The following is a 57,671-nucleotide window of genomic DNA, read 5'->3' on the forward strand; positions in this document are numbered from 1 at the left end:
CGGATGGGTACAGCGAGCGCGACAGGCGTATCGTGCACAGCACATCCGCACGGAATGTGACGCCGGCGCGCCGGAAGGCATTCTTCAGGAAGCCATAGTCGAAGCGGGCGTTATGGGCCACGAAAAGACGGCCCTGCAGGCGCTCTGCAAGTGGCTCGGCGAGTGACTCGAACGTTGGCTGTCCGCGCACCATTTCGTCGGAGATGCCGGTCATGCGCTGGATAAACGGCGGGATCCCCATGCCGGGGTCCAGCAACGTGTCCCATTCTGTAATCCCGTCCGGGCCGACCTCGACGACGCCGATCTCGGTGATCCGGTCACGCTGGGCATCGGCACCGGTGGTTTCCAGGTCGACGAAAACGATCGGCCGCGACAGCGCCGTGGCGAGCGCCAGGGCATCTGCAAAGTGTTTGCCATCCGCGGGCATGCGCGACGGCAGGTAAGTAGGCATATCCGGCATCAGCCGATTTTAAGTGCCCAGCGATGGCGGCACGAAGAAGTTTTCCGAAACCCCTTGCCAAGCCCGTTGGCGTCGCTTAATATTCGCCCCCTCGCAACACAACGCAGCGCTGCAAGGCAGCACTGGCAAGGGTTGCGGGGTCGACCGGGAGGTTGGCGCAGCGAAGTTTGCAGCGCTGACCGCAGCAAAAAAAGCTTGCTGAAACGGTTGACGAAACGAAGAAAGCTCTGCATAATCTCGTTTCTCTGCTGCAGACAACGCAGCGCGCTGAACGGCAAAGCCGGTGAGCGTAGTTCTTTAACAAACAAACAACCGATAAGTGTGGGCGCTGGGTAGCGGACGCCACTGTCTTCGGACGGTGCTGCTTCACAAGTTATACAGTGCTCGCACAGCAAAACGTGACTGGGTCTTCGGATCTGGTCAGTCAGTTTTCTGAGAGTGAGCGACCGCTCGAAAGAGCGAGGGAGCCGCGAGGCTTCCACACAGAGATTGAACTGAAGAGTTTGATCCTGGCTCAGATTGAACGCTGGCGGCATGCCTTACACATGCAAGTCGAACGGCAGCACGGGCTTCGGCCTGGTGGCGAGTGGCGAACGGGTGAGTAATACATCGGAACGTGCCCTGTCGTGGGGGATAACTAGTCGAAAGATTAGCTAATACCGCATACGACCTGAGGGTGAAAGCGGGGGACCGGTAACGGCCTCGCGCGACAGGAGCGGCCGATGTCTGATTAGCTAGTTGGTGGGGTAAGAGCCTACCAAGGCGACGATCAGTAGCTGGTCTGAGAGGACGATCAGCCACACTGGGACTGAGACACGGCCCAGACTCCTACGGGAGGCAGCAGTGGGGAATTTTGGACAATGGGGGCAACCCTGATCCAGCAATGCCGCGTGTGTGAAGAAGGCCTTCGGGTTGTAAAGCACTTTTGTCCGGAAAGAAATGGCTCTGGTTAATACCCGGGGTCGATGACGGTACCGGAAGAATAAGCACCGGCTAACTACGTGCCAGCAGCCGCGGTAATACGTAGGGTGCGAGCGTTAATCGGAATTACTGGGCGTAAAGCGTGCGCAGGCGGTTTGATAAGACAGGCGTGAAATCCCCGAGCTTAACTTGGGAATGGCGCTTGTGACTGTCAGGCTAGAGTATGTCAGAGGGGGGTAGAATTCCACGTGTAGCAGTGAAATGCGTAGAGATGTGGAGGAATACCGATGGCGAAGGCAGCCCCCTGGGACGTCACTGACGCTCATGCACGAAAGCGTGGGGAGCAAACAGGATTAGATACCCTGGTAGTCCACGCCCTAAACGATGTCAACTAGTTGTTGGGGATTCATTTCTTCAGTAACGTAGCTAACGCGTGAAGTTGACCGCCTGGGGAGTACGGTCGCAAGATTAAAACTCAAAGGAATTGACGGGGACCCGCACAAGCGGTGGATGATGTGGATTAATTCGATGCAACGCGAAAAACCTTACCTACCCTTGACATGCCACTAACGAAGCAGAGATGCATCAGGTGCCCGAAAGGGAAAGTGGACACAGGTGCTGCATGGCTGTCGTCAGCTCGTGTCGTGAGATGTTGGGTTAAGTCCCGCAACGAGCGCAACCCTTGTCTCTAGTTGCTACGCAAGAGCACTCTAGAGAGACTGCCGGTGACAAACCGGAGGAAGGTGGGGATGACGTCAAGTCCTCATGGCCCTTATGGGTAGGGCTTCACACGTCATACAATGGTGCGTACAGAGGGTTGCCAACCCGCGAGGGGGAGCTAATCCCAGAAAACGCATCGTAGTCCGGATCGTAGTCTGCAACTCGACTACGTGAAGCTGGAATCGCTAGTAATCGCGGATCAGCATGCCGCGGTGAATACGTTCCCGGGTCTTGTACACACCGCCCGTCACACCATGGGAGTGGGTTTTGCCAGAAGTAGTTAGCCTAACCGCAAGGAGGGCGATTACCACGGCAGGGTTCATGACTGGGGTGAAGTCGTAACAAGGTAGCCGTATCGGAAGGTGCGGCTGGATCACCTCCTTTCTAGAGGCTTGTGTCTCAAGCCTAGCGTTCACACTTATCGGTTTGTTTGCTGTTACAGCCAAGGGTCTGTAGCTCAGGTGGTTAGAGCACCGTCTTGATAAGGCGGGGGTCGTAGGTTCAAGTCCTACCAGACCCACCAAGTTATCCATGCGGGGGATTAGCTCAGCTGGGAGAGCACCTGCTTTGCAAGCAGGGGGTCGTCGGTTCGATCCCGTCATCCTCCACCATCGCTTCGATGGGTCTGGTTATCTTGGATTGGTGGTCAAATGCAAGCGCTTAAGGATTGAGCGTTTGCATTTGGCATTGCCAAGCGATCGGAACGATCGGCTGTTCTTTAACAATATGGGATGTAGTAAAGGTGTCGCGCGAGCGTTGATGAGACGCTGCAGTACCCAACGCGATACCGGGTTGTGATTGTATCAACCAAAATGTATTTAAGTGATCGAAAGATGACTTGGAATACGGCACAAATGCGAGAACTCAACCTGTAGTGAGCGTGTCGACGAGACACACTTGTTATAGGGTCAAGCGAACAAGTGCATGTGGTGGATGCCTTGGCGATCACAGGCGATGAAGGACGCGGTAGCCTGCGAAAAGCTTCGGGGAGCTGGCAAACAAGCTTTGATCCGGAGATGTCCGAATGGGGAAACCCGGCCCGTATGGGTCATCCCTGACTGAATACATAGGTCAGGGAAGCGAACGCGGCGAACTGAAACATCTAAGTAGCTGCAGGAACAGAAATCAACCGAGATTCCCAGAGTAGTGGCGAACGAAATGGGAACAGCCTTGTACTCTTTAGCAGCATTGTTAGCAGAACGGGATGGAAAGCCCGGCCATAGCAGGTGATAGCCCTGTATGCGAAAACAGCGTTGTGGAACTAGGTGTACGACAAGTAGGGCGGGACACGTGAAATCCTGTCTGAAGATGGGGGGACCATCCTCCAAGGCTAAATACTCGTGATCGACCGATAGTGAACCAGTACCGTGAGGGAAAGGCGAAAAGAACCCCGGGAGGGGAGTGAAATAGATCCTGAAACCGCATGCATACAAACAGTCGGAGCCTGGCAACGGGTGACGGCGTACCTTTTGTATAATGGGTCAGCGACTTACATTCAGTGGCAAGCTTAACCGATTAGGGCAGGCGTAGCGAAAGCGAGTCCGAACAGGGCGTTGAGTCGCTGGGTGTAGACCCGAAACCAGATGATCTATCCATGGCCAGGTTGAAGGTGCGGTAACACGTACTGGAGGACCGAACCCACTAACGTTGAAAAGTTAGGGGATGAGCTGTGGATAGGGGTGAAAGGCTAAACAAATCTGGAAATAGCTGGTTCTCTCCGAAAACTATTTAGGTAGTGCCTCGTGTGTCACCTTCGGGGGTAGAGCACTGTCATGGTTGGGGGGTCTATTGCTGATTACCCCGCCATAGCAAACTCCGAATACCGAAGAGTGCAATCACGGGAGACAGACATCGGGTGCTAACGTCCGGTGTCAAGAGGGAAACAACCCAGACCGCCAGCTAAGGTCCCCAAATATAGCTAAGTGGGAAACGAAGTGGGAAGGCTAAAACAGTCAGGAGGTTGGCTTAGAAGCAGCCACCCTTTAAAGAAAGCGTAATAGCTCACTGATCGAGTCGTCCTGCGCGGAAGATGTAACGGGGCTAAGCTATATACCGAAGCTGCGGACGCACAGCAATGTGCGTGGTAGGAGAGCGTTCTGTAAGCCTGTGAAGGTGTCTTGTAAAGGATGCTGGAGGTATCAGAAGTGCGAATGCTGACATGAGTAGCGATAAAGGGGGTGAAAGGCCCCCTCGCCGTAAGCCCAAGGTTTCCTACGCAACGTTCATCGGCGTAGGGTGAGTCGGCCCCTAAGGCGAGGCAGAGATGCGTAGCTGATGGGAAGCAGGTTAATATTCCTGCACCGTCGTATGATGCGATGGGGGGACGGATCGCGGAAGGTTGTCCGGGTGTTGGAAGTCCCGGTCCCTGCATTGGAGAAGGCGCTTAGGCAAATCCGGGCGCGGAATTCAAGGATGTGGGGCGAGCGGCCTAGTGCTGCGAAGCAATTGGAAGTGGTTCCAAGAAAAGCCTCTAAGCTTCAGTCATACGAGACCGTACCGCAAACCGACACAGGTGGGCGAGATGAGTATTCTAAGGCGCTTGAGAGAACTCGGGAGAAGGAACTCGGCAAATTGGTACCGTAACTTCGGGATAAGGTACGCCCTGGTAGCTTGACTGGCCTGCGCCAGAAGGGTGAAGGGGTTGCAATAAAATGGTGGCTGCGACTGTTTAATAAAAACACAGCACTCTGCAAACACGAAAGTGGACGTATAGGGTGTGACGCCTGCCCGGTGCCGGAAGATTAAATGATGGGGTGCAAGCTCTTGATTGAAGTCCCGGTAAACGGCGGCCGTAACTATAACGGTCCTAAGGTAGCGAAATTCCTTGTCGGGTAAGTTCCGACCTGCACGAATGGCGTAACGATGGCCACACTGTCTCCTCCCGAGACTCAGCGAAGTTGAAGTGTTTGTGATGATGCAATCTCCCCGCGGCTAGACGGAAAGACCCCATGAACCTTTACTGTAGCTTTGCATTGGACTTTGAACCGATCTGTGTAGGATAGGTGGGAGGCTTTGAAGCGTGGACGCTAGTTCACGTGGAGCCGTCCTTGAAATACCACCCTGGTTTGTTTGAGGTTCTAACCTTGGCCCGTGAATCCGGGTCGGGGACAGTGCATGGTAGGCAGTTTGACTGGGGCGGTCTCCTCCCAAAGTGTAACGGAGGAGTTCGAAGGTACGCTTGGTACGGTCGGACATCGTACCTAAAGTGCAATGGCAAAAGCGTGCTTAACTGCGAGACCGACAAGTCGAGCAGGTGCGAAAGCAGGACATAGTGATCCGGTGGTTCTGAATGGAAGGGCCATCGCTCAACGGATAAAAGGTACTCTGGGGATAACAGGCTGATACCGCCCAAGAGTTCATATCGACGGCGGTGTTTGGCACCTCGATGTCGGCTCATCTCATCCTGGGGCTGTAGCCGGTCCCAAGGGTATGGCTGTTCGCCATTTAAAGAGGTACGTGAGCTGGGTTTAAAACGTCGTGAGACAGTTTGGTCCCTATCTGCCGTGGGCGTTGGAATCTTGACGGGGGCTGCTCCTAGTACGAGAGGACCGGAGTGGACGTACCGCTGGTGTACCTGTTGTCTCGCCAGAGGCATCGCAGGGTAGCTATGTACGGAAGAGATAACCGCTGAAAGCATCTAAGCGGGAAACTCGCCTGAAGATGAGGATTCCCTGGAGGCTTGACCTCCTTGAAGGGTCGTTCGAGACCAGGACGTTGATAGGCTGGGTGTGGAAGCGCAGTAATGCGTTAAGCTAACCAGTACTAATTGCCCGTAAGGCTTGATCCTATAACCAGTGTGTTTCACCTGGTGTGTGTGATCGTGTCGGTGCCCTCGGTTGGCACAATACGCACAACCCAAGACTACATCCCGATTCGCAGCGTTGGCCTCAACCTCAGCGCTGCACCCCCTTATGCCTGGTGACCATAGCGAGTTGGAACCACCCCTTCCCATCCCGAACAGGTCCGTGAAACGACTCCGCGCCGATGATAGTGCGGATTACCCGTGTGAAAGTAGGTCATCGCCAGGCTCTTATTGTGCAAAACCCCTCGACAGCGTGTGCTGCGAGGGGTTTTTGCTTTGGGATTTTCGAATTGGATTCTGGGCGGTTTTGCGGAGACATGTCGTATTTGGTGATTTGGTGACATGTTGTCGGCCGTTGAGCCGCCTGAGCGCGGGTGCCCGTTCGAACTTGCTACGCTCCCGGGAGGGTGCCTGCGGCAACGGACTATTGAACGAACCCGAAGCAGGGTGGGTGGTGGCCACCTGCTAACGAGGGCGTCGGTGGGACGCCTTCGGCTGCGCTACGCGCGGGTTCTGGTTGGGCAGCCAGGCTTGGCGACCAGGGCGATCGACTACGAAGGTCTTGGCGTGGCAGAGTCCAAAAGCCAAAAAGCATCTCGCCAACAGCGACCAAAGCCCTCAGGCCGTTTCAACCACCCGAATCTCCACCAGCAACTTCTTGAGTTCCGGCACACAAGATCCACAGTTGCCGCCGGCCTTGACGCAGGCGGTGATCTCAGCTGGCGTCTTCAAATCGTGCTTCCGGACAGCATCGCAAATGGTGTTACGCCCCACGCCAAAGCACGAGCATACCGTCGGCCCTGCATCGGCACCTTTCTCCATCGGCTGGCCGAGCAGCAGGCCGATGCGATCCGCATCTTCCAGCCGCTCGCGACCAAACAAGCCTGACAGCCATGACCGCGACGGCAATTCGGGCCGGGTCGACACATAGACGCAGGCTTCAAGCCGGTCGTTGACGACATAGCCAGCGTGGTAGACGCCCGCAGTGCGGTCTTCATATTCGAGCCAGTCCGCGTCCGGATCCGCCACGCCGAGCAGTTCACGCGCCCACGAGGCACGGTCGGCAACGGCTTCGCGGCCGGCAAATTCGTAGCGCTGGAATTGGCGGCCTTGCACGCGCGTCCAGTATGTCAGCGCCTCGGCCGGCAGCTCGCTCCGGCTCAGCACGAAGCCGTGCCAGCTGACGCCAAACGGCTCAACCCGCACGGGCGTGTGCTTGAATTCCGGCTCGCCGGAAACCGGATCGACCACCGGATTGACCAGCGCACCCACGCGCGCATCAGAACTGAACTGCCCGTTCCAGTGGATCGGCACGAACACGCTGCCACGCGGAATACCACCGCCATGGCGTACGCGCGCCACCATCGCGCCCCAGCGGGTGCTGACGCGCGCCAGTTTGCCTTCGCCCACGCCGCACAGCAGCGCATCCTGCGGATGCATGTCGACAAAGGGCTCGGGCAGGTGGTCGGCCAGCCGCGCCGACTTGCCGGTACGCGTCATGGTGTGCCACTGGTCACGCACGCGGCCAGTGTTCAGGATCAGCGGGAATTCGTCGTCCGGCGCGTTGGCGGGCGCGCGCGTCGGCGTGGCGACAAAGTGGGCCAGGCCGTCAGCGTGCGCATAGCGGCCATCGCCAAACAGTCGTTGCGAATCGGCCGCGCCATTGGCAGGGACTGGCCATTGGACCGGCTCCAGACTGTCATAGCGGGCCTTGTCCAGGCCGGCCAGTCCGCCGATATCGAACACGCGCGGCGCGTCGTCGTTGCGCCAGGCGCTCAGGCGTGCGTGCTCGTCAAAGATCTCGTGCGGCCCGGCATAGTCGAAGCCGTTGAAGCCCATGCGGCGTGCCACGTCGCACAGGATGTCCCAGTCGGCGCGGGCTTCGGCCGGTGCGGCCAGGAAGGCGCGCTGGCGCGAAATGCGGCGTTCGGAGTTGGTGACGGTGCCGTCCTTCTCGCCCCAGCCCAGCGCGGGCAGCAGCACGTGCGCGCCTGCGTTGGTGTCGGTGCGTTCGATGATGTCGCTGGCCACTACCAGTTCGCACTTGGCGAGTGCGCGGCGCACCTGGTCGGCGTCGGGCAGGCTGACCACCGGGTTGGTGGCGATCACCCAGACTGCCTTGACGCGGCCGGCTTCGATCGCTTCGAACAATTCCACCGCCTTCAGGCCGGTGCGGTCCGCCACCACTGGCGACTGCCAGAAGCTCTGCACCACGTCGCGATGCAGCGGGTTGGCCAGCTCCATATGCGCGGCCAGCATGTTGGCCAGGCCGCCGACCTCGCGCCCACCCATGGCGTTGGGCTGCCCGGTCAGCGAGAACGGGCCCATGCCGGGCCGGCCGATGCGGCCGGTCAGCAGGTGGCAGTTGATGATGCTATTGACCTTGTCAGTGCCGGCGGAGGACTGGTTGACGCCCTGCGAGAACGCGGTCACGGTCTTTTCCGTGCCGGCGAACAGGGCATAGAAGTCCAGTACATCCTGCACGCCGAGCTTGCAGGCGCGGGCGACGGCGGCCGGATCGGCGCAATCGACATCGGCTGCCTGCAGGGCCTGGTCCAGTCCGGCAGTGCTTGCGGCGATGAAGGCCGCATCGGCGCGGCCTTCGCGCGCCAGGTAGCTGAGCAGGCCATTGAACAGCCATACGTCAGTTCCCGGGCGAACCGCCAGGTGCAGGTCGGCCAGTTCGCAGGTGGCGGTGCGGCGCGGGTCGATCGCCACGATCTTCATCTCGGGGCGCGCTTCCTTGGCCTTGGACAGGCGCTGGAACAGGATCGGGTGGCACCACGCGGTGTTGGAACCCACCAGCACCACCAGGTCGGCCAGTTCCAGGTCTTCATAGCTGCCCGGTACCAGGTCTTCGCCGAATGCGCGCTTGTGGCCGGCGACGGCCGATGACATGCACAGGCGCGAGTTGGTGTCGATATTGGCGCTGCCGATGAAGCCCTTCATCAGCTTGTTGGCGACGTAGTAGTCCTCGGTCAGCAACTGGCCCGAGACATAGAGCGCGACCGAGTCGGGACCATGGCGGCGGATGATGTCGCTGAAGCCCTGCGCCACGGTATCGAGCGCATGGTCCCAGGATACCTGCTGCAACTGGCCATTGGCATCGCGCAGCTTGGGATGGAGCAGGCGGCCTTCCAGGTCCACGGTCTCGCCCAGCGCCGAGCCCTTGACGCAGAGCCGGCCGTGGTTGGACGGATGCTGCGCGTCACCCGCGATCTCGACCTGGCCGTCGGCGCGCACGGTGGCACGCACGCCGCAGCCGACGCCGCAGTACGGGCAGGTCGTGGCGGTGGTAGTGGTCAGGGTTGCAGATACAACCGGGATGTCGGACAGGTTCACGCGTTCTCCGTGCGGGGGCGTTATATAGCTTTGTTCATGCTCAGGCAGCGAGCGCTTCGCACTGCGCCTTGCCAAACAGCAGGCGCTGGCGCAGCGCGCCAACCGGCGTGCGCCGCTGGATCATGTCGAAATACCACGGGCCGTCCTGCACGTCGCCGTACAGCACGGCGCCGACCAGGCAGCCGTCCTGCAGCACCAGGCGCTTGTAGACGCCGCGGCGCGCGTCGCGCAGCACCAGGTCTTCGGAGCCTTCAATACCGATGAAATCGCCAGCGGAATACAGGTCGACGCCGGTCACTTTCAGTTTAGTCGCGGTGGCCTGCTGCACGTAGCGGCGATGGCCGGCGCCGGCGAGATGGGCAGCGCACACGCGCGCCTGGTCCCAGATCGGCGCGACCAGCCCGAAGGTGGCCTGGCGATGCTGCACGCACTCGCCGACGGCATAGATGCGCGGATCGTAGGTCTGCAGCGTGTCGTCGACGACGATGGCGCGCTCGCAGTGCAGGCCGGCACTGGCGGCCAGTTCGATGTTGGGCTTTACGCCGGCGGTCATCACCACCAGGTCGGCGGGGATTTCGGTGCCGTCCTTGAAGCGCACGCCGGTGACGCGCTCGGTACCGAGGATTTCCGCCGTCTGCGCGCCTAGCAGGAAACGCAGGCCCTTGCGTTCCAGCGCTCCCTTGAGCAGCGTGGCGGCGGGCTTGTCGAGCTGGCGTTCCATCAGGCTGTCGGCCAGGTGCACCACGGTCACGTCCATGCCCTGGCGCAGCAGGCCGTTGGCCGCTTCCAGGCCGAGCAGGCCGCCGCCGATCACCACCGCGTGGCGATGATTGCGCGCGGCATGCAGCATGGTCTCGACGTCCTGGATGTCGCGGAAGGCGATCACGCCCTCGAGCTGGTGCCCAGGCACCGGGATGATGAACGGCTTGGAGCCGGTGGCCAGCAGCAGGCGGTCATAGCGCACTTCGCGTCCCGAGGCGGAACGCACCACGCGGCGCGGGCGGTCAATCGACACCACGGGGTCGCCGGCGAGCAGCTCGATGCCGTTTTCCTCATACCACTCGCGCGTGTTGAGCATGATGTCCGCCACCGTCTTCTCGCCAGCCAGCACCGGCGACAGCAGGATGCGGTTGTAGTTGCCGTGCGGCTCGGCGCCAAACACCGTGATGTCGTACAGGTCCGGGGCGAGCTTGAGCAGTTCCTCGACGGTACGCATGCCGGCCATGCCGTTGCCGACGACGACCAGGCGCGGACGGGCTTGGTTGGAATCGGATGGCGTCATGCCGGTATCTCCGTGGCTGGGCTGGAAGGCGTTGGGGAACATTCGGGGGCGCGACGTAAGGGTGGGTAGAAGGGATCAGGCGGCCAGCTCTTCCTCGGCCTCGCGCATCACCACGCTGGCCGCGACCCACACTTTGCCGTCGTAGACGCGCGCGCCGTAGGCGTTGACCGACTGCTCCGGCGCTTCCAGGCATTCGCCGGTGCGCAGGTCGAAGTGGTGCTTGTAGATGGGCGAGGCCACTACCAGGCGCTCTCCCAGGTTGCCAACCAGCCCGCGCGACAGCACCGCGGCTTGCGAGTTGGGATCGAAGTTATCGATGGCGTAGACCTCTTCGCCGCGGCCGATGCGGAACACGGCGATCTGCTTGTCGTCGACCAGTGCGCATACACCAGTATTGGGCACGATATCGCGAACGGTGCAGACCGCGGTCCAGGTTTCGGGATGGTGGGGATGGCTCATCACGTTCTCCTTGAATGCTTGCACGATCAGGCTGCTTTTGCGGGCACGGCGACCACGGGAATGTGGCCCAGCCGGGAGCGCTGCAATTTCCGTTCCTCCGGCGATGCCGGGCGGATCTGGCCGCGTTCTTCGATAAAGACCAGGTTGTCGTCGCGGCGGTCGCTGTTGACGAAATGGCGGAAGCGCTTGCGCGTTTCGGGATCGGTCACGGCCTTCTTCCACTCGTCTTCATAGGTGTCGACCACGTGCTGCATTTCGGTCTCCAGCTCGGCGGCGATGCCGAGCTTGTCGTCCAGCACCACGGCCTTCAGGTAGTCCAGGCCGCCTTCGAGGTTGTCGCGCCAGACGCTGGTGCGCTGCAGTCGGTCGGCGGTGCGCACGTAGAACATCAGGAAGCGGTCGATGTAGCGGACCAGCGTGTCGTGGTCGAGGTCGCTGGCCAGCAGTTCGGCGTGGCGCGGCTTCATGCCGCCGTTGCCGCACACGTACAGGTTCCAGCCCTTGTCGGTGGCGATCACGCCCACGTCCTTGCCCTGCGCCTCGGCGCATTCGCGGGTACAGCCGGACACGCCGAACTTGATCTTGTGCGGCGCGCGCAGGCCCTTGTAGCGGTTCTCCAGCTCGACGGCGAGGCCGACCGAATCGCCCACGCCATAACGGCACCATGTGGAGCCCACGCACGACTTCACCGTGCGCAACGACTTGCCGTAGGCATGGCCCGATTCAAAGCCGGCGGCGATCAGCTCTTCCCAGATAAAGGGCAGCTCCTCGGCGCGTGCACCAAACAGATCCACGCGCTGGCCGCCGGTGATCTTGGTGTACAGGCCGTACTTCTTGGCCACCTGGCCGACCGCGATCAGGCCCTCGGGCGTGACTTCGCCGCCCGGCATGCGCGGCACCACCGAATAGGTGCCGTCCTTCTGGATGTTGGCCAGGTAGTAGTCGTTGGAGTCCTGCAGGCTGGCGTGCTCTTCCTTCAGCACGAACTCGTTCCAGCACGAAGCCAGGATGCTGCCCACCGTCGGCTTGCAGATATCGCAGCCTATGCCCTTGCCGTGCGCTTCCAGCAGCGCGTCGAAGCTCTTGAACTTGCCCACGCGCACCAGGTGGTAGAGCTCCTGGCGCGAGAAGGGGAAGTGCTCGCAGAGGTGGTTGTTGACCGCCATCCCTTGCTTCTTCATCTCGGCTTTCATGATCTGCGTGACCAGCGGCACGCAGCCGCCGCAGGCGGTGCCGGCCTTGGTGCAGGTCTTGAGCGCGCCGATGCTGGTGGCGCCGTCGCACACGGCGCCGCAGATCTCGCCCTTGGAGACGTTGTTGCAGGAGCAGATCTGCGCGGTGTCGGGCAGCGCGTCGGCGCCCAGCGCCGGCTTGGCCTTGCCGCTGCTGTCCGGCAGGATCAGGAATTCCGGCGATTCGGGCAGCTCGATCTTGTTGAGCATCATCTGCAGCAGCGTGCCGTATTCGCTGGCATCGCCGATCAGCACGCCGCCCAGCAGGTACTTGCCGCAATCAGACACCACCAGCTTCTTGTAGACCTCCTTGCGGTCGTCGCTGAACTGGTAGATGCGCGCGCCCGGCACGGTGCCGTGCGGGTCGCCGATGCTGGCCACGTCTACGCCCATCAGCTTGAGCTTGGTGCTCATGTCGGCGCCGGCAAACTCGGCGGCTTCGCCGCGCAGGTGGCGCGCGGCCACGCGGGCCATGTCGTAGCCCGGGGCCACCAGGCCGTAGATCTTGCCGTCCCACAGCGCGCATTCGCCGATCGCGTAGATGTCCGGGTCGGAGGTGCGGCAGTTGTTGTCGACCGAGATGCCGCCGCGCGCACCGACTTCCAGGCCGCTGGCGCGCGCCAGTTCGTCGCGCGGGCGGATGCCGGCCGAGAACACGATCATGTCGGTGTCGAGATGCGTGCCGTCGGCGAACACCATGCGATGGGTGCCGTCCTCGCCGTCGACGATCTCGACGGTGTTCTTGCCGGTGTGGGCGGTCACGCCCAGGCCTGCGATCTTCTGGCGCAGCATGCGGCCGCCGCCTTCGTCGACCTGCACCGCCATCAGGCGCGGCGCGAATTCCACCACATGCGTCTCCAGGCCCATGTCGCGCAGCGCCTTGGCGCATTCCAGGCCGAGCAGGCCGCCGCCGATCACCACGCCGGTTTTCGAGCGCGCGCCGCATTCCTGCATCGCTTCCAGGTCTTCGATGGTGCGATAGACGAAGCAGTCCTTGCGGTCCTTTCCTGGCACCGGCGGCACGAACGGGTAGGAGCCGGTGGCGAGGATCAGCTTGTCATAGGACAGGGTCTCGCCGGTGGAGACCTTGACCGTGCGCGCGGCGCGGTCGATCTCGACCGCACGGGCGTTCAGGCGCAGCAGCATGTTGTTGTGCTGCTCGAAGAAGCCTGCCGGCACCAGCGACAGGTCTTCGGCCGACTTGCCGGAGAAGAACTCGGACAGGTGCACGCGATCGTAGGCGGGACGCGGTTCTTCGCACAGGACGGTCACTTCCAGGTTTTCTGCACCGGCTTCCGCCAGCGATTCCAGGAACTTGTGACCTACCATGCCGTGGCCGACGATGATCAGTTTCATGATGCTTTCCTTGTCCGGTAGTCAGTCTTTGCTGCTTGATGTGCTGTGGGGTGCCGTGGGGGCGATGCTTGAAATCAGTTGGCCAGCGCGCTGTCGTACAGCGCCTGCTCCTGGGCCTTGTGCTCGGCGCTGAAGCGGATGGCGATGGCGCACAGGGCAGCGATGGTGGCCAGCACGCCCAGCACGGTCAGCGTGTGCTGCAGGTCGCCCAGGCCCTTGAGCAGGAAGCCCGCGGCGACGGCGCCAACGTTGCCGCCCGCGCCGATGATCCCGGCCACGCCGCCAAGCGCCTTGCGGTCGATAAAGGGCACCAGGGCGTAGGTCGCGCCGCAGGCCATGTGGGTGAACAGGCCGAACAGCAGCATCGCGACCACGGCCAGCGTCACGCTGCCGGCCTGCGCGAACCACAGCAGGCCCAGGCCTTCGCCCATGATCAGGACGAACAGCAGCGTGGCACGTGCATCCAGGCCGCGGCGGCGGGCTGCCTTGTCCGACAGCCAGCCACCCAGGGCGCGGGCAAACAGCGCCAGCAGGCCGAAGCTGGCGGCAGCCATGCCTGCGGCCTTCAGGCTCAGGCCGAAACGGTCCACGTAGTAGGAGGCGGCAATGTTGTGGATGAAGATTTCCACGCCGAAGCAGGCACCGTAGGTGATGAACAGCAGCCACACGCGATAGTTGGCGCTGGCGGCGCGGAAGCTGGCCCAGCCGCCGCCCTTGCCGCCATCCTTGCCGGTGATCGCGATGCCACGGGCGCGCAGGTCCGAGTAGTTGCCTTCCGGGCAGTCCTGCGTGAAGCGCCAGTAGACGACGGCCATGATCAGCATCAGCACGCCCGGCACCACCAGTGCGAAGCGCCAGCCGAGTGCATGGTCAGCGCCCAGCATCAGCACCGCGGCCAGCAGCAGCGGCATGATGGCCTGCGCGGCGCCACCGCCGGCATTGCCCCAGCCGGCCGAGGCCGCGTTGGCGGTGCCGACCACGTTGGGCGCGAACATCACCGAGGTGTGGTACTGCGTGATGACGAAGCTGGCACCGACCGCGCCGATCAGCAGGCGGAACACCAGGAAGGTCTCGTAGTTCTGCGCCAGCGCCACGCCCAGCACGGGCAGCGCGCCCACCAGCAACAGACCGGTATAGGTCTTGCGCGGGCCGAAGCGGTCGCACATCGGGCCGATCACCAGCCGCACCAGGATGGTCACGGCCACCGCCGCGATATTGATGTTGGCGATCTGGCCCGGGGTCAGGCCGAACTCGCCCTTGAGGACCGGCATCAGCGGCGCGCAGGCAAACCACGCGAAGAAACAGACGAAGAACGCCATCCAGGTCAGGTGGAAGGCGCGCATCTGCGGGGTGCTCAAGCTCAGCAGCTCGATGCGGGTGGCTTTGCCGGTCATCGTCACTTGCTCCATAAAAACAAATGGCGTCCCGCGAGCCGACACATCGATAGTCTGATGAGCCAGTTCAGGGGACGCCGTTGTCCTGACAGCCGCTACATGGGATAGCCGCTGCGTTATGTGGGGTGGGCCGGTCGCCGTTGACGGGCCCGGACTACATTACGCAAGGGGTGTGCCAGAGCTTGAAGTGACGGCGGATAGGGGTTTCGTGCGCGCAGTGGCGCTGGCGGCAAGTTCCGATGCGCTGTGCTGGGGCGACCGGCGGATCGCCGGCACAGTCATGGTGCAGTGCAGTGTGCCGCGCCGGTGCGGCGCAGCAAGGGGCGCATGCGGCTTACGGTTCGCCTTCGGTGCGACGGGGGCCGACGGGGGTGATCTGCATGTCGCGCGGAGACACCAGCGCGCCGTCCTCGTCGACCAGGGCCGCGCGTACCAGCTTGCCGCTGGCCTGCGAGCGGATCTGCACCGGGCCTTCGCCGCAGGACGTCATGTGGCTGTCGCCCCACTGCATCAGGCCGATCAGCACCGGCAGCAGCTCCACGGCCGCACGGGTGGGACGGTACTCGAAGCGCTCGCGCTCGCCCGGCTCGCGGTAGCCGACCTTGCGCAGCAGCCCGGCTTCGGTCAGCGTCTTGAGCCGCGTGGAGAGCACCGCAGGGGAGCACTCCAGCCTGCGCAGGAAATCGTCGAAGCGCGTCACGCCGTGGAAGACGTCGCGCAGGATCAGGATCGTCCACTTTTCACCGATCAGCGAAAGCGTGGCAGCGATCGAGCATTGGCGGAGGTCGGACGCAGTGACGTTCATGATGCAGGCAGCATAGCATGCTGACTTCATTTGCAAAAGTCAGGTTGTCGCCTATACTCTGGCTACAGATAATGTATTCAGGGGTGTGGCATGACAGGCAGGACCGGAGCGACGACAGGGCACGCAGCCAGCGAACCACCCGCAGAAAGCTGGCCGGTGGGCCGGGGCGGGCAGGTGATGGTGCGCCGCACGCATGAGCAAGATCGCGGCGCACTGCGCGCCATGATCGACGGACTGTCGCGTGAAAGCCGTTACTTCCGCTTCCTGACCGGTGGGCGGGTGGTCGACGAGGTCGTCGACGGGCTGGCCCGGCCCGTGCCGGGTGGCATGGCGCTGGTGGTGGTCGCGCCCGACGCGCAAGGGACGCCGGCCATTGTCGCCAGTGCCGAATACGTGGTGACTGGCCGCGTGGCCGAGTTTGCGGTGGTCGTCGCCGATGGCTGGCAAGGGCAGGGCCTGGGCCGGCGCCTGATCACGCGGCTGCGCGAGCACGCCCGCGCGGCTGGCCTGCGCGCCATGCGCGGCGATGTGCTCAGCGAAAACCGCCGCATGCTGGCGATCCTGCGGGACCTGGGCTTCAGCAGCCGCCGCAATCCCGAAGACAGCTTCCTGCACGAAGTCTCGATGACGCTGCGGGAGGAAGCCAGCAGCGGCCAATGGTTGCCGGCGGACTGGTTTGGCGCGTCCTGAGCCCTACGTCATGCCTCAGCCGGCGTCGCGTTTCCCGCGCGAAGTCGCGGTGCAGCCGACTGAAGCGGTGATGATGCTGGCGATTGCCAGCCACTGCATCGGGCTCAGTTGCTCATGCAGGAACACCAGCCCCGCGAGCGCGCCCATGGCCGGCTCCATGCTCAGCAGGATGCCAAAGGTGCGCCGGTGCAGGCGCTTGAGCGCCACCATTTCCAGCGAATAGGGAATCGCGCTGGACAACACGCCCACCGCCAGTCCCGCCAGCAGCAGCGGCGGGCTGAGCAGCGCGCTGCCGGCATGCGCCACCCCGAACGGCAGCACCACCAGCGCCGCCATTGTCAGCCCCAGCGAGGTAGCCTGGCCGCCATGCGCGTTGCCGGCCTTCTGCCCGAACACGATATAGAGCGCCCAGCCCACGCCGGCAGCGAGCGCATAGCCGATGCCGACCGGGTCGAGCGTGCCTGCCGCCTCGCCCACCGGCAGCAACAGCAGCAAGCCCGCCACCGCGCACGCAATCCAGAGGAAGTCGATGGCGCGCCTTGACGACAGCACCGCCACCGCCAGCGGCCCGGTGAATTCGATCGCGATCGCCAGCCCGAGCGGCACCGTGCGCAGCGACATGTAGAAGAGCAGGTTGGTCGCGCCAAGTGCCGCGCCATACAGCGCGATGGCCAGCGCATTGGCCCGCGTCAGCGGGATGCGCCATGGCCGCCATACGCACAGCAGGATCAGGGCCGAGAAGCTGACCCGCAGCGCCGTGGTGCCTTGCGCGCCGAGCGCGTCGAACAAATGCTTGGCGAACGACGTGCCCACGCACAGCGAGGCCATCGAGCCGGTCAGGGCCAGGACGGCGATCAGGGTCGTGCTTTTTCCGGAGGCGGTGTGCGGCAATTGGAATCCTGGGGGGGAAGCTCGCGTCTGGTGCGCGATGCAGCCGCATCATGCGGCAACTCCCGCCGTGGCGCCATATACAGGTCGCGATGCGCGCCGCTGTACAGTTGTTCCGGCCTGCCCGGGTTTCAGTGGCTGTGCGCCGCCACCTTGCGCCGCTTGCCGGGCTTGCGCGCGCAGTCGGGGCAGCGTCCCAGCAGCGTCAGTTCGTGGTGCTCGACCTCGAACCCCGGCGGCGTGATCTCCTCCAGGTGTCCCGGGCACCCCTCCAGCGGAAACACACGGTCGCACGACAGGCACTGGAAGTAGTGCCGGTGGTGCCGGTGCGTGACCGCCTCGCCCGGCTGGTCCGCCAGTTCGTAGCGGTCCGCCTGGCCGGGCAGCTCGACCGCATGCAGCTGCGCATCCTCCAGCAACGCGCGGATATTGCGATAGACGGTGGCGAGTCCCAGCGACGGCACCTCGCGCTGCGCCGCCTCCAGGATCTCCGCCGGGCTCAGCGGCCGGCCGGCTTCCTTCAGCGCCGCCAGCACGGCGCCACGTTGACGGGTCATGCGTTCCATGACTAAAATCTTAATGAGAAATTATTATCATTAAAGCGCGTGCCGGTGCCAGCCGCCATGCGCTGCTCTTACGGGGTGTCAGACATCATGCTGCCTTCGCAGCCAATCCTTGCCGGGCGTACCCGCATCGCCGGTCCTGCCGCGCCACTGCGGCCGCTTGCCGCGCTGATGCTGGCGTGGTCCGCACTGGCGGATGCCGCCGATGCTACCAAGGCCACCAAGGCCACCGATGCGCCCGATATTACGCTGCCGGCGGTCTCGGTGGTCGGCACCGCATCATACAACCCGCCAGACGCTACGGGCGCCACCCGCACCGACACCCCGCTGCGCGAGATCCCGCAATCCGTGCGCGTGGTGCCGCGTGCCATGCTCGACGATATCGGCGCGACCCGCTTCGACCAGACCTTCGACTATGTCAGCGGCGTGGCGCGCCAGAACAACTTCGGCGGCCTGTGGGACAACTTTGCCATGCGCGGCTTCACCGGCCACGAGAACACCGGTGCCGGCTATCTCGTCAACGGCTTCGCCGCCAACCGAGGCTATACCGCGCCGATGGACGCGGCCACCATCGATCGCGTCGAAGTGCTCAAGGGTCCCACCTCGTCGCTGTACGGCACCAGCGAGCCCGGCGGCACCTTCAACGTCGTGACGCGCCAGCCTCAGTTTCGGCCGGCGCAGGTCTATTCGATGGAGCTGGGCACGCGCGACGGCTACCGGGTGGGCGCGGACATCACCGGCCCGCTTGGCGAGAACCTGGCAGGCAGGCTGGTCGCCGTGGCCGACCACCAGGGCAGCACGCGCGACTTCATCCACAGCCAGCGCTACCTGGTGGCGCCGTCGTTCACATGGGCGCCGGGCAACGACACCATCCTGCAGTACGCGGCGGAATTCCAGCGCTACACCACGCCGATGGACCGCGGCGTGGTTGCGGTCGACGGGCAGCTCGGCCGGATCCCGCGCTCGCGCTTCCTGGGGGAGCCGGGCGACGGCGACATGCGGCTGGACAGCCAGTCGCACCAGCTCAGCGTGGAGCACCAGTTCTCCGGAAACTGGAAAGGGCGGCTCGCGCTGTCGTACCGCGGCGGCGCGCTGACCGGGCATTCGAGTGAAGCGGCAACACTGGCCGCCGATGGCCGCACGCTGTGGCGCCAGCATCGCTACCGCGATTTCCAGTCGGACGATGTCTCGCTGCAGGCCAGCGTGACCGGCAAGTTCACCACCGGTCCGGTCGGGCATGAACTGCTGCTGGGCATGGACGCCTACCGCTTCGGCAATACCATGGCGATCCTGCGCAAGAACCCCAGCGCTGCCGCGCCCTATGCGATCGATATCTACGATCCGGTCTATGGCCAGCCGGCGCCACCCATGCCTTGGAACACGGACACGTACGAGCGCCAGCGCAATCTCGGCGCCTATCTGCAGGACCAGCTCAGCCTTGGCGAGCGCTGGCGCGTGCTGGCCGGGGCGCGTTTCGACGCCTTCGACCAGTCGCTGGACAACTACCTGAACGGCACCCGCACCACGCAGCACCAGAACGCGGTGTCGCCGCGCGTGGGTGTGAGCTACCTCGCCAGCCACAACGTCTCGCTGTTTGCCAATGCGAGCCAGTCGTTCCGTCCCAATGCCGGCACGGATGCCGCGGGCCAGCCGTTCGACCCGGAGCGCGGCCGCGCCGTCGAGGCCGGCGTCAAGTTCGACAGCGATGACCGCCGCACCGGCGCCACGCTGGCGGTGTTCGAGATCCGCAAGCGCAACGTGCTGGCCACCGACCCGAGCGACCCGTCGTACTACATTGCCGCCGGCGAGGCGCGCAGCCGCGGCGTGGAACTTGATGTGGCGGGGCAATTGGGCAAGCACTGGCGCGTCTCGGGCAGTTTTGCGCTGACCGATGCCGAGATCACGCAGGACACGCGCTTCGCACCGGGCACGCCGCTGACCAATGTGCCGCGCACCAGCGGCAGCCTGCTGGCGGTCTACGAAGACGCGGCGCCGGTGGGCCAGCGCTATGGCATCGGCGCGGGCTTGCGCTACGTGGGGCGGCGTTCCGGCGATGTGCGCGATTCGTTCTCGCTGCCCGCCTACGTGGTGGCGGATCTGCACGGCTACTGGCAATACAGCCGCAAGCTGCGCGTCACGTTCAACGTGGGCAACCTGTTCGACAGGACTTACTACGCCAGCTCGTACAGCAGCCTGTGGATTGCCCCGGGCGCCGGCCGCAGTGCGCGGCTCGGCGTGCAGCTGAGCTATTGACCCTGCACGGCCTTGGCCCGTGCCATTGTTTTTGCCGCGGACCGCGCGGCCGGCTCCCCCGCCGGCCGCGGTCCCTTGATGTACTGCATGGACGCGTCATCGCGATTCATCGGCAACGCGCATGGACTCCCCTCATGTTCGCGTGGCAGGTCGCACGGATGGCGTAGCGGTCTCGCGGCGCTCTTACTCCGCCGGCGTGTGCTGCTCAGCGAGGCGCGGCTGCTACCGGCGCCGGCACCGGCGCCTGCGCCGCGCCGGGCGCTGCCGAAGCCGGCGTGCGCGGCGCGGCCGGTGCCGCCGGTGCCGCTGGTCCGGCTGGCGCAGGGCGGGTGCCATTTCCCGCGTTGTCCGCCACTTCGCGCCAGCCGCCGCCGAGCGACTTGTACAGCGACACCCGGCTGGTCAGCCCGGCCAGCTTGTACGTGACCAGCGACTGTTGCGCGGCGTAGAGCTGGCGCTGCGCATCGAAGACGCCGAAGTAATCATCGACTCCGTTCTTGAAGCGCATTTCCGACAGCCGCCGGGTCTCGCTGCCTTCGCGCACCAGCGCTTCCTGCGCCTTGACCTGGCGCTCGTAGGTGGCGCGCGCCGCCATGCTGTCGGCCACTTCGCGGAAAGCGGTCTGGATGGTCTTTTCGTAGTTGGCCACGTTGATGTCCTTGCGCACGTTGGCGGCATCCAGCCCGGCACGGTTGCGTCCCGCATCGAAGATCGGCACCGTCAGCTGCGGCGCGAACAGCCACGCCATGCCGCCGGAGAACAGCCCGGCCAGGCTGGTGCTGGCTACGCCCAGCGCGCCGGTCAGCGAGATGCGCGGGAAGAACGCCGCGCGCGCGGCGCCGATATTGGCGTTGGCGGCCTTGAGCTGGTGCTCGGCGTCGAGGATGTCGGGGCGCCGCTCCAGCAGGCTCGATGGCAGCCCCTCCGGGAACTCTTGCATCAGCGTGCGCGGTTCGAGCGGATCCGCGGTCGCGCCCGCCGTAGTGTTGCCATCCTCGGCCACCGACTTCGGCAACTGGGTGCCGACCAGCAGCGTCAGCGCGTTCTCATCCTGCGCCACCTGCCGCGTGTACTGTTCCACGCCCACCTGCGCGGTCTGGACCTGGGTTTGCGCGCGATGCTGGTCCAGCTGCGCCATCGCGCCCACCTGGCGCCCGCGCCGCACCATCTCGGCCGCTTCCTGCTGCGTCTTCAGCGTGTCCTGCGACAGCCGCAGCAGCTCGCGGTCGGCGCGCAGCGTCAGGTAGGCGTTGGCGACCTCGGCCACCAGCGCGATCTGCGCGCTGCGGCGCGCCTGCTCGGTCGCCAGGTATTGCTCCAGCGCCGCATGCTTGAGGCTGCGCACCCGGCCGAAGAAATCGAGTTCGAAGGCGGTGAAGCCGATACCGGCGTTGTAGGTGGTGATCTGCTGCGACTGGCCCGGCGCGCGCAGCCGCGGCGACAGGCGCTGCGACACCATGCCGGCGTTGGCTTCCACCGTCGGGAACTGCGCCGCACGTTCGATCTGGTAGAGCGCGCGGGCTTCGTCGATGGCCAGGGTGGACATGCGCAGGTCGCGGTTGTTCGCCAGCGCAAGTTCGATCAGCTGGCGCAGTTGCGGGTCGACGAAGACATCGCGCCAGCCGAGATCTGCGGCGGAAGGGCCGGGCGGCTGCACCGCCTGGCCAGGCTGGCCAGGCTGGCCGGCGGCGGTGCGGGCCTGCGGCGTGCGGTAGGCGGCACCCTCCGGCCACGCCGAAGCGATCGGCGCGTCGGGCCGCTGGTATTGCGGCTCCAGCGTGCAGGCTGCCAGCGCCAGCGACAGCGCCAACACCGAGGTGCGGGGCAGCAGGCGTTGTGCGGGGAAAGAGTGGCGGCTCAGGCTTGGCATGACGGGTTCCCGGAGAGTCAGTGAAAGGCGGTTTTTGTTCAGCCCAGCAGCGCGCGCCGCATGAAGCGCGAGATCGCCAGCCGCGGCTGGCCCTGGCGGGCGATGTTATGCGCGGGATCGCTGAACAGCAGGCGGATCAGGCTGTGGCGCGCCGCCATGTCGGCATGCAATGCGATACCAAGCAGCTGTCGATCGCGCCGTACCACGCGGCAAGGAATCCAGCCGGTCTGGGCCAGCCACATCGCACCCTCGGCGCCCGGACGGAAGGAGGCTGCCAGCGGCGTCGTCACGCCCGCGCCGTTGCAAGAGAGGTCGCGCGTGTTGACGCGGTACTCGCGCCCGTCCACGCGCAGCAAGGCCGCGGCGCGATGCGGGAATCGCTCTTCCTTGCGCGGCCGCGGCAGTTCCACGCACACCAGGAACGAAGCCAGGTACAGCATCAGCGCTACGCCCGTCCATACCGTATTGAAGGCCAGCCCCTGCGCATCGGCATCGACCACCAGCGCGCGGCCCAGCCCCAGCGCCGATAACGCCAGCAGGCCCGCGTACAGCGCCGCGAACTTGCCGTGGATCACCAGCTTCGATCGGTCCAGCCCCTTGTTGGTGACCTTGAACGGCCGTCCGAACGGCTTGAACATCGCGCTGACCAGCGACGCCGTCACCGCGAGCGACGCGACGATCTGCGTGACTTCGGTAAAGATCGGCAGCGCGCGCTGGCCCGTGATCCAGATGCTGTAGGCCCAGTACGCCACCAGCGCGGGCAGGCCGTACGCGAGGAACTGCAGCGGCTCGCCGTACAGCGTAGAGACGCCGAAGTACCAGTACAGCAGCGGTCCCGCCAGCAGCATCAGCGTGAATGGCCGCGACAGCCAGTGCAGCAGGCCATGCACGTAGTGCAGCCGATGCATCGCGGCATAGCCGCGCCCGCGCAGCGGCCCGTCGGCGGTCAGCGCCACCTGCACCGTGCCCAGCCCCCAGCGGCTGCGCTGGCTGATGTACTCGGGCAGGCCTTCGGCGGACAGCCCCACGCTGAGCCGCTCGTTGAGCCAGCGCGTGATATAGCCGTGCCGCAGCAGCCGGTAGGTGAGGTGGATGTCTTCGGTGACCGTGCCGGTAGGGAAGCCGCCGATATGCTCGACCAGGTCGCGCCGCACCACGAACGAGGTGCCGATGCAGAACGCCGTGCCCCACGCATCCTTGGCCGGCTGCATCACGTCGAAGAAGGCGCGCTGCTCGTCGACCCAGCACTCGGTGGCGCGCAGGTTGTACTGGATCGGGTCGGCGTTGTAGTAGAACTGGGGCGTCTGCACCACGCCCACGCGCGGGTCGCCGAACAGGCCCACAGTGCGCAGCAGGATGTTGCGGTGGGGCGCGAAGTCGGCGTCGAGCACCAGGATGTAGGGTGCGCCGCCGGCTTCGGCGCTGTGGCGCAGGCCGTTGTTGAGGTTCCCTGCCTTGGCGTGGGTATTGTCCGGGCGCGTCACGTAGTACGCGCCCACGCGGCCGCAGAACTCGCGCAGCCAGTCGCGGCGCGTGTCGTCGAGCACCCAGACGCGGAAATCGGGATAGTCGATTGCCAGCGCCGAGACGATGGTCTTCTCCAGGATGTCCAGTCCTTCGTTGTAGGTGGCGATGAAGATGTCTACGCGCGGCACTTGCGTGGCGCGGCGCAGCGCGGCTTCGCCGGCGTCGGCGGCATGCGAGTGGTTGCTGTTGCGGCCGAGCACCACGATCGACAGCAGCGTGTAGGTCAGCGTCATGCATTCGAATGCAAAGAACACATGCGCCCATGCGCTGGCGAAGGTCGGCTGCCACGGGGGCAGCGTCTCGCGGACGCGCCACGTCAGGTACACCAGCAGCAGCAGGAAGGTGATGCCGCCGAACAGCATGCGGTCAGCGGGCCGGTCCTGACGGCACAGCAGCGTCAGCAGCACCATCGCGAGCAGCACGCCGCCGTTAATGGCCAGCAGCGACTGGTTCTCGAGGAAGAGGGTGAACATCGTCACTCCTTGCCGGGGGCGGCGTTGGGGGCATTGGAGGCGTTGGCGTTGGCCGCGGCAATGGCTGGCGGCGGGCACGACGGGTCCAGGCAGCCGCCGGGACGGAACGGGTTCCAGCGCGCTGCCGCGAGCACGGCCCACGCGGTGGCACCAAGGTGCGGCAGGTGGAAATAGTAGAAGTCCTCCGTGGTCGACGTGGGCCCGATCGACAGCCCGGTGCTGATGCGCGCATCGGGCGTGGCGTAGAGCATGCCGGACGGCGCGCGCTGCGACAGCAGCAGCGGCCACAACGGCTGCGCCTGCTGCGCGCGCCCGGCTGCCTGCAGCACCAGCGCGGCCTGTCCGGTGCCTTCGGTCCAGATGCCGTCGGGACTCGCCTTGAAACCGTAGCCCGCGCCGGCGCGATGGCGCGCGTCGACCCAGCCGAGGCCGCGGTGCCAGTCCTTGGGCGGATCGGGCAGGGCGATCAGCGGCCACAGCACGGCATCGAGCGCGGACGGGGCGGCATTGAGGGCACGGCCGTCATCGCGTGTTCCGATTGCGAAGCGGCCCTCTCGCGCTTGCCACATGGCGTCGACAAAGCCGCGCGAGCGCGCCGCGCCGTCGCGCCAGCGCGGCTCGTTGCGCCGGCTGGCGAGCCAGCTGAAGGCGGCATAGGTATCGACGTTATGCTCGGTCGACTTCCAGCCCTGGCGGATCTGCTTCGGCTCGTGGCCGAAGAAGCCGCCGGTATAGCCCGCGGGCGCGCCGGTATCCGGCACGGTAGCGTGCACCCAGCCCATCAGCGCCGCGGCCCCGTCCAGGTAGCGTGCGTCGCGCGTGGCCTCGTGCACGGCCAGCAACAGCAGCGCGGCCCAGGCGACGTTGCCGGTGGCGGTGCCGGCCTGGTAGGCGTCCTCGAACCAGCGCTTGCTGGGCTCGTCCCACCAGCCGGGCAACGGTGCCGGCCCCGCGGGCAAGGGGCCGGCGCGATAGGCGTTGCGCAGCCGCGCGTCCCGGTAATGGCGGTCCTGCCGGCTCGCCTGCAGCACCGCGTCGGCAATGCGGCGCGCTTCGGCGGGGCGCTTGCACGCGACCAGCGCGATGCCGGCCAGCGCGTTGTCGTAGACGAAGGCGGCGTTGCGCAGCGCCGGCATCAGCGGCTCGCCGCCCGGCGTGGGCTCGTAGCTGGCGAGGAAGACCGGGCCACTGCCGGGTTCACGGCCGACGCGCTCGGCCAAGGCCTTGCAGCCTTCGGCCAGCAGGGTTTGCTGCGACGCCTGCGCATGCGCGGCGGCAGGGGCGAGCGCCAGCGCTGCCGGCAGCAGCAGCGCAGCGGCGAGCCGGCGCAAGCGCGGCGGGGACAACGGTGGTCGCATCATGCTCGTCTCCGTGGTGTCCGGTCAGGTCCGTTCGGGTTCCGTTCGGGTTCCGTTCGGGTCCGTTCGGGTTCGTTCAGGCCAGCGCGCTCAGGTCAGCGATGCCCGCAACTGGCCCAGCCAGCTGCGGTCCAGCGTCACGCGCGCCCAGCGGCCCATGCCGCAGTGCCCCGAGGTCGCCGGCGCGGCACCGCCGGCGCTGGTCGTGGCTGCCGATGCCGCGGCATTCGGCTTGTCCGGCAGCTTGCCCAGCGGACGGTCGAGCTTTGCGATGACGTAGATCTCGTTCTTCTCGATCGGCGGGAACGGCACGAAGTAGCGCGCCTGGTCGCCGTCGGGCGCGCGCGGCAGGATCTCCGCCACCGATGCCGGCAGCGCCGCAGGCAGCCCGTCGACATGCACGTTCAGGCGCGCCCCCGGTAGCAGGTTGTCGCTGAGGCTGCGCGGGAACACCGCCACCACGCGCGTCTGCGCGCAGTTGCTGGCGCGAGCCAGCGTGGCGCCCGCTGCCACGCGCATGCCGGGCTGCGCCACCAGGTCTTCGATGGTGCCGGGCTCGGTCGCGCGGATCTCCAGGTTGGACAGGCGGTCGATGCGCTGCTGCTCCGTGGCGATCAGCTCGTCGACGGACTTGCCGTACGTTTCCAGCTGTTCGAGTTCGGCGGTCAGCTGCGCGGATTCGGCGCTCAGCGTCTGGCGCCGCTGCGCCAGCGTGGCACTGGGCCCGTCCGCGGACGAGGCGTAGACCTTGTTGCGTGACGCCTCGCTGTCGCCGACGGCGCTGTCCAGTTCGGCTTTGACTGCGGCCTTGGCGTTGGTCAGCATCGACAACTGGTAGCGCGAGGCATTGGTATAGGCCTCGCTCACCGCGCCCGCCCACTGCATGCTCTGGTTGCGGTTGACGATCTCCTGCTGCTGGTCCTCCTGCGCGGCCGCCGACGCCAGCCGTGCCTGCAGCGCGCGTACCCGCGTGGCGTGCTCGCGCTGCGCGGCGCCGTTATAGCGCTGCAGGTCCTGCTCGGTGGCGGCCGTCAGCCGGCGGTTCGATTCCAGCCGTGCGCGCGCGGAATCGTACCGCTGCTGCGTATCGAGCTTCTTGCCGGTCAGCTCGACCAGCAGCGAGCGGTCGATGTTCGGGTTCTGCACCATCATCAACGGCTGGTTGGCGGTGACGCTCTGGCCCGCGGCCACCTTCTGCTGCACGACGATGCCTTCGACCGGCGAGGTCACCAGGCTGACGGGACTGTTGATCACGGCCCGCTCCGACGAACGCGTAAACACATTCGGAAACATGATCGTCAGCACCGCCCACACGATGAACAGCACCACGCCATAGCCGGCCATGCGCGGCACGATATGCCACAGCGGTACGGCGACTGGCTGCTGGCGCTGGACCAGGCCGTCGCCGTGCGGCTGGCGCTGCGGCGCCGGGGCCAGCGTCTGGCGTGGTGGCGGGGATGATCGCGGGGGCGGTGGGTTGTTGCGCTGGTCGGCCATGGTCGTTGTTCTCCGGCAAGCAGGTCAAAAAACATCCCTTCCGGCTGCTGGCACCGCAGGCCGGACGAGCAAAATCCCAGGCAAGCGCGCGGCGTCGCGCAAGAGCTGTCGCGCGATGCCCGGCCTGCTAGTCCCCAATTCAGCTTGTTGTCTGCAGCACGCGCGCTGCGGCAATCAGCCGCCGCGGCGTACTTTGCATCGGACCTCGATCCGGTCCGTGGATTTGTCCGTTTTGTTTCGGACAGCGTTGAACAATGGCCGATCGCTGTTGCGAGCAGCAAGCCGATGGCCACGAGGTGGCAGCCTGTTGACGCTAAGAATCTTGCAGTCAGGCCGCCGCGAGTGAGTTAAGGCTAGTCAGTTGCCCCTTGGCTTGCTGTAAGAATGTGTAAGGGGAGGTCCTTGTCTTGCTTAATACGGCCCTAATACTGGCAGTGCGAAAGCAGGACGCGAGGGGTGCACAGAGGGGCCAGGAACGTTGTCCGGCGCGGGCTGCAGACTGGCGGACAGACGCCGACTATTCGCTTACTTATCGTTGCGCATGGTCGTCCGCAGCAAGCGGCGGCGCGACTTGTTCCAGCGGACGGCGTTCGGCGTCGATGCCAAAGCGCAACGCCAGCAGGCCCGCGATGATGACGAGTGCCGCACCGAGGCCATAGCCCGCTGCCACCGCCTCGCGGCTGCCGCTTTCGATCAGCGCGCCCAGCAACAGCGGCGCGATGAACCCACCGGAGCCTGTGCCGAGGGCGTAGAACACCGAGATGGCCAGGGCACGCATTTCCAGCGGGAATACCTCGCTGGCGGTGAGATAGGCGGAGCTGGCCGCCGCCGAAGCCAGGAAGAACACGGCGGACCAGCACAACGCCTGCGAGCGCGCATCGAGCCAGCCCTCGACAAAGGCCCAGCCGGTCAGCGCCAGCCCGATGCCGGACAGCACATAGGTCGCGGCGATCATGCGGCGGCGCCCGATCTGGTCGAACAGCGGGCCGAGCAGGAAGGGCCCGGCGGCATTGCCCAGCGCGAACGGGAAAATGTACAGCGCCACGCGCGCATCCGGCACGTGGTAGAAGCGGGTCAGCACCAGCGCATAAGTGAAGAAGATAGCGTTGTAGAAGAACGCCTGCGCCACCATCAGCGCCAGCGTGATCGTGCTGCGCTGGCGATAGCGCCGCAGCAGCAGGCGCAGGACCTCGCCCACGCCGGGGGCGGCACGCCGGCGCATCGCCACCGCGGCGCAGTCCGATGCGACCGGCGGCAGCGGCCCGTGGCTCGCGCGCACCTCCGCCTCGATCGCGGCGACCACGCGCTCGGCTTCGTCCAGCCGCCCGTGCGTGGCCAGCCAGCGCGGGCTCTCGGGCACGTGCCGGCGCACCAGCACGATCGCCACCGCCAGCACCGCACCCAGCGCAAAGCACGCGCGCCAGCCCCATACCGGCCCCAGCACGCGTGGATCGAGCACCACCAGGCTCAGGCCCGCGCCCAATGCCGCGCCAAGCCAGAAGCTGCCGTTGATCGCCAGGTTGACGCGCCCGCGCACGCGCGCGGGAATCAGTTCGTCGATGGCGGAGTTGATTGCGGCGTATTCGCCGCCGATGCCCAGCCCGGTCAGGAAACGGCAGGCGGCAAAGAAGGCAAAGCCCGGCGCGAACGCAGTGGCCAGCGTCGCTACCATGTAGACGGCGAGCGTGGCCAGGAACAGCCGCTTGCGCCCGAGCCGGTCGGCCATGCGCCCGAATACCAGCGCGCCGATGACCGCCCCGAGGATATAGAGCGAGCCGGTCCAGCCGACCTGCGTCGCACTCAGCGACAGCGTGTCGGGCCGCTCCAGCACGGCCCCGACCGAGCCGACCAGCGTGACCTCGAGCCCGTCGAGCACCCAGGCAATGCCCAGCGCGATGGTGACGCGCCAGTGCCAGCGCGACCACGGCAGGCGGTCCAGCCGCCCGGGGATGTCGGTGCGGAATGCGGTATCGAGCGGAAGGGTGGCGAGCGCGCTATCGGCTGGCGTTGCGTTCGGCATTGCCAACCAGTATAGGCGCCGTGGCGCCCGGCTTCAGCGGTACAGCACCGTGGGCAGCCAGAGGCCGATGCCGGGGAAGACGTACAGCAGCACCAGCGCGATCAGCTGGATGCCCATGAACGGCAGCATGCCGAGAAAGATCTGGTTCAGCGTCACGTGCGGCGGCGCCACGCCTTTCAGGTAGAAGGCGGCCATTGCCACCGGCGGCGACAGGAACGCGGTCTGCAGGTTCAGCGCCACCAGCAGGCCGAAGAACAGCGGATCGATGCCGAAGTTGTCCAGCAGCGGGATGAAGATCGGCATGAAGATGATGATGATCTCGGTCCATTCCAGCGGCCAGCCGAGCAGGAAGATGATGACCTGCGCCAGGATCATGAACTGCACCGGCGACAGGTTCAGCGACAGCACCCATTGCTCGACCAGCGCCTGCCCGCCCAGCAGCGCGAACGCCGCCGAGAAGATCGACGAGCCCACGAACAGCCAGCACACCATGGCGCTGGTCTTGGCCGTCAGCAGCACCGACTCCTTGACCACGCGGAAATTCAGCTGGCGATAGGCGGCCGCCAGCAGCGCGCCGCCGAGCGATCCCACCGCCGCAGCTTCGGTCGGCGTGGCCAGCCCGAACACGATCGAGCCCAGCACGGCCAGGATCAGCAGCGCCAGCGGGAAGAACGATGCCAGCAGCATCTTGAAGATCTCCAGCCGCGCGAAGCTGAAGCGCCAGTAGAAATAGACCATCAGCACCACCACCACGCCAAGCGTGATCCAGAACCAGCGCGGCGCGGGCGATGCCGCGGCTGCGGGCTGAGTATCGGGCGACGCGGTCGCCGTTGCCGGCGCCGAAGGCGCGGCGGCTGGCGCATCCGGTGCCGGCGCCGGCACTGTTCCCACCGGTGGCGCCGGCGTTTCCTCCGGTGGTGCCTGCAGATCATCCAGCGGCGCGCTGCTTTCCTCGGCCGAGCCAAGCGACAGCGGCGCTTCGACAGCGACGGTGGCAGCCGGCGCGGTCACTGCCTCGTACAACGTGCCCATGATCACCGCCACGGCCAGCGCGGGCAGCAGCACGATGCCCAGCTGGCGCGCGAACGCGGCGGTGGGCATGTCCGCATTGCGCGGCCCTTTGAACGCGCGCAGCATGCCGGTGCCGAAGGCCGGTAGCGCGCGTACCGCGCCGCCGGCCTGCAGCGTGTTGGCCAGCGCCGGTAGTGGTACGACCCGCTCGGCTTCGGGCAGCGGCGGTGCCAGCGAAGGCTTCAGCTTGGCGATGATCAGGATGTAGACGATGTAGAGGCCAGTCAGCATCAGCCCCGGGAAGAACGCACCGGCATAGAGCTGCACTACCGACACACCTGCCGTGGCGCCATACACGATCAGCAGTACCGAGGGCGGGATCAGGATGCCCAGGCAGCCGCCGGCGGTGACCGCGCCGGCCGACAACGCCGTGTTGTAGCCCGCGCGCAGCATCGCGGGAAACGCCAGCAGGCCCATCAGGGTGACCACCGCGCCGACAATGCCGGTGGCGGTGGCAAAGATCGCGCACGTCACCAGCGTGGCCACCGCCAGCGAGCCGGGGATCCAGGCCAGCGCCAGGTGCAGGCTGCGGAACAGCTTCTCGATCAGGTTGGAGCGCTCGACCAGGTAGCCCATGAAGACGAACAGCGGGATCGAGATCAGCACGTCATTGGTCATGACGGCATAGGCCCGCTGCACCATCAGGTCCAGCGTCTGCTGCACCGCGATCTCGGGATTGGCGTGGCGATAGGCCAGCCATGAAAACAGCACGCCCATGCCCATCAGCGTGAACGCGGTAGGGAATCCCAGCATGATGGCCACCACGATCAGCGCGAGCATCAGCAGGCCGAGATGCCCGTTGGTCCAGTCGCCCGGCGCGGGCATGAACCAGATCACCGCGCCGACAATCAGCGCCATCAGCGTGACGCCGAACCAGAGTTCCTTTCTCATCGCGCGGCGTCCTCGCGGTGGGGTGGTGGGGGCGTGTCAACGAGCTCTGCTGTCGGCGTGCCTTGCACCATTTCCTTGAGCTTGTCGACGTCAACTTCCTCGACATCGCCCTCGCGCGGCGGCCAGTGGCCGCGCTGCAGGCACAGCACGCAGCGGATGGTCTCGGCCAGTCCCTGCAGCAGCAACAGCGCGCCGGCAATCGGGATGACCGCCTTGAACGGGTAGATCGGCGGGCCATCGGCGGCGATCGACGAATGTTCGTTCTGCGCCAGCGAGATCTCGAAGAAATCGATGCCGGCCCAGGCCAGCGCGATCACGCCAGGAAAGAAGAAGGCCAGGTAGAGCACCAGGTCGATTCCCGCCTGCATGCGCGGCGACAGGAAGCCATAGAGGATATCGCCGCGCACGTGCCCGCGCTTGGCCAGCGTGTAGGCGCCCGCCAGCATGAAGAGCGTGCCGTACAGCATGTTGCTGGCATCGAATACCCACGCGTGCGGCGCGCCCAGCGCGTAGCGCGAGAACACCTCGTAGCTGATCATCAGCGTCAGCGCGATGATCAGCCACGAGCCGGCCTGGCCCACGAATGTGCTTACCCGGTCGATGCCGAACAGCAGGCGTTGCACGACGGTACCCCCGCGCTACTCAGGTGCGCTTGGCGAAGTAGTGGTTCGTTGCCAACCGGAAGTCGACGTTGGTGTCGTTCTGCCAGCGGGTGGCGCGCTGCGCGAAGGCCTTCATCGAGTCGTTGACCTTCTTGAACATCGGGTTTTCCTTTTCCTTGCGCGCCACGATCTCGTCCCAGACCTTGAGTTGTGCCTGCAGCACCGAGTTGGGCGTGGCGTAGAACTTCACGCCCTGCGCCTGCAGCGCCTGGTAGTCCTTGGAATAGCGGTCGATTGCCTTCATCGACATATCCGCCGAGGCCGCCTCCACCGCGTTGGCGATCAGCGCCTTCATCCTGGCGGGCAGCGCGTCATAGCGCTTCTTGTTGAACAGGATCTCGAACTGCTCCGAGGACTGGTGGAAGCTGCGCAGCATGCAGACCTTGGACACGTCCTGGAAGCCCAGCGCACGGTCCGAACTGGCATTGTTGAATTCGGCGGCGTCGAGCAGGCCCCGGTCCAGGGCCGGCACGATCTCCGCGCCCGGCAGCGCGTTCACCGCGGCGCCCAGCCCGGTGAAGATATCGATCGACAGGCCGACCGTGCGGAACTTCAGCCCCTTGAAATCCTCCGGCTTGGTGATGGGCTTCTTGAACCAGCCCAGCGGCTGCGTCGGCATCGGCCCGTACAGGAACGAGACCACGTCGAGATTCAGGCTGCGATAGATCTCTTCCTGCAATTGCTTGCCGCCGCCGTACTTGTGCCATGCCAGTAGCATGTTCGGGTCCATGCCCCACGCGGGGCCGGAACCCCACAGCGCCAGCGCGGAGTTCTTGCCGTACCAGTACGCAATCACGCCATGGCCGCCGTCGAGGGTGCCCTTGCTGACGGCGTCGATCAGGTCGAACGCCTTGACCACCGCGCCGGCGGGCAGCAGTTCGATCTTCAGGTCGCCGCCCGACATGCCGTTCACCTTCGCGACAAAGTCGCCGGCAAACTCGTGGAAGATGTCCTTGGTCGGCCATGTGCTCTGCCAGCGCATGGTGATGGGGCCCTGCGCCTTCACGATCGCAGGGAATCCCATGGCTGCTGCACCAGCTGCCGCGCCGGCGGCACCGCCCAGAAAGCCGCGCCGCGAGACGTCACCCCTGACACCCGCGCCACTCGAGGCACCACCCTCGGCCATCGCCTGCTTCGCCTGTGTTTTCCTCGTCCTGGATGCCATGATTGCCTCCATCTGTGGGTGGGGTGGGCGCGAGCGCCGGCAATGGGCCGAGGCAGCTCGCCGCCGTCTTGAATACCGGAAAAGTCGGGAAAATCGGGAAACGGTGGACCGGCAGGCTGCGCGCGCTGCGCAGGGTGGTCCTTGATTCCCTTCATGGTAGGAAAGGGACAGAGAACCACAATCTAGGGATTACCCGCGCGGTGTGGGCCGCCGCACTTTGGTTTCGTCGCGCGGGCGTGATGCGGCAATGCCGCAGAGTTCAGGCGCGCGCGATGCCTACCGTGAATTCGCCGTCGATCGCGCCGCCGGGTTCCGCGGGTTGGCTCACGCGCACCGTGCTGGGCCGGCTGCCGGCGATCGGATCCCGTGTGGTCGGCCGTGTCGGCACGCCGTGTGCGCGGTAGGCAGGGTGGCTGCCGAGCACCTGGCGGCTGAGCGCATCGTCGAAGTACAGCTGGCTGGTCAGGATTTCCGACTGCGCCAGCAGCACCTTGTAATGGATATGGATGGCGCGCGCCGGATACCAGCCGGGATAGATGGTGGTGAACGTCGCGACGCCGTCGGCCCCGGTGGCCTGCACGCCGCGCAGGTAGCGCGCTTGCCGGTTGGCGGCGCTTTCGCCGCTGTAGCTGCCTTCGGCGTCGCAGTGCCAGACGCTGACCAGCGCGCCCTGGACGGGCGCACAGTTGTGTTGCGCCTCGACCACGCGCAGGCGCAGCCGCAGCGGCTGGCCGGGGCGGCCGTCGCGGATGTCGGCGCGCACCAGCGCGTCGTCCAGGTAGAAGGGCCCTTCGGTGGCCTCAGGGGTGAGCAGGCAGGCCGCCGGCGCCTGCGCTTGCGCGGTGCCGATGCCGGCGAGCGCAAACAGGCCGCCCAGTTCTTGCAGGAAGCGGCGGCGTGCGGCGTCGGGATGGGCTGTCCCGACAAAGCCGGCTGCAGGGCGCACGTCCATGTGGGTCTCCGAGGGATGCGGGGTGCGCGCTGCTGCGCGAGTCGCGGGTCAGCCGGTTGGGTAATGGGCGGGACGCTTCAGCGTCCCATCGCTTTCAGCATGGAGTAGCCATGGCTGGTGATGCGGGGTTCCTGCCGGCAACCGTGCAGGACTTCAAGCTGGACCAGTTGTTTTTCGACCAGGGCCTTCAGGTCGGTGGGATCGATCTGGCGGGAATCGCTCGAATCGAGGGAGTCGGGGCCATCGCTCAAGAGCAATAGCGTGGCAAGTTCATGCGGGCTCAGCACGTTCATCTCCTTGGCTAGAAGGGGGCGTTTGCTGGGAGTCTGCAGGGCGCACGCGGCGCCCGCGCGAAGAAGCGCACCGTGGAGACCAATGCACTTGCGGCGGCGCGTGCTGCGCTGCGGCACGAATGCTGCAGTGCGGTGCGCGTTCGCATGCCCGGTCTCAGGCGGCTAGCTTCTTTGACGGCACCGCTGGCGCGCGGTTCCTTGCCAGGCTCTCGCCGTTACAAGTTGCCCCGCTGCGTGGCGGTGTCGGAGCCATTATCAGCCAGCAACGATGACAGTGTGATGGCCATGCCGGCGGCGTGGGCTTGGCCGGCGGCGCGCGCGGCTGGTCGCTCGCGGTCGGCCATTAGCGGTCGGCTATTAGCGGTCGGTCATTAGCGGTCGGTCATTCGCTTTGGCACTGAATGCTATTCGAAACCTTAACTTCCGGTGCGCGGCGCCGGCGTGACAGAATGCCGCGACCAGGCCGGTCGGCCTGCGCGGCCCCTGTTCTTCCTCACACGCATCCCGCACGGAGATCCTTGCATGCTGGCGGCGCGCCTGCTCCTCTGTCTTGCCTTTGTCATGGCCATGCTGACCCACGTTTCCTCCGCAGCCGGCGGCTCGCCGGCCACCGAACTCCACGCCGCCGCGGCAAGCGGTGACGCCGCACGGGTCGGCGCGCTGCTTGCCAGCGGCGCCGCCATCGACGCGCGCGATGCGCAGGGACGTACCGCGCTGCTGGTCGCCGCGCACCGCAACCAGGTGCAGGCGGCAAAGGTCCTGATCGAGGCCGGCGCCGACGTCAATGCCAAGGATGCGATCCAGGACAGCCCCTACCTCTACGCCGGCGCGCGCGGCCACAACGAGATCCTGCGCCTCGCGCTGGCCCACGGCGCGGACCTGCGCAGCACCAACCGCTACGGCGGCACCGCGCTGATCCCCGCCGCCGAGCGCGGGCATGTCGAAACCGTGCGCATGCTGATCGCGGCGGGCGTGGACGTCGACCACGTCAACCGGCTGAAATGGACGGCGCTGCTCGAGGCCATCATCCTCGGCAACGGCGGCACCGCGCATACCGAGATCGTGCGCCTGCTGGTGCAGGCGCGCGCCGACGTGAACCTCGCCGACGGCGAGGGCGTTACTCCGCTGCAGCATGCGCGCCAGCGCGGCTACGTGCAGATCGAGCGCCTGCTTGCTGCTGCGGGCGCGCGCTGACGCGCCATCGACGCGACGGGCAGTGACCCGTTCAGGCGAATCGCCGTCACCGTGCCTCATATATACTGTCAGTATGCATACAAAATGGTGAAGGCGATGTCTCCGAGAGCAAAGCGCAGCACAACGAGTGAAAGCGGCCGTACGGCAACCGCGGAGCCGGAAGCGGATCCGGCCAAGGAACTGCTCTGGGCCCGTCCGGGGTTTCTTGTGCGGCGGCTTCACCAGATCCACGTGGCGATGTTTTTCGAGGAATGCAAGGCGCCCAACATCACGCCGGTCCAGTACGCCATCCTGACCGTGTTGTCGGTGCTGCCGGGGCTGGACCAGACCTCGCTGGGACAGGAAGTGGGGCTGGACCGCACCACGACCATGGACGTGGTGCGCCGTCTGGAAGACCGCGGCCTGGTCGAGCGCCATGAAAACCCCGCAGACCGGCGTACGCGTCATGTCCACCTGACGCGCGAAGGCAAGAGCGTGGTCTCGTCGCTGCGTGCCGACATGGCACGCGCGCAGGAACGCATGCTCGCGCCGTTGAAGCCCGCGCAGCGGGAGGTCTTCATGGAGTTGCTGGCGACGCTGGTGGAAGCCAACAACCAGTACAGCCGCACGGTGCTGCGGAGCATGTAAGCAAATCGGCGGGCTTCGTGCGATCCCCTCTCCCATTTATGAAAGAGGGGAGGCCACCATCGCGGGGTTTGACCGGTCAGTCGCCTCAGACCGGATAAACCAGGTCGTTCGCAATGATGGTGGTGTCATACACCACCTGCCGCTCGCGCAGCAGCAGCCTCCCGCCCTGGCGGCGGAAGCGGTCGTGATAGGTGCCGGCGAGGTGGATCGTGGTGGGGCCCTCCACCAGCGTCTGCAACAGCATGAAATTGGCCTGTGCCACGATATCGCCTTCGGCCGTTTCAGCGCTGACCCGCGTGTTGGTCACCAGGTGCAGGTTGTAGCGCGGCGCGAACATCTGCGTATTGGCGATCGCCGCGGCGCGGTCGCGCATCATGCCGATGCCTTCGGCATACACCAGCCCTACGGGCAGGTTGCGTTCGGCGTTCTCGCGCGCGGTGATACGGTAGAGCGCGTCCTCGGTGAAGAAGCCCGGCCATTGCTCGACCATGCCGGCGTCGAGCACCGCGCAATAGTCCGCGTGGAAGGCATCGATCTCCAGCCGCAGTTCGATCGCGCGCGCGGTGCCGAGGGTGCTCTCGCGATAGAGGGAGTAGTTCATCGGTTTCATATTGCTTTGGATTCCCGTCAGGCGGCGTTCAGAATCCCATCACGCCGCGGTAGTACTGGTACATTGCGCGGATCGCGGATTCGGAGATCAGGAAGTTGGAAGTGCCGATCTGCTGCGCGTCCAGCTTGAGCACGTTGAGGTCGCTGCTGGAGCGGCGCACGCCTTCCTGCACGAACTTCATCGCCTCGTTGTCTTCCAGCCCAAGGAAGCCGGCGGGGCCCATCAGGTTGCCCTGGCGCAGGCGGTGCTGCGTCATTTCCTCGGAATCGTCCTCGTAGCCGAACATGGTCCACAGCATCAGCATGCTGTCAGGGCCATTGGGCACGATCTGGCGCACGCCCAGGGTGTTCATCTCGCGCTGCACGATCAGGTTCGGCCAGATCGTCTGCATCGTCACCGACCACGGCGAGTCGAACTCGCGCACGTATTCCAGGAAGCGTTCGTCCTCCAGGCGCATGCCTTCGTGGTACGAGCGCATCTCCTTCTTGTTCTCGTCGCTGACGGCTGCATACTTGTCTTCCTTCTTGGCCGATGCCATGGTGCCATGGCGGCCATGCACGGGATCGGCGATCATCGCCGACTCGTTACCCGCCACCAGCAGGCCGAACACCACCAGGAAGGAGTGCAGCAGCGTGGCGTGGTACGGGTCCTTCAGGTTCTCGTGGTACATCTTCCAGTTGCACGGCAATTCGTTCTTGTAATAGCCGAGTACCTTGAGCGGCTTGCCATTGAAGACGATGTCGAAGTCCTTCAGGATCTCCGGCGTCATGTAGTCTTCCAGGCTTTCCATGTCGGGCGCGTAAGAGGCAAAGATCGCGCCGTTGCGCGTTGCCACGTGCAGCTTCACCAGGCCGTGGTCTTCGTTGCGGAAGTCCTTCGGCATGCCGCCGGCGCGATTGACGCCGCGCTTGAACGGAACGCCCTGCAGGTTGCCCTTCAGGTCGTAGGACCACTGGTGGTACGGGCAGACGAATTCCTTGGTGTTACCCTGGCTGTGGCGGCAGAACTCTGCGCCGCGGTGCGCGCACCGGTTCTCGAACACGTTGATCGAGCCGTCCTCGGCGCGCGACACGACCACCGGCGTCGCGCCGACATATGAACGCTTGAAGTCACCGGCGTGCGGGATCTCTGCTTCGAGTGCGACGTAGTTCCACGAGCGGCCGCGGAAAATCTTCTGCAGCTCCAGATCATGGACGGCCTGGCTGGTGTAGACCCAGTCCGGGATGTAGTGGAGGCCGTCCTCGGGCCAGCGGCATTCATCCAGTCCCGGGTTCTTCTTGCCCAGCGTGTGCTGGATCACCGCTTGTGTCTGGTACATGTGGGGTCCTCTCAGAGTGTGATGGAGCTGTCTGCTTCTGCCTGCCGTTCGCGCACAACCTGCCGCAGCGGCAGGGTGTCGTCGCACAGGCGTGCGAAATGTGCCGAGACGTCGTGTCCGACCAGTGAGCGCAGCTGGCGCAGGTCGCCGCCGGCATTCACGGCAATGGCATGGCTCAGGCGGCCGTGGCGGGTGCCGAGCAGCATGAACTTCGGGGCGGCATCGTCGTGGGCCGCGATACCGCGCCAGGCATAGCGGATATCCGGATGCGCCGCGCCGAGCATCTGCACGTTGCAGCCGAACTGGTCGGTCCAGAACCACGGCAGTGCCGCGGGTTCCGCATCCACGCCCAGCATGGACGCCGCCGCGATGCGTGCCTGTTCATTGGCGCTTTGCCAGGACTCAAGCCGCATCTCGGTGCCGAACAGCGCCTGGTACTGGCTGCAGCAGTCGCCAGCGGCGTAGATTCCTTCCGCGCTGGTACGGCACTGTTCGTCGACCTGGATGCCGCCATTCTGCGGATGCAGCGCCAGGCCAGCGCCGGCGGCGAGTGTCACTTCCGGGGTCAGGCCAATGGCGACCACCACCAGCGGGGCGTGCAGCGCGGAGCCGTCGTCGAGCCGCATCTGCACGGCATCGCCCTGCACATCGCAGTGAGCGATGCCGCAGCCAAGGCGCAGGGTCACGCCTTGCGCCCGCACCCGGTCTGCCAGCCACGTGCCAAGCTCCGCCGGCAGGGCGCGGCCAAGCAGGCGGTCCGCGCTCTCGACCAGTGTGACCTTCAGGCCCATGCCTGCAGCGGTCGAAGCAGTCTCCAGGCCAAGGAAGCCGCCGCCGACCACCACAAGTTCGCCAACGCGCCGCATGGCGTCGCGCAGGTGCGCCGCGTCGTCCAGCGAACGCAGGTAATGCACATGCTGCGTGCCGCGCGGCAGCGCCGGCAGCGCGCGGGCATTGCCGCCGGTGGCGAGCAGGCAGGCGTCATAGCCGATGGCGCTGCCGTCAGCCAGGTGCGCGACGTGCCGCGCGGCATCGAGCGCGGTGACGCAGGCGCCCAGCCGCAGATCGATGCCCTGGTCGGCATAGTAGCTGGCGGGGTGCACGCCGATCTTGCCGTCCTGCCCGGCGTCGGCAAGCACGGACTTGGACAGCGGCGGGCGCTCGTATGGCGCGTGGCGCTCGCCGCCTGCCATGACGATGCGGCCGGCGTAGCCAAGGCCGCGCAGCGAGGCGGCGGCCATGGCCCCGGCCTGGCCGGCGCCGACGATCAGGATAGGCGTGTGCTGTGTCATGACCGGCTCCCTTACAGCTCGACCCACACCCGGCTGTCTTCGATCTTGACCGGATAGGTGCGGATATCGCCGGTGGCCGGCGCGCACATCGCCTTGCCGGTGCGGATGTCGAAGCGGGCCTGGTGCAGCGGGCATTCGATGCAGCCGTCTTCCAGGTAGCCGTCCGACAGCAGGGCGTACTGGTGCGTGCAGACGTTGTCGGTGACAAAGTACGCGTCATCGCTGCGATAGAGGGCAAGCTGGCGATCGCCCAGCGTCAGCGGCATCACCTCGTCGTTCTGCAGCGTATCGGCCGCATCGATGTGAATCCATGCCATGGTCATCTCCGTAAATCTAATTTGTCAGTATGCTGAATATATAAGATCAGTGTACTGATGTTTATGGCGCGAAATATCCTCGTTAACCCTGGCTGGCGCGGGCGGTGCCGGGCGTTGCCGTTGCCGCACTGTGCTGCGACGCCGGACGTGCCTGCCAGCGCGCCAGGATCTCGCCCATGATGCCGCGGCGGAACGTCAGCACGCAGACCACGAAGATCAACCCGGTCACCATGCTGACCGATTCGCCCAGCGTATCGAACCAGCCGATCCCGGTCATGGCCGCCAGCGCGTTGCCCGCATCCCCCAGCTTGTTCTCCAGCGCAACAATGACCAGCGCGCCGACCAGCGGGCCGGACAGCGTGCCCATGCCGCCGACCAGTGTCATCAGGATCACAGAGCCCGACATCATCCAGTGGACATCGGTCAGCGTGGCGAAGCCCAGCACCAGGGTCTTGAGCGCGCCGGCCAGCCCCGCCAGCGCAGACGACAGCACGAACGCCAGCAGCTTGAACCGATCCGCGTCATAGCCCAGCGAGACCGTGCGCGGCTCGTTCTCCTTGATCGCGCGCAGGATCTGCCCGAAGGGCGAGTTGACGATGCGCATGATGCCAAGGAAGGCCGCGGCCGTGATCGCCAGCACGACGTAGTACATGGTGTGGTCGGACGTCAGCGGCAGCACGCCGAACAGCTCGCCGCGCGGCACCGCCTGCATGCCGTCTTCGCCGCCGGTCACCGGTGCCTGCAGGCAGAAGAAGTAGAACATCTGCGCCAGCGCCAGCGTGATCATGGCGAAGTAGATGCCCTGGCGGCGAATCGCCAGCGCGCCGAACACCAGCCCCAGCAAGGCGCCGAAGGCGGTGCCGGCGAGCAGCGCCAGTTCCGGCGTCAGGTGCAGCGACTTCATCGCATAGCCACAGGCGTAGGCCGCGCCGCCGAAGAAGGCGGCATGGCCGAACGACACCAGGCCGGTATAGCCCAGCAGCAGGTTGAAGGCGCAGGCAAACAGCGCGAAGCACAGCAGCTTCATCACCAGCACGGGGTAGGCACCCAGCCAGGGCGCGAGCAGCAGGGCTGCCAGCAGCAGTCCGTACGCGAGCAGCGGCCGCGTTGCGTAAGTGGGGCTTGCCATCATTTCTCCTTTCCAAACAGGCCGGCCGGTCGCACCAGCAGCACGCAGACCATGGCGACGAAGACCACGGTCGCGGAGGCTTCGGGGTAGTAGACCTTGGTGATGCCTTCGAACACACCCAGCCCCAGGCCGGTAAAGATCGAACCGAGGATCGAGCCCATGCCGCCGATCACCACCACCGCGAACACCGTGATGATCAGGTTCTGCCCCATCAGCGGCGACACCTGCATCACCGGCGCGGCGAGCACGCCCGCGAGCGCCGCCAGGCCCACGCCAAAGGCATAGGTCAGCGTTACCAGCAGGGGCACGTTGACGCCGAACGCCTCCACCATGCGCGGATTCTCGGTGCCGGCGCGCAGATAGGCGCCCAGCCGGGTCTTCTCGATCATGTACCAGGTGACGAAGCACACCGTCAGCGAAGCCACTACCACCCAGGCACGGTAGTTGGGCAGCACCATGAAGCCCAGCTGGCTGACACCGGTCAGCGCTTCCGGGGTGGGGTAGGTGAGGCCGGAGACACCATAGACCGAGCGCAGCAAGCCTTCGATCAGCAGGCAGATGCCGAGCGTCAGCAGCAGCCCGTACAGGTGGTCGAAGCGGTACAGGTGACGCAGCATGGTGCGCTCCAGCACCACGCCCAGCGCACCGGCCACCAGCGGCGCCAGCAGCAGCATCAGCCAGTAGTTGATCCCAAGGTAGTTCAGGCCCATCCACGCCAGCACCGCGCCCAGCATGAACAACGCGCCATGCGCGAAGTTGATCACGTTGAGCAGGCCGAAGATCACGGCCAGCCCCAGGCTCAGGATCGCGTAGAACGATCCGTTGACCAGCCCCAGCAGCAGCTGGCTCAGCAGCGCGGGCAGGGGCACTCCAAACAATTCCATGACAAGGTCTCCTTACACGCCCAGCAGGGCGTTGAGCGCGGGCATCTTCCGTTCCAGCTCGTTGGCGGCGAAGGCCTCCACGATGCGGCCGTGCTCCATCACGAAGAAGCGGTCCGCCAGCGGCGCCGCGAAGCGGAAGTTCTGTTCCACCATGACGATGGTGTAGCCCCGGCGGCGCAGCGTGGCGATCATCTTCGCCAGCTTCTGCACGATCACCGGCGCCAGCCCTTCCGAGATCTCGTCGAGCAGCAGCACGCTGGCGCCGGTGCGCAGGATGCGCGCCACCGCCAGCATCTGCTGCTCGCCGCCCGACATGCGCGTGCCCTGGCTCTTGCGCCGCTCGTGCAGGTTGGGAAACATCTCGTAGATCTCGGCAACGGACATGGGCTCGCGCAGTCCCGTCGCGCCCGGCGCTGCCTCGAAGGCTGGCGGCAGCATCAGGTTCTCTTCGCACGACAGGCTGGCGAAAATGGCGCGCTCCTCGGGGCAATACCCCAGCCCCAGCGGCGCGATGCGGTGCGTCTTCATGCCGATGGTTTCCTGGCCGAACACGCGTACCGAACCTTTGCGCGTGCCGACCAGTCCCATGATGGCGCGCAGCGTGGTGGTGCGACCCGCGCCGTTGCGCCCGAGCAGCGTCACCACTTCGCCCGGCTGGACCGCCAGGTCCACGCCGTGCAGGATGTGCGATTCGCCGTACCAGGCCTGCAGGCCCCGCAACTCCAGGGCCGGTGTGGCGGTTGCGGTCATGCGGCCTCCTGCTGGTCTTCCGTGGTTCCCATATAGGCTTCCTTCACCTGCGGATTGCGGGATATTTCGTCATACGTGCCCTCGGCCAGCACTGCGCCGCGCTGCAGCACCGTGATGCGATCGACGATCGACGACACCACGCCCATGTTGTGCTCCACCATCAGCACGGTCCGTCCCGCCGACACGCGCTTGATCAGCGCGGTCACGGTCTCGACGTCCTCATGGCCCATGCCCTGCGTGGGCTCGTCCAGCAGCATCAGCTCGGGATCGGTGGCGAGCGTGGTGGCCAGTTCCAGCGCGCGCTTGCGCCCATAGGCCAGTTCCGCCGTGCCGAGATGGGCGAAGCCCGCCAGGCCCACGTCGTCCAGCAATTCCATGGCACGCGCATCCAGATGCGACAGCGAGCGCTTGCCGCGCCAGAAATGCCACGACGTACCCAGCTTGCGCTGCAGTGCGATGCGCACGTTCTCCAGCACGCTCAGCTGTGGGAACACCGCCGAAATCTGGAACGAGCGGATCACGCCCATGCGGGCGATCTGCGCCGGCCGCAGCGCGGTGATGTCGGCACCGTTGAAATGGATGGAGCCGGACGACGGGGCATGGAACTTGGTCAGCAGGTTGAAACAGGTGGTCTTGCCGGCGCCATTGGGGCCGATCAACGCATGGATCGAGCCACGCCGCACCGACAGGCTGACATCGCTGACGGCGGTAAAGCCCTTGAACGCCTTGGTCAGCCCCTGCGTGCGCAGGATTACGTCTTGCTCAGGCATTGGCGCGCTCACTTCTTGACCAGCTGGCATTCGCTGGCGGAGAGGGGACGGAAGGCCTCGTCGCCGGGGATCGTGCCGATGTACTTGACCAGGTCCCACGGGCCTTTCGATTCCGCCGGCGTCTTGGCCTGGGCCAGGTACATGTCGTGCACCATGCGGCCATCGATACGGACCTTGCCATTGCGCACAAAGGCGTCGTTGACGGGCAGGGCGCGCATCTTGTCCGCCACCGCCGGGCCCTCGACAGTCTTGGCGGCTTCCACGGCCTTCAGGTAGTGCAGCACACCGGAATAGACGCCGATCTGCCCGTGCGTGGGATACGCCTTCTGCCGCTTGTAGTAGCGCTCGACGAACTCCTTCGACTTTGCGTCGAGGTCGAGCCTGAACGGATCGACATAGGTCAGGCCCTGCGCGGCGGGCAGGCCCAGGCTCTTGATATCGGTGATGAAGGTGGAAGGCGTGATCACCGTCTGGCCTGCCTTGATCAGCCCGAATTCGCCGGCCGCCTTGACGCCGTTGATCATGTCGTTGCCGGCATTGGCCAGCACCACCACCTTGGCCTTGGAGGCCGAGGCCGCGACCACCGGGCTGCTGAAGTCGCTGGCATTGAGCGGATGGCGCGTGCTGCCTACGTTCTTGCCGCCGCCGGCATCGACCGCCTTGCGGAAGTCGGCTTCCAGCGACTGGCCAAAGGCGTAGTCCACGGTGATGTAGTACCAGCTGTTGCGGCCCTGGTCGATCAGGCGCCGGACCAGCGGATACGACACCGAGTAGGTGTCCCACGCCCAGTGGAAGCCGGTCGGCGAGCAGTTCTGGTTGGTCAGCGCCATGGCGCCGCCGGTGGAAACGATATCGATCTTCTGCTTCTGGCGCGCGACTTCCTGCACCGCCAGCGCGGTCGACGAGTTGGGGAAGTCGATCACCATGTCGACGCCGTCGGTATCGAACCAGCGGCGCGCCAGCGACGACGCGATATCGGCCTTGTTCTGGTGGTCGGCGGACAGCACCGTGACGGGCTTGCCCAGCGCCTTGCCGCCGAACTCCTCGACGGCCATCTGGGCGGCGACGACCGAGCCCTTGCCGGACAGGTCGGCATAGGAGCCGGACATATCGGTGATGACGCCGATCTTCACGCCGCTGGCGTCGGCCAGGGCGGGAGTGGCCTGCGCCAGGCCGAGCAGGGCGGACGACGCGGCAAGGGTGCGGAGGATGGGAGAGGAGGACATGGGGGCTCCAGGTTGTCTGCGCGAAGGGATGGAAGTTGGCGATGGCTGCATTCGCCCGACGCGGACGCCATCGCTGCGCTCGCTCGGGAAACAAATCAGTATGCTGAAGTTATGCTCAGGAAAAGGGCGGATTTCTCCGCCCTGAAAGTGCGCCGGGGTGCAGCGCTCAGGTGGACAGGTCGCGTCCGCGCGTCTCTGGCACGAACACCATGCCGATGACGAAGGCGAGTCCGGCGATGACCACCGGATACCACAGGCCAAAGTACAAGTCGCCGCTGGACACGTTCATCGCCGTGACCACGAACGACAGCATGCCGCCAACCCATCCGGCACCAAGATGGAAAGGCAGCGACAGCGAGGTGTAGCGCACCCTGGCCGGGAACAGCTCGACCATGAAGGCGGCCATCGGGCCATACACCATGGCCAGGAACAGGATCGGCACCAGCAGCAGCACGAACACCATCGGCGTATTCATCCTGGCGGGATCGGCATGCTCGGGCCAGCCGGCCGCGATCAGTGCGCCCTTGATGGCTGCGCGGTCGAAGCCCTGCAGGGTACGATCGCCGATCCGCACTTCCGCCTGTGCCGGGTCGCTGGCCGGCACGAAGGTGTAGCCCACGCCCAGGTCGGTCAGGTAGCCGCGGATCTTGTCGCAGGCCGACACCGGTTCGCCGAACAGGCGCGCCTTGCAGTCGCCGGCGGTCACCTGCACCGTGCCTTGCCGCTGGAACTGCTCCAGCGCGGGATTGGCGTAGTGGGTCAGTCCCTTGAACACCGGCTGGGTGCAAAGCGCAGCCAGCAGGCACGCCGCCATCATGATGTACTTGCGGCCGATGCGGTCCGACAGCCAGCCGAAGAACAGGTAGCACGGCGTGGCCACGACCAGTGCGACCGCGATCAGCTTGTGTACGGTTTCGATCGGCACGTGCAGCGTCTTGTTCAGGAAGAACATGCTGTAGAAATGGCCAGTGCCGAAGATCGCGCCGAGTCCGGCGGCCACCACGAACAGCAGCAGCACCGACTTCAGGTTTTTCCACTGGGTGAAGCTCTCGCGGATGGGGGACTTCGAGGTGGCATTGCCCGCCTTCATGCGCGCGAACACCGGTGATTCATGCAGCTTGCCGCGGATGTAGACCGAGATCACCAGCATGACCAGCGACACGATGAACGGGATGCGCCAGCCCCACGCGCGGAATTCCGCTTCGGTCAGGAAGGTCTTGAGCAGGTAGACCACGAACAGCGAGGCCAGCAGCCCCAGCGTTGCGGTGGTCTGCAGCGAGCTGGTGTAGAGGCCGCGCTTGCTGGCCGGCGAGTGCTCGGCGACGTACGTGACTGCGCCGCCCACTTCGCCGCCAAGCGCCAGGCCCTGCAGCAGCCGCAGCAGGACCAGCAGCACCGTGGCGGTGATGCCGATCTGCTCGTACGTCGGCAGCACGCCCACGCCCACCGTGGCCACCCCCATCAGCAGGATGGTGACCAGGAAGGTGTACTTGCGCCCGATCAGGTCGCCCAGGCGCCCGAACAGCAGCGCCCCCACGGGGCGGATCAGGAAGCCGGCGCCAAAGGTGGCCAGGCTGGCCAGGAAGGCGGCGGTTTCATTGCCCGGCGGAAAGAACAGTGCGCCGAAGTACACCGCCAGCGCCGCGTAGATGTAGAAGTCATACCACTCCATCAGGGCGCCGAAGGATGAGGCAAGGATGACCTTGCGTTCTTCGGCAGTCATGCCGGAGGTTGGGGCGCGCGTCTCCGCGCGGGTCAGGCTGATCGTCATGGCGGGGGTCCTCTTGGTCAGGCCGTTGTCTCTATTGTTTGTCTGCTTCCCGGTGGTGCCGGCGCCGGTAGTGCGGGTCGTTGATGACCCGCCACTGTGCAGCGCCGCATCCTGCCGGTGCATCAGTCAGTATGCTGATGAGAAACGCAGTATGCTGAGCAAAATGCGGGCCAATGCCAGCGCCACATGGTGTCTTGCGACGGCGCTGGAAAGCCCGATTTAAACGGCTATTTCATATTGTCAGCATACTGAGCATCTGAAATCAGTGTACTGAGCGTCCCCGGCCATCGTTATAGGTGTTAACCCTCCGCGCGGCGTCTGGACTTTTGAATTTCCGCTGACTAGAATCCGAAACTAATCAGTGTACTGAGCAATTAACAAGACCACGCGTTTGCGCACGCGAGACAAGCTCGGCACGACGCGATTCAACCCATCAGGAGCCCCCACCAGCATGACCTACGTGAAGAAGATCGCCCTGGAAGAGCATTTCATGACCCCCGGCTTCCAGGCCTATTCCAAAGGGTTCACGCAGCATATCGACCCGGCGGTGTTCGCCGAGCTCGGTCGCCGCCTTGCCGATTTCGACGAAGAGCGCCTGGCCGAGATGGACCGCTGCGGCATCGACATCACCGTGCTGTCGCAAACCGGACCCGGCGTGCAGGGCGAGCCCGACGCCGGCCTGGCGCTGGCGCGGGCGCGCGAGAGCAATGACTTCCTGGCGGCGCAGATCGCCCGCCATCCGACGCGCTATGCCGGCTTTGCCGCGCTGCCGATGCAGGATCCCGAGCAGGCCGCCGCAGAACTGGAGCGCACCGTGCTGCAACTCGGCTTCAAGGGCTCGCTGGTAAACGGCCATACGCATGGTCGCTACTACGACGACCCTGCGTATGACGCGTTCTGGGAACGCATGCAGGCGCTGGATGTGCCGATGTACCTGCATCCGACCGATGCCTTCGTGTCGCCGCAGGTGCTCGCCGGCCATCCGGAGCTCGCCGGCGCGGCGTGGGGGTGGGGCGTGGAAACCGCATCGCACGCGCTGCGCCTGCTGTTCAGCGGCGTATTCGACCGCTTCCCGCGGCTGAAGCTGATCCTCGGCCATATGGGCGAGGGCCTGCCGTACCAGCGCTGGCGCTTCGACAGCCGCTTCGCGGTCTATTCGCACGGCGTCAAGCTGGAGCGCGCGCCTTCCGAGTACATCGGCACCAATATCGTCATCACCACCTCGGGCGTGTGCTCGCACGGCGCGCTGATGGGCGCCATCGCCGAGCTGGGGCCGGAGGCGGTGATGTTCTCGGTCGACTATCCCTATGAATCCACCGAAGTGGCCGCGCAGTTCATCGACAGCGCGCCGCTCGACGACACCACGCGCGCGCTGGTCTGCCATGGCAACGCGCAACGCCTGCTCAAGCTCTGATCGCACAAACCGGGAACCCCCATGCAAAAAGCCTTTCGTATCGGCCAGATCGTCCCCAGCTCTAACACGACGATGGAAACCGAAATCCCCGCCATGCTGATGGCGCGCCAGCAGATCCGCCCGGAACGCTTCACTTTCCATTCGAGCCGCATGCGGATGAAAAGGGTGGTCAAGGAAGAGCTGGCGGCGATGGATGCCGAGTCCGACCGCTGCGCGGTGGAGCTCAGCGATGCCCGCGTCGACGTGCTCGGCTATGCCTGTCTGGTCGCGATCATGGCAATGGGCCACGGCTACCACCGGCAGTCCGAACAGCGCCTGAAGGCGCACACCACGGCCAACGGCGGCGACGCGCCGGTCATCACCAGTGCCGGCGCATTGGTGGATGCGCTCAAGGTGATGGGCGCAAAGCGCATTGCAGTGGTCGCGCCCTACATGAAGCCGCTGACCGAACTGGTCGTGGACTACATCCGCAACGAGGGCTATGAAGTGGTGGACTACCGCGCGCTGGAAATCCCCGACAACCTGGAAGTCGGCCGCCACGATCCCGCGCGCCTGCCCGCCATCGTCGCGCAGATGAACACAAGGGACGTGGATGTGATCGTGCTGTCGGCCTGCGTGCAGATGCCGTCGCTGCCGGCGGTGGCCAAGGTCGAGGCGATGACTGGCAAGCCGGTGCTCACTGCCGCCATTGCTACCACCTACGCGATGCTCAAGGCGCTGGATCTGGAGCCCGTGGTCCCCGGCGCGGGCGCGCTGCTGTCCGGTGCCTACTGAGGAGCGGCCATGAGCACCTTCCTGTATGGGAGCCACGTCCACGCCAATGGCATCCGCCAGCATTACCTGCGCTACGGCGGCAATGTGGACGAGCGTGCCGCGCGCGACGCCGTCATTATCGTGCCAGGCATCACCAGCCCAGCGATCACCTGGGGCTTTGTCGGCGAACGCTTCGGCACGTGCTTGGACACCTACATCCTCGACGTGCGCGGCCGCGGGCTGTCGTCGGCGGAGCCGGAACTCGACTACGGCCTCGATGCACAGGCGCGCGACGTCGTGGCCTTTGCGGAGGCACTGGGCCTGCAGCGCTACAGCGTGGTCGGCCATTCTATGGGCGCACGGATCGGCCTGCGTGCCGCGGCGGGGCAGCCGGGCGGGCTGGCTCGGCTGGTGATGGTCGATCCGCCCGTCTCGGGACCCGGGCGTCGCCCGTATCCGGCGCAGCTGCCGTGGTACGTCGATTCGATCCGGCTGTCCCGGGACGGCACCGACCTGGAAGGCATGCGCCGCTTCTGCCCGACCTGGACCGACGAGCAGCTGCGCCTGCGTGCCGAATGGCTGCACACCTGCAATGAAGACGCGGTGGTGCGCAGCTTCGAAGATTTCCACCGCGACGATATCCACGCCGACATGCCGAAGGTCAGGGTGCCAACGCTGCTGGTGACTGCTGGTCGTGGCGACGTAGTGAAGCCTGAAGACGTCGCGGAAATCCGCACGTTGCTGCCCGGCGTGCTGGTCAGCCACGTCGCCAATGCCGGCCACATGATCCCGTGGGATGACGAAGCGGGCTTTTACGCGGCGCTTGGGGATTTCCTCGGTGCGCCGCTGGCGCAATCGCTGGCGCAATCGCTGGCGCAACCTGCGAGCAAGGAGCCGACATGCCAGTAAGTGACCACCAGATGATCGAGGCCTGGCGCAAGGTGCTGCGGCTGTCCCGGCTGGAGCCGGGCCAGACCGTCACCATCCTGACCAGTGCCGCCACCCACCCGCAGACGCTGTCCGCCGCGCTCACCGCCGCGCAGTCGATGGGCGCGATCGTCAACCGGCTCGACCTGCCGCCCGTCAACGGCGAAAAGGCGCTGAGCCGCGATGCGCTCGCCTACCTCGGTACCACGCCGCTGACCGGCAACCCGGCCGCCATCGCCGCGCTGAAGGCGAGCGACCTGGTGCTGGACCTGATGACGCTGCTGTTCTCGCCCGAGCAGCACGAGATCCTGCAGGGCGGGACCAAAATCCTGCTGGCCGTCGAGCCGCCCGAGGTGCTGGCGCGCATGGTGCCCTGCGAGGCCGATCGCGAACGCGTGAAGGCGGCCTCGCAGCGGCTGGCAAGCGCAAGGGAAATGCACGTCGTCTCGCCCGCGGGCACCGACCTGCGCTGCCCGCTGGGCGAATTCCCTGCCATCAGCGAGTACGGCTTTGTCGACGAGCCCGGGCGCTGGGACCACTGGCCCAGCGGCTTCGCACTGACCTGGCCGAACGAAGGCGCTGCAAGCGGCACCATCGTGCTGGACAAGGGCGACATCCTGCTGCCACAGAAGACCTACGTCACCGAGCCGATCCGCCTGACGGTGGAAGCGGGCTTTGCGACGCGCATCGAAGGCGGGCTCCATGCCGAGCTGCTGAGCGAATACATGGCGTCATTCAACGATCCGGAAGCCTATGCGATCTCGCATATCGGCTGGGGGCTGCAGCCCCGCGCGCATTGGTCGACGCTGGGCCTGTACGACCGCGAGGCCACCATCGGCATGGATGCGCGCGCGTTCGAGGGCAATTTCCTGTTTTCGCTCGGCCCCAACAACGAGGCCGGCGGCCATCGCACCACGGCCTGCCATATCGACATCCCGGTGCGCCGCTGCACCGTGCGCCTCGACGGCGTCGACGTGGTGACCGCAGGCAAGGTGACCGACGGTTTCCGCTATCCGGAGGACAAGTCGTGATCCACAAGGAAATCGGCGCGTACCAGCGCCAGGGCTTCGGCAGTGCGCTGGAGCTGGACGGCCCCTTCGGGCTGCTGATCGTGGACTTCGTCAACGGCTTTGCCGATCCGGCGGTATTCGGCGGCGGCAATATCCGCGACGCCATCGCCAACACCGTGCCGCTGCTCGCGGTGGCGCGGCGCGAAGGCTGGCCGATCGCGCACAGCCGCATCGTGTACGCCGATGACGGGGCCGACCACAACGTCTTCTCGATGAAGGTGCCGAACATGCTGACGCTGAAGGAGCACGCTTTCAACAGCGCCATTGTGGAAGAACTGGCGCCGCACCCGGGCGAACTGGTGGTGCGCAAGACCGTGCCATCTGCGTTCTTCGGCACGTCGCTGGCGGCCTGGCTGACGCAGCGCGGTGTGCGCACGCTGGTGGTGGCCGGCGCCGTCACCAGCGGCTGCGTGCGGGCCAGCGTGGTCGATGCGATGCAGTACGGATTCCGCCCGCTGGTGCTGTCCGACTGCGTGGGCGACCGCGCGCTGGCGCCGCATGAGGCCAACCTGTTCGACATGGCGCAGAAGTACGCAACGGTCGCCACGCGGGCAGAGGGGCTTGCCGCCATTGGCGTGCGGGAATAGGCGCCTGAAGGGGGCCGGCGGCCGCCGGGATGCGGTAAAGCCGCAATTGACAGGGCCGCCGGCATTTCCATAGGATTTTGGTCAGTATGCTGAATAAACTACGCTTATCATCGGAACGGACAGGGCAATGACATCGTCGATGGAACCGGATCACCCGGATAGCGCCCGCGGCCAGGGCGTCGGCGCCCGCGTGGCGCGCAAGGAGGACGCGCGGCACCTGCATGGCAAGGGCCGCTTCGTCGCGGACATTGCCATGCCGGACCTGCAGGAAGTAGCGTTCCTGCGCAGCCCGGTCGCGCACGCCCGGCTGCTGTCGGTGACCAAGCCGTCCGGGCACGCCACCGCGGTGATTGTGCGTGAAGACATGACGGCGGCCAGCGACATCGTCGCCGATTCGGCGTTCCCGTCCTACCAGCCCTCGGCGCAGCCGCCGCTGGCCAGCGGCAAGGTGCGCTTCGTCGGCGAACCGGTGGCGATGGCGTTCGCGCCCACGCGCGCCGAGGCCGAAGACATCGCCGAGCAGGTTGCCGTGTCGTTCGACGAACTGCCCGCACTGGCCGACGTGACCCAGGCCCGCCAGCTTGCCGGCGAGGTGCGTGTGCATGAGCACTGGCGCGACAACACCTTCCTGACGCTGACCGCCGACAAGAACTTCGAGGCGCGCCAGCGCGAGGCCACGGTCGTGGTGCGCCGCAAGATCGACCTGGCTCGCCAGTGCATGGTGCCGATGGAAGGCAAGGCGGTGCTGGCCTACTGGGACCACCAGTTCGACCAGCTGGTGGTCTACAGCGCGACGCAGGTGCCGCACATGATCCGCACGATCCTGGCGCACTGCCTGGGGCTTGAGCAGGAGCGCGTGCGGGTGATCTCGCCGGACGTGGGCGGCGCCTTCGGCTACAAGTGCGTGCTGCAGCAGGAAGAACTGTGCATCGCCTGGCTGGCGCTGACCTACAAGCGCCCGTTCCGCTTTATCGAGGACCGCCGCGAGCACCTGACCGCCGGCGCGAACTCGCGCGAGCATCACTACGACCTGACCGCTTATGCCGATGCGCGCGGCCGCCTGCTGGCGCTGGATGCAAAGATCGTGATCGATGGCGGCGCCTACTCGGTGTGGCCATTCACCATCGGGCTGGAGCCGGGGCAGGCGATCGGCAACCTGCCGGGGCCGTACGCCTTTGACGGCTACCGCTGCGAAACCGCTTGCGTGGCGACGAACAAGCCGGGCTTCGTGCCGTATCGGGGCGTGGCGCGTACCGGCGTCTGCTTTGCGATGGAACTGATGATCGACGCCATTGCCCGCAAAGTCGGGCGCGAACCCTGGGAAGTGCGCTGCGAAAACCTGGTGCCCCCGGAGGCCATGCCCTATGTCAACGTCACCAACAAGCACTTCGACGGTGGCGACTATCCCGCCAGCGTACGCAAGGCCATGGAAATGATTGACCTGCCCGCGATCCGCGCGCGCCAGCAGGCGGGGCCGCAGGGAAGCACCTATGTCGGCGTGGGCTTCGGTACGTACACCGAGCAATCGGCGCACGGTACATCGGTGTTCGCCGCGTGGGGCACGCCGGTGATCCCCGGCTTCGATTCGGCGACAGTGCGGATCACGCCGGACGGCGGGCTGGAAGTGCGGGTCGGCGTGCATTCGCACGGGCAGGGCATGGAGACCACCTTTGCGCAGATCGCCAACGAGATCCTCGGCATCGATATCGCGCGGATCAAGGTGGTGCATGGTGATACCGGTCTGACGCCATTCTCGACGGGCACGTATGCTTCGCGCTCGCTGGTGATGTCGGGCGGCGCGGTGTCGCGCGCTTGCAAGGCGCTGCTGCCCCGCCTGCTGAAGATCGGCGCGCACATGCTCGGCCAGCCGCAGGACGCCGTGGCGTTCCGCGCTGGCGCCGTGGCGGCGGGGGAGGCGGGGGAGGCGGGGGAGGGGGGTACCGCCGATATCGCGCGCATCGCCAACGCCTGGTACATCAACCCGCATCTGCTGCCGCCGGACGTCGATGCGCAGGGGCTGGAAGTCACGATGGGCTTCAAGCCCGCCGTCGATACCGGCAGCTTTACCTACGCCACGCATGCGGTGGCGGTGGAAGTCGATATCGATTCCGGCCACGTCGAGATCCTCGACTACGTGGTGGTAGAGGACTGCGGCACCATGATCAACCCGATGGTGGTGGAAGGGCAGACCTACGGCGGCGTGGCGCAGGGCATCGGCACCGCGATGTTCGAAGCCATGCACTACGACGGCAACGGCCAGCCGCTGGCATCGACGCTGGCGGACTACATGCTGCCGGGTCCGACCGAGATCCCGTCGATCCGCATCCACCATTTCGAGACGCCGTCGCCGCATACGGAGTTTGGCGCCAAGGGCATGGGCGAGGGCGGGGCGATCGCGCCGCCGGCGGCCATCTTCAATGCCGTCAACGACGCGTTGCGCGATTTCGGCGTAGAGCTGAAAGAGACGCCGCTGACGCCGCGCAAGATCCTGGAAGCGCTGGAGACGGCCGAGGCCGATGCGCATAAACGGAAGGCAGCCTGACCGATGAAAGCTGGTGCATTCTCCTACCACGCGCCCGGCTCGCTGCCGGAGGCGCTGTCCCGCCTGGGCGCGGGCACCGACATTTCCAAGGCCATGGGCGGCGGGCAATCGCTCGGGCCCATGCTGAACCTGCGCCTGACCCGGCCCGAGACGGTGGTCGATGTGTCGGCGCTGCGTGAATTGCGCGACGTGACCGCGACCGCCGACGGCATCCGCATCGGCGCCTGCGTGACCCACGCGCAGATCGAGGACGGCGTGTTCGAAGCGCTGCGCGGCACCATGCTGCAGGGGGTTGCCGGCGGCATCGCCTATCGGGCGATCCGCAACCGCGGCACCGTCGGCGGCAGCCTTGCACATGCCGATCCGGCTGCCGACTGGGTCGTGGCGATGACCGCGCTGGGTGCGCGCATCGAGATCGCCTCCGCAGCCGGCATGCGCGAAGTACCGATGGAGTCGTTCATGCTCGGCGCCTACACCACGGTGCTGGCCGACGGCGAGCTGATCGCCGCGGTGCGGGTGCCGCCGCACACCGCGCACAGCCGCTGGGGCTACCACAAGCTGTGCCGCAAGACCGGCGAATTCGCCGAAGCCAGCTGCGCCGCGTACTTCGACGCGAGCCGCCGCTTCGCCCGCATCGTGCTCGGCGCGCTGGACGGCCCGCCGATGGTGCTGCCCGGCCTGACCCGCGCCGTCGCGGCGCAGGGCGCCGCCGCGCTGACGGCCGATGCCGTCGCCGAAGCTGTCGCCCAGGCCGCGCCGGGCAAGGACGCCATCGACCGCAAGCTGTACCGAACCGTCGTGATGCGCTGCGTCACGCAACTGCTGAACTGAGGAGCGCCGTGCAGACCATCGAATTCACCGTCAACGGCCGCCTGGTATCCGGCGCGTGCGCGGACCGGACGCACCTGGGCGACTACCTGCGCGATACGCATCGCCTGACCGGCACTCACCTTGGCTGCGAGCACGGCGTGTGCGGCGCCTGCACCGTGCTAGTCGACGACAAGCCGGTGCGCTCGTGCATCACCTTTGCCGCCGCCTGCCAGGGCGCCGACATCGTCACGGTGGAGGGCTACGAGGACGACGCGGTCATGGCCGACCTGCGCGTCGCCTTTAACCGGCATCACGCGCTGCAATGCGGCTTCTGCACGCCGGGGATGCTGGCCACCGCGCGCGATATCGTGCTGCGCCTGCCCTACGCAGACGAGGCCACCATCCGCCATGAACTGTCGGGCAACCTGTGCCGCTGCACCGGCTATATGGGCATCGTCGCCGCCATCCGTTCGGTGCTGGACGCGCGCCGCGCGGCCGCCGGCGTGATTGCACGGCATGCCGGTGCTGCCACAGCCACCGAGCCGTTCGCAAGCTTCACGGTCGCGGACGAGGCGCTTGGCACGCAGCCGCACCTCGCGGCGGCCGGCAGCGCCGAGCCGGAACGCTCGGCCGACCGCAAGGGCTGGTCGCGCATCGAGGGCGGCTTCACCGTGCCTTATGCGTTGGACCAGGTATGGGCCTTCATGGCGGACCTGCCGGCCGTGGCGGGATGCCTGCCTGGCGCCGTGCTGACTGAAGTGGCCGGGGAAAAGGTCAAGGGCCATATCGCCATCAAGTTCGGCCCCATGTCGGCAAGGTTCGAAGGCGCCGCGCGCCTGCAGCGCGACGACGCGAACAAGCGCGGCGTGCTGAAGGGTGCGGGACAGGACTCGCTCAGCAACTCCAAGGCCGCGGGCGATATTGCCTACCAGCTCAAGGCCTTGGCCGCCGCCGAGACCGAAGTCGCGGTCGACCTGCAGTATTCGCTGCAAGGGCCGCTGGCCCAGTTCTCGCGCTCGGGGCTGGTGCGCGACTTCGTGCGGCGGATGATCGCCGACTTCGGCAAGTCGGTGGCACGCAGGATGGACCCGACGCTATCCGACGCCGAACGCAATCAGGCCGTGCGCCTGAACCCGGTGGCAATGTTCTTCGGCGTGCTGTGGGAGCGTGTGAAGCGCTTGTTCGGCGCCCGCTGAACAACGCTGGCCGGCTAGGCGGGAGGAGTAGAGGAGTAGAGGAGTAGAGGAGTAGAGGAGTGGAGGCGCGGCCTCCCTTGCCCGCCTTACCCCGGATGCACTACAACCAGTAGTGCGGTGGCAGTGGTCTTGCCGCCATTGGAGATCGCATGTGCGACATCAGCCGCATAGCGCGCGGTCTCGCCGTGCCGCAACTTCTTCTCGTCGGCGCCGGCGCGCACCGTCATCGACCCGCCCAATACCGTCAGGTGTTCCTGCGTGCCGGCCTCGTGCGGCTCGGAGGCCAGCACGCCGCCGGCCTGGATGGTCAGCTCATACCACTCGAAGCGCCCGGCCAGATCGATCGGGCCCAGGATGCGCAGGTCGCAGCGGGTATCGGGGCTTTTCAGCGACGGGATCGCGTGCGGCTGGACCACGGTGATGCCGCCCCCGGGGCGCTCCGCGGCGCCGCCGGCGAGGAAATCGGTCAGGCTCACGCCGAGCGCATTGGCCAGGCGCCACAGCACCGCTACGGTGGGGTTGGCCAGGTTGCGTTCGATCTGCGACAGCATCGACTTGGATACGCCGGCGCGGCGCGACAGCTCGTCGAGCGACAGGCGCTGCTGCTGGCGCAAGGCCTGCAGCGCCAGGCCGACGGCCGGCGGACCCTCGGCCTGCGGGGCCTGGAGCGGGGCTTGCGTCATGGATGGATGTTCGTTATATTGCGCAAAACGTTCGATATAAAGAACGTGTTCGATTTATCGATCGAATCGTAGCACACCACAGCACATCCCCAGCACACCACTGCACACCACCGGGAGCCAGCCATGTCGAATGCCGAGGCATTCTACGCATCCATCCGCACCGAACTCGACACGATCCGCGAGGCCGGGCTGTTCAAGCAGGAGCGCGTGATCGCCACGCCGCAGGGCGCGCGGGTGCGCACCACCGATGGCCGCGAGGTGATCAATTTGTGCGCAAACAACTACCTTGGACTGTCGTCGCACCCGCAGGTGATCGAGGCCGCGCACGAGGCGCTGCGCACGCATGGCTTCGGCCTGAGCTCCGTGCGCTTTATCTGCGGTACGCAGGACCTGCACAAGACGCTGGAAGCGCGGCTGTCGGCGTTCCTGGGCACCGAAGACACCATCCTCTACGGCTCCGCGTTCGATGCCAACGGCGGGCTGTTCGAGACGCTGCTGGGCGCCGAGGACGCGGTCATCAGCGATGCGCTCAACCATGCGTCGATCATCGACGGCATCCGCCTGAGCAAGGCGCGCCGCTACCGCTACCAGCACAACGATCTCGACGATCTGCGCGTGCAGCTGGCGCAGGCGCGCGCGGACGGCGCGCGTTTCATGCTGGTGTTTTCCGACGGCGTGTTCTCGATGGACGGCACCATCGCGCGGCTGGACGAGATGCGCGCGATTTGCGACGAGTACGGCGCGCTGCTGGGCATCGACGAATGCCATGCGACGGGCTTCCTCGGAGCGCGCGGGCGCGGCACGCATGAGCTGCGCGGTGTGTTCGGCAAGATCGACATCATCACCGGCACGCTGGGCAAGGCGCTGGGCGGCGCTTCCGGCGGCTTTACCAGCGCGCGCAAGGAAGTGGTGGCGCTGCTGCGCCAGCGCTCGCGCCCGTACCTGTTCTCCAATACGGTGGCGCCGGCGATCGTCGGGGCATCGGTCGCGGTGCTCGATATCCTCGAAGCCAGCACCGAGTTGCGCGACCGGCTGGAACGCAACACGAGGTTTTTCCGCGCGGGCCTGGACAAGCTGGGCTTCGACGTCAAGGCCGGCGAACACCCCATCATCCCGATCATGGTCTACGACGCCGACAAGGCGCAGCAGCTCGCGCAGCGGCTGCTGGAACTGGGGGTGTACGTGGTGGGCTTCTTCTACCCGGTGGTGCCCAAGGGGCAGGCCCGCATCCGCGTGCAGATGAGCGCGCTGCATGACGAGGCCGCGCTGCAGGCGGCGCTGGATGCGTTCGGCCAGGCCGGCCGCGAACTGGGGCTGATCTGATGGCCGACGGCACTCCCAGAATCCTGATCGTCGGCGCCAACGGCCAGATCGGCTCGGAACTGGCACTGGCGCTGGCCGAACGCTACGGCCGCACCAACGTCATCACCTCCGATGTGGTGCCGACCGGCCGCCACGTGCACATCACGCACGAGATGCTCAACGCCACCGACCGCGGCGATCTGGCCACCGTGGTCGAGCGCCATGGGATCACGCAGGTCTACCTGCTGGCGGCGGCGCTGTCTGCCACTGGCGAGAAAGCGCCGCAGTGGGCCTGGAACCTGAACATGACCAGCCTGCTCAACGTGCTGGAGCTGGCGCGGCAGACCGGGCTGGAGCGCGTGTTCTGGCCCAGCTCGATCGCGGCGTTCGGCCCGACCACGCCGTCGGTGGATACGCCGCAGAAGACCGTGATGGAGCCGACCACCGTCTATGGCATTTCCAAGCAGGCGGGCGAGGGCTGGTGCCGCTGGTACCACGCCAACCATGGCGTCGACGTGCGCAGCGTGCGCTATCCGGGGCTGATCTCGCACAA

The 57,671-nt window shown here is 65.9% G+C and carries 44 protein-coding genes, 2 tRNA genes and 3 rRNA genes (2 of these 49 cut by a window edge); 19 read left to right on the forward strand and 30 right to left on the reverse strand.

What is annotated here, in order from left to right:
* Nucleotides 1-460 carry the beginning of a 3'-5' exonuclease family protein gene (locus CTP10_RS19940; RefSeq protein ID WP_116323854.1) on the reverse strand. Its footprint begins 1,136 nt before the window's first position, so the window shows 460 of its 1,596 coding nt (coding positions 1-460); its start codon is at nt 458-460; its stop codon lies beyond the left edge, outside the window.
* A gap of 491 nt (nt 461-951) precedes the next feature.
* Here CTP10_RS19940 and CTP10_RS19945 point away from each other — a divergent pair.
* From CTP10_RS19945 to rrf, 5 genes are all read left to right on the forward strand, one after another.
* Nucleotides 952-2,485, forward strand: a 16S ribosomal RNA gene (locus CTP10_RS19945).
* Nucleotides 2,486-2,547: 62 nt separating this feature from the next.
* Nucleotides 2,548-2,624: transfer RNA gene (locus tag CTP10_RS19950), tRNA-Ile, on the forward strand.
* A gap of 12 nt (nt 2,625-2,636) precedes the next feature.
* A tRNA-Ala gene (locus tag CTP10_RS19955) sits at nt 2,637-2,712 on the forward strand.
* A gap of 295 nt (nt 2,713-3,007) precedes the next feature.
* Nucleotides 3,008-5,888: ribosomal RNA gene (locus CTP10_RS19960) — 23S ribosomal RNA — on the forward strand.
* Nucleotides 5,889-6,015: 127 nt separating this feature from the next.
* Nucleotides 6,016-6,129 (forward strand): 5S ribosomal RNA (gene rrf, locus CTP10_RS19965).
* The 16S, 23S and 5S rRNA genes sit together here with 2 tRNA genes alongside, the layout of an rRNA operon.
* A 392-nt stretch (nt 6,130-6,521) precedes the next feature.
* On the opposite strand, the gene CTP10_RS19970 is transcribed toward rrf, so the two are convergent.
* The 6 genes from CTP10_RS19970 to CTP10_RS19995 form a co-directional block, all read right to left on the reverse strand.
* The gene (locus tag CTP10_RS19970) at nt 6,522-9,245 is read right to left on the reverse strand and encodes a nitrate reductase (RefSeq protein WP_116319884.1); all 2,724 of its coding nucleotides are present in this window, start codon (nt 9,243-9,245) and stop codon (nt 6,522-6,524) included.
* A gap of 40 nt (nt 9,246-9,285) precedes the next feature.
* Nucleotides 9,286-10,527: an NAD(P)/FAD-dependent oxidoreductase gene (locus CTP10_RS19975; protein ID WP_116319883.1), complete on the reverse strand. Its 1,242-nt coding sequence runs from the start codon at nt 10,525-10,527 to the stop codon at nt 9,286-9,288.
* 75 nt (nt 10,528-10,602) lie between these two features.
* A complete protein-coding gene (nirD, locus tag CTP10_RS19980) occupies nt 10,603-10,986 on the reverse strand; it encodes a nitrite reductase small subunit NirD (protein ID WP_116319882.1) in 384 nt (127 codons plus the stop codon).
* A gap of 26 nt (nt 10,987-11,012) precedes the next feature.
* Entirely contained in the window at nt 11,013-13,574 is a 2,562-nt protein-coding gene (nirB, locus tag CTP10_RS19985) for a nitrite reductase large subunit NirB (RefSeq protein WP_116319881.1), read from the reverse strand.
* Between the two features lie 74 nt (nt 13,575-13,648).
* On the reverse strand, nt 13,649-14,968 hold the full coding sequence (locus tag CTP10_RS19990; protein ID WP_116319880.1) for an MFS transporter: 1,320 nt from the start codon (nt 14,966-14,968) through the stop codon (nt 13,649-13,651).
* A 334-nt stretch (nt 14,969-15,302) separates the two neighbouring features.
* A complete protein-coding gene (locus CTP10_RS19995) occupies nt 15,303-15,773 on the reverse strand; it encodes a winged helix-turn-helix transcriptional regulator (RefSeq protein ID WP_116319907.1) in 471 nt (156 codons plus the stop codon).
* Between the two features lie 90 nt (nt 15,774-15,863).
* On the opposite strand from CTP10_RS19995, the gene CTP10_RS20000 reads away from it, so the two are divergent.
* The gene (locus CTP10_RS20000) at nt 15,864-16,463 is read left to right on the forward strand and encodes a GNAT family N-acetyltransferase (protein ID WP_116319879.1); all 600 of its coding nucleotides are present in this window, start codon (nt 15,864-15,866) and stop codon (nt 16,461-16,463) included.
* Nucleotides 16,464-16,478: 15 nt separating this feature from the next.
* Here CTP10_RS20000 and CTP10_RS20005 read toward each other — a convergent pair whose 3' ends face one another.
* Nucleotides 16,479-17,291 carry an EamA family transporter gene (locus tag CTP10_RS20005; protein WP_376790695.1) on the reverse strand — a complete coding sequence of 271 codons (813 nt, stop codon included), beginning with the start codon at nt 17,289-17,291 and terminating at the stop codon, nt 16,479-16,481.
* A 191-nt stretch (nt 17,292-17,482) separates the two neighbouring features.
* Nucleotides 17,483-17,917 (reverse strand): Fur family transcriptional regulator, encoded by a 435-nt coding sequence (locus CTP10_RS20010; protein WP_116319877.1) that lies wholly within the window; start codon nt 17,915-17,917, stop codon nt 17,483-17,485.
* An 87-nt stretch (nt 17,918-18,004) separates the two neighbouring features.
* Between CTP10_RS20010 and CTP10_RS20015 the strand changes: the two genes are divergently transcribed.
* Nucleotides 18,005-20,167 carry a TonB-dependent siderophore receptor gene (locus tag CTP10_RS20015; RefSeq protein ID WP_233528139.1) on the forward strand — a complete coding sequence of 721 codons (2,163 nt, stop codon included), beginning with the start codon at nt 18,005-18,007 and terminating at the stop codon, nt 20,165-20,167.
* A gap of 205 nt (nt 20,168-20,372) precedes the next feature.
* Here CTP10_RS20015 and CTP10_RS20020 read toward each other — a convergent pair whose 3' ends face one another.
* The 10 genes from CTP10_RS20020 to CTP10_RS41160 all read right to left on the reverse strand — a co-directional run bounded on the left by CTP10_RS20020 (nt 20,373) and on the right by CTP10_RS41160 (nt 33,940).
* Nucleotides 20,373-22,037, reverse strand: coding sequence for an efflux transporter outer membrane subunit (locus CTP10_RS20020; protein ID WP_116319876.1), 1,665 nt, complete (start codon nt 22,035-22,037; stop codon nt 20,373-20,375).
* Between the two features lie 38 nt (nt 22,038-22,075).
* Nucleotides 22,076-24,037: a glycosyltransferase family 2 protein gene (locus CTP10_RS20025; RefSeq protein WP_116319875.1), complete on the reverse strand. Its 1,962-nt coding sequence runs from the start codon at nt 24,035-24,037 to the stop codon at nt 22,076-22,078.
* A 2-nt stretch (nt 24,038-24,039) separates the two neighbouring features.
* Nucleotides 24,040-25,395 (reverse strand): hypothetical protein, encoded by a 1,356-nt coding sequence (locus CTP10_RS20030; protein ID WP_116319906.1) that lies wholly within the window; start codon nt 25,393-25,395, stop codon nt 24,040-24,042.
* Nucleotides 25,396-25,485: 90 nt separating this feature from the next.
* A complete protein-coding gene (locus CTP10_RS20035; protein ID WP_116319874.1) occupies nt 25,486-26,892 on the reverse strand; it encodes an HlyD family secretion protein in 1,407 nt (468 codons plus the stop codon).
* 529 nt (nt 26,893-27,421) lie between these two features.
* Nucleotides 27,422-28,912, reverse strand: a complete 1,491-nt coding sequence (locus CTP10_RS20040) for an MFS transporter (protein WP_116319873.1) — start codon at nt 28,910-28,912, stop codon at nt 27,422-27,424.
* A 33-nt stretch (nt 28,913-28,945) separates the two neighbouring features.
* On the reverse strand, nt 28,946-30,874 hold the full coding sequence (locus CTP10_RS20045; protein ID WP_116319872.1) for a TRAP transporter large permease: 1,929 nt from the start codon (nt 30,872-30,874) through the stop codon (nt 28,946-28,948).
* Nucleotides 30,871-31,497, reverse strand: coding sequence for a TRAP transporter small permease subunit (locus CTP10_RS20050; RefSeq protein ID WP_116319871.1), 627 nt, complete (start codon nt 31,495-31,497; stop codon nt 30,871-30,873). The genes CTP10_RS20045 and CTP10_RS20050 overlap by 4 nt, the downstream gene beginning before the upstream one ends.
* 19 nt (nt 31,498-31,516) lie before the next feature.
* Nucleotides 31,517-32,560 carry a TRAP transporter substrate-binding protein gene (locus tag CTP10_RS20055; protein WP_233528144.1) on the reverse strand — a complete coding sequence of 348 codons (1,044 nt, stop codon included), beginning with the start codon at nt 32,558-32,560 and terminating at the stop codon, nt 31,517-31,519.
* Between the two features lie 400 nt (nt 32,561-32,960).
* Nucleotides 32,961-33,653 (reverse strand): intradiol ring-cleavage dioxygenase, encoded by a 693-nt coding sequence (locus CTP10_RS20060; RefSeq protein WP_116319869.1) that lies wholly within the window; start codon nt 33,651-33,653, stop codon nt 32,961-32,963.
* A 77-nt stretch (nt 33,654-33,730) separates the two neighbouring features.
* Complete coding sequence (locus CTP10_RS41160) at nt 33,731-33,940, reverse strand: hypothetical protein (protein WP_063241939.1); 210 nt, start codon at nt 33,938-33,940, stop codon at nt 33,731-33,733.
* A gap of 528 nt (nt 33,941-34,468) precedes the next feature.
* Between CTP10_RS41160 and CTP10_RS20070 the strand changes: the two genes are divergently transcribed.
* The gene (locus CTP10_RS20070) at nt 34,469-35,140 is read left to right on the forward strand and encodes an ankyrin repeat domain-containing protein (RefSeq protein ID WP_116319868.1); all 672 of its coding nucleotides are present in this window, start codon (nt 34,469-34,471) and stop codon (nt 35,138-35,140) included.
* Between the two features lie 96 nt (nt 35,141-35,236).
* Nucleotides 35,237-35,767: a MarR family winged helix-turn-helix transcriptional regulator gene (locus tag CTP10_RS20075; RefSeq protein ID WP_116319905.1), complete on the forward strand. Its 531-nt coding sequence runs from the start codon at nt 35,237-35,239 to the stop codon at nt 35,765-35,767.
* A gap of 85 nt (nt 35,768-35,852) precedes the next feature.
* On the opposite strand, the gene CTP10_RS20080 is transcribed toward CTP10_RS20075, so the two are convergent.
* From CTP10_RS20080 to CTP10_RS20125, 10 genes are all read right to left on the reverse strand, one after another.
* The gene (locus CTP10_RS20080; protein ID WP_199414591.1) at nt 35,853-36,368 is read right to left on the reverse strand and encodes an aromatic-ring-hydroxylating dioxygenase subunit beta; all 516 of its coding nucleotides are present in this window, start codon (nt 36,366-36,368) and stop codon (nt 35,853-35,855) included.
* A 37-nt stretch (nt 36,369-36,405) separates the two neighbouring features.
* Nucleotides 36,406-37,695 (reverse strand): aromatic ring-hydroxylating dioxygenase subunit alpha, encoded by a 1,290-nt coding sequence (locus tag CTP10_RS20085; protein ID WP_116319866.1) that lies wholly within the window; start codon nt 37,693-37,695, stop codon nt 36,406-36,408.
* 11 nt (nt 37,696-37,706) lie between these two features.
* The gene (locus tag CTP10_RS20090; RefSeq protein ID WP_116319865.1) at nt 37,707-38,987 is read right to left on the reverse strand and encodes an NAD(P)/FAD-dependent oxidoreductase; all 1,281 of its coding nucleotides are present in this window, start codon (nt 38,985-38,987) and stop codon (nt 37,707-37,709) included.
* 11 nt (nt 38,988-38,998) lie between these two features.
* Nucleotides 38,999-39,304: a non-heme iron oxygenase ferredoxin subunit gene (locus tag CTP10_RS20095; RefSeq protein WP_116319864.1), complete on the reverse strand. Its 306-nt coding sequence runs from the start codon at nt 39,302-39,304 to the stop codon at nt 38,999-39,001.
* A gap of 82 nt (nt 39,305-39,386) precedes the next feature.
* Complete coding sequence (locus CTP10_RS20100; protein WP_271815873.1) at nt 39,387-40,436, reverse strand: branched-chain amino acid ABC transporter permease; 1,050 nt, start codon at nt 40,434-40,436, stop codon at nt 39,387-39,389.
* On the reverse strand, nt 40,433-41,317 hold the full coding sequence (locus CTP10_RS20105; protein ID WP_116319862.1) for a branched-chain amino acid ABC transporter permease: 885 nt from the start codon (nt 41,315-41,317) through the stop codon (nt 40,433-40,435). Before CTP10_RS20105 ends, CTP10_RS20100 begins: the two co-directional genes overlap by 4 nt.
* A 12-nt stretch (nt 41,318-41,329) precedes the next feature.
* Entirely contained in the window at nt 41,330-42,067 is a 738-nt protein-coding gene (locus CTP10_RS20110) for an ABC transporter ATP-binding protein (RefSeq protein WP_116319861.1), read from the reverse strand.
* Nucleotides 42,064-42,837 (reverse strand): ABC transporter ATP-binding protein, encoded by a 774-nt coding sequence (locus CTP10_RS20115; protein WP_116319860.1) that lies wholly within the window; start codon nt 42,835-42,837, stop codon nt 42,064-42,066. Before CTP10_RS20115 ends, CTP10_RS20110 begins: the two co-directional genes overlap by 4 nt.
* Before the next feature lie 8 nt (nt 42,838-42,845).
* Complete coding sequence (locus tag CTP10_RS20120; protein WP_116319859.1) at nt 42,846-44,063, reverse strand: ABC transporter substrate-binding protein; 1,218 nt, start codon at nt 44,061-44,063, stop codon at nt 42,846-42,848.
* Between the two features lie 166 nt (nt 44,064-44,229).
* Nucleotides 44,230-45,834, reverse strand: a complete 1,605-nt coding sequence (locus CTP10_RS20125) for an MFS transporter (RefSeq protein WP_116319858.1) — start codon at nt 45,832-45,834, stop codon at nt 44,230-44,232.
* 451 nt (nt 45,835-46,285) lie between these two features.
* Here CTP10_RS20125 and CTP10_RS20130 point away from each other — a divergent pair, with 451 nt between their 5' ends.
* The 8 genes from CTP10_RS20130 to CTP10_RS20165 all read left to right on the forward strand — a co-directional run bounded on the left by CTP10_RS20130 (nt 46,286) and on the right by CTP10_RS20165 (nt 55,133).
* Nucleotides 46,286-47,248: an amidohydrolase family protein gene (locus tag CTP10_RS20130; protein ID WP_116319856.1), complete on the forward strand. Its 963-nt coding sequence runs from the start codon at nt 46,286-46,288 to the stop codon at nt 47,246-47,248.
* Between the two features lie 21 nt (nt 47,249-47,269).
* The gene (locus tag CTP10_RS20135; RefSeq protein WP_116319855.1) at nt 47,270-48,022 is read left to right on the forward strand and encodes a maleate cis-trans isomerase family protein; all 753 of its coding nucleotides are present in this window, start codon (nt 47,270-47,272) and stop codon (nt 48,020-48,022) included.
* Nucleotides 48,023-48,031: 9 nt separating this feature from the next.
* A complete protein-coding gene (locus CTP10_RS20140) occupies nt 48,032-48,910 on the forward strand; it encodes an alpha/beta fold hydrolase (protein WP_116319854.1) in 879 nt (292 codons plus the stop codon).
* Nucleotides 48,901-49,959: a 2,5-dihydroxypyridine 5,6-dioxygenase gene (locus CTP10_RS20145; protein ID WP_116319853.1), complete on the forward strand. Its 1,059-nt coding sequence runs from the start codon at nt 48,901-48,903 to the stop codon at nt 49,957-49,959. The genes CTP10_RS20140 and CTP10_RS20145 overlap by 10 nt, the downstream gene beginning before the upstream one ends.
* Nucleotides 49,959-50,585: an N-carbamoylsarcosine amidohydrolase gene (locus tag CTP10_RS20150; RefSeq protein ID WP_116319904.1), complete on the forward strand. Its 627-nt coding sequence runs from the start codon at nt 49,959-49,961 to the stop codon at nt 50,583-50,585. The genes CTP10_RS20145 and CTP10_RS20150 overlap by 1 nt, the downstream gene beginning before the upstream one ends.
* 127 nt (nt 50,586-50,712) lie before the next feature.
* Entirely contained in the window at nt 50,713-53,127 is a 2,415-nt protein-coding gene (locus tag CTP10_RS20155; protein WP_116319852.1) for a xanthine dehydrogenase family protein molybdopterin-binding subunit, read from the forward strand.
* Between the two features lie 3 nt (nt 53,128-53,130).
* Nucleotides 53,131-53,958, forward strand: a complete 828-nt coding sequence (locus CTP10_RS20160; RefSeq protein ID WP_116319851.1) for an FAD binding domain-containing protein — start codon at nt 53,131-53,133, stop codon at nt 53,956-53,958.
* Between the two features lie 8 nt (nt 53,959-53,966).
* Nucleotides 53,967-55,133 carry a xanthine dehydrogenase family Fe-S subunit gene (locus CTP10_RS20165; protein ID WP_116319850.1) on the forward strand — a complete coding sequence of 389 codons (1,167 nt, stop codon included), beginning with the start codon at nt 53,967-53,969 and terminating at the stop codon, nt 55,131-55,133.
* A gap of 86 nt (nt 55,134-55,219) precedes the next feature.
* Here the strand turns inward: CTP10_RS20165 and CTP10_RS20170 are convergent, their stop codons facing one another.
* Complete coding sequence (locus tag CTP10_RS20170) at nt 55,220-55,816, reverse strand: helix-turn-helix domain-containing protein (protein ID WP_116319849.1); 597 nt, start codon at nt 55,814-55,816, stop codon at nt 55,220-55,222.
* 123 nt (nt 55,817-55,939) lie between these two features.
* On the opposite strand from CTP10_RS20170, the gene kbl reads away from it, so the two are divergent.
* Together kbl and CTP10_RS20180 are read left to right on the forward strand one after the other, a co-directional pair.
* On the forward strand, nt 55,940-57,139 hold the full coding sequence (kbl, locus tag CTP10_RS20175; protein WP_116319848.1) for a glycine C-acetyltransferase: 1,200 nt from the start codon (nt 55,940-55,942) through the stop codon (nt 57,137-57,139).
* Nucleotides 57,139-57,671: the 5' portion of an L-threonine 3-dehydrogenase gene (locus tag CTP10_RS20180; protein WP_116319847.1), read on the forward strand. 424 nt of this gene lie beyond the right edge of the window; 533 of the gene's 957 nt are visible here — the first part of the coding sequence; its start codon is at nt 57,139-57,141; the stop codon falls past the right edge of the window. The genes kbl and CTP10_RS20180 overlap by 1 nt, the downstream gene beginning before the upstream one ends.

It is taken from the genome of Cupriavidus sp. P-10 (assembly GCF_003402535.2).
Lineage (GTDB): Bacteria > Pseudomonadota > Gammaproteobacteria > Burkholderiales > Burkholderiaceae > Cupriavidus.

What these genes read in the sequence shown, in the direction of transcription:
- CTP10_RS19975 (WP_116319883.1), bottom strand. Translation starts at nt 10,527, where the DNA reads ATGACGCCATCCGATTCCAACCAAGCCCGTCCGCGCCTGGTCGTCGTC.
- nirD (WP_116319882.1), bottom strand. Translation starts at nt 10,986, where the DNA reads ATGAGCCATCCCCACCATCCCGAAACCTGGACCGCGGTCTGCACCGTT.
- nirB (WP_116319881.1), bottom strand. Translation starts at nt 13,574, where the DNA reads ATGAAACTGATCATCGTCGGCCACGGCATGGTAGGTCACAAGTTCCTG.
- CTP10_RS19990 (WP_116319880.1), bottom strand. Translation starts at nt 14,968, where the DNA reads ATGACCGGCAAAGCCACCCGCATCGAGCTGCTGAGCTTGAGCACCCCG.
- CTP10_RS19995 (WP_116319907.1), bottom strand. Translation starts at nt 15,773, where the DNA reads ATGAACGTCACTGCGTCCGACCTCCGCCAATGCTCGATCGCTGCCACG.
- CTP10_RS20000 (WP_116319879.1), top strand. Translation starts at nt 15,864, where the DNA reads ATGACAGGCAGGACCGGAGCGACGACAGGGCACGCAGCCAGCGAACCA.
- CTP10_RS20005 (WP_376790695.1), bottom strand. Translation starts at nt 17,291, where the DNA reads ATGGCCTCGCTGTGCGTGGGCACGTCGTTCGCCAAGCATTTGTTCGAC.
- CTP10_RS20010 (WP_116319877.1), bottom strand. Translation starts at nt 17,917, where the DNA reads ATGGAACGCATGACCCGTCAACGTGGCGCCGTGCTGGCGGCGCTGAAG.
- CTP10_RS20015 (WP_233528139.1), top strand. Translation starts at nt 18,005, where the DNA reads ATGCTGCCTTCGCAGCCAATCCTTGCCGGGCGTACCCGCATCGCCGGT.
- CTP10_RS20020 (WP_116319876.1), bottom strand. Translation starts at nt 22,037, where the DNA reads ATGCCAAGCCTGAGCCGCCACTCTTTCCCCGCACAACGCCTGCTGCCC.
- CTP10_RS20025 (WP_116319875.1), bottom strand. Translation starts at nt 24,037, where the DNA reads ATGTTCACCCTCTTCCTCGAGAACCAGTCGCTGCTGGCCATTAACGGC.
- CTP10_RS20030 (WP_116319906.1), bottom strand. Translation starts at nt 25,395, where the DNA reads ATGCGACCACCGTTGTCCCCGCCGCGCTTGCGCCGGCTCGCCGCTGCG.
- CTP10_RS20035 (WP_116319874.1), bottom strand. Translation starts at nt 26,892, where the DNA reads ATGGCCGACCAGCGCAACAACCCACCGCCCCCGCGATCATCCCCGCCA.
- CTP10_RS20040 (WP_116319873.1), bottom strand. Translation starts at nt 28,912, where the DNA reads ATGCCGAACGCAACGCCAGCCGATAGCGCGCTCGCCACCCTTCCGCTC.
- CTP10_RS20045 (WP_116319872.1), bottom strand. Translation starts at nt 30,874, where the DNA reads ATGAGAAAGGAACTCTGGTTCGGCGTCACGCTGATGGCGCTGATTGTC.
- CTP10_RS20055 (WP_233528144.1), bottom strand. Translation starts at nt 32,560, where the DNA reads ATGGGATTCCCTGCGATCGTGAAGGCGCAGGGCCCCATCACCATGCGC.
- CTP10_RS20060 (WP_116319869.1), bottom strand. Translation starts at nt 33,653, where the DNA reads ATGGACGTGCGCCCTGCAGCCGGCTTTGTCGGGACAGCCCATCCCGAC.
- CTP10_RS20070 (WP_116319868.1), top strand. Translation starts at nt 34,469, where the DNA reads ATGCTGGCGGCGCGCCTGCTCCTCTGTCTTGCCTTTGTCATGGCCATG.
- CTP10_RS20075 (WP_116319905.1), top strand. Translation starts at nt 35,237, where the DNA reads ATGTCTCCGAGAGCAAAGCGCAGCACAACGAGTGAAAGCGGCCGTACG.
- CTP10_RS20080 (WP_199414591.1), bottom strand. Translation starts at nt 36,368, where the DNA reads ATGAACTACTCCCTCTATCGCGAGAGCACCCTCGGCACCGCGCGCGCG.
- CTP10_RS20085 (WP_116319866.1), bottom strand. Translation starts at nt 37,695, where the DNA reads ATGTACCAGACACAAGCGGTGATCCAGCACACGCTGGGCAAGAAGAAC.
- CTP10_RS20090 (WP_116319865.1), bottom strand. Translation starts at nt 38,987, where the DNA reads ATGACACAGCACACGCCTATCCTGATCGTCGGCGCCGGCCAGGCCGGG.
- CTP10_RS20095 (WP_116319864.1), bottom strand. Translation starts at nt 39,304, where the DNA reads ATGGCATGGATTCACATCGATGCGGCCGATACGCTGCAGAACGACGAG.
- CTP10_RS20100 (WP_271815873.1), bottom strand. Translation starts at nt 40,436, where the DNA reads ATGATGGCAAGCCCCACTTACGCAACGCGGCCGCTGCTCGCGTACGGA.
- CTP10_RS20105 (WP_116319862.1), bottom strand. Translation starts at nt 41,317, where the DNA reads ATGGAATTGTTTGGAGTGCCCCTGCCCGCGCTGCTGAGCCAGCTGCTG.
- CTP10_RS20110 (WP_116319861.1), bottom strand. Translation starts at nt 42,067, where the DNA reads ATGACCGCAACCGCCACACCGGCCCTGGAGTTGCGGGGCCTGCAGGCC.
- CTP10_RS20115 (WP_116319860.1), bottom strand. Translation starts at nt 42,837, where the DNA reads ATGCCTGAGCAAGACGTAATCCTGCGCACGCAGGGGCTGACCAAGGCG.
- CTP10_RS20120 (WP_116319859.1), bottom strand. Translation starts at nt 44,063, where the DNA reads ATGTCCTCCTCTCCCATCCTCCGCACCCTTGCCGCGTCGTCCGCCCTG.
- CTP10_RS20125 (WP_116319858.1), bottom strand. Translation starts at nt 45,834, where the DNA reads ATGACGATCAGCCTGACCCGCGCGGAGACGCGCGCCCCAACCTCCGGC.
- CTP10_RS20130 (WP_116319856.1), top strand. Translation starts at nt 46,286, where the DNA reads ATGACCTACGTGAAGAAGATCGCCCTGGAAGAGCATTTCATGACCCCC.
- CTP10_RS20135 (WP_116319855.1), top strand. Translation starts at nt 47,270, where the DNA reads ATGCAAAAAGCCTTTCGTATCGGCCAGATCGTCCCCAGCTCTAACACG.
- CTP10_RS20140 (WP_116319854.1), top strand. Translation starts at nt 48,032, where the DNA reads ATGAGCACCTTCCTGTATGGGAGCCACGTCCACGCCAATGGCATCCGC.
- CTP10_RS20145 (WP_116319853.1), top strand. Translation starts at nt 48,901, where the DNA reads ATGCCAGTAAGTGACCACCAGATGATCGAGGCCTGGCGCAAGGTGCTG.
- CTP10_RS20155 (WP_116319852.1), top strand. Translation starts at nt 50,713, where the DNA reads ATGACATCGTCGATGGAACCGGATCACCCGGATAGCGCCCGCGGCCAG.
- CTP10_RS20160 (WP_116319851.1), top strand. Translation starts at nt 53,131, where the DNA reads ATGAAAGCTGGTGCATTCTCCTACCACGCGCCCGGCTCGCTGCCGGAG.
- CTP10_RS20170 (WP_116319849.1), bottom strand. Translation starts at nt 55,816, where the DNA reads ATGACGCAAGCCCCGCTCCAGGCCCCGCAGGCCGAGGGTCCGCCGGCC.
- kbl (WP_116319848.1), top strand. Translation starts at nt 55,940, where the DNA reads ATGTCGAATGCCGAGGCATTCTACGCATCCATCCGCACCGAACTCGAC.